Source organism: Caballeronia sp. ATUFL_M2_KS44 (genome assembly GCF_023630965.1).
In the GTDB taxonomy this organism is placed as follows: domain Bacteria; phylum Pseudomonadota; class Gammaproteobacteria; order Burkholderiales; family Burkholderiaceae; genus Caballeronia; species Caballeronia concitans.
The window spans coordinates 399,056-456,726 of sequence record NZ_JALQEA010000051.1 but is presented as its reverse complement, the minus strand read 5'-3'; the positions used below and the strand labels follow the sequence as shown (position 1 = coordinate 456,726).

The 57,671-nt window shown below is 63.1% G+C and carries 50 protein-coding genes (2 of these 50 running past the window's edge); 11 read left to right on the top strand and 39 right to left on the bottom strand.

Annotated elements, in window-relative coordinates; translation table 11 throughout:
- Positions 1–1,006, top strand: partial view of a short-chain fatty acid transporter gene (locus NCR39_RS22790; RefSeq protein ID WP_250454333.1) — the 3' portion only. It extends 359 nt beyond the left edge of the window; only the last 1,006 of its 1,365 coding nucleotides appear in the window; its start codon lies off the left edge, out of view; it ends in the stop codon at positions 1,004–1,006.
- A gap of 6 nt (positions 1,007–1,012) precedes the next feature.
- Positions 1,013–2,365 carry a 2-hydroxycarboxylate transporter family protein gene (locus tag NCR39_RS22785; protein WP_284507304.1) on the top strand — a complete coding sequence of 451 codons (1,353 nt, stop codon included), beginning with the start codon at positions 1,013–1,015 and terminating at the stop codon, positions 2,363–2,365.
- Here NCR39_RS22785 and NCR39_RS22780 read toward each other — a convergent pair.
- From NCR39_RS22780 to NCR39_RS22725, 12 genes are all read right to left on the bottom strand, one after another.
- The gene (locus NCR39_RS22780) at positions 2,362–3,849 is read right to left on the bottom strand and encodes an MmgE/PrpD family protein (protein ID WP_250454332.1); all 1,488 of its coding nucleotides are present in this window, start codon (positions 3,847–3,849) and stop codon (positions 2,362–2,364) included. The two genes, NCR39_RS22785 and NCR39_RS22780, sit on opposite strands and share 4 nt — an antisense overlap.
- A 138-nt stretch (positions 3,850–3,987) precedes the next feature.
- The gene (locus tag NCR39_RS22775; protein ID WP_250454331.1) at positions 3,988–5,451 is read right to left on the bottom strand and encodes a diguanylate cyclase; all 1,464 of its coding nucleotides are present in this window, start codon (positions 5,449–5,451) and stop codon (positions 3,988–3,990) included.
- A 619-nt stretch (positions 5,452–6,070) separates the two neighbouring features.
- Positions 6,071–7,213 carry a porin gene (locus tag NCR39_RS22770; protein WP_250454330.1) on the bottom strand — a complete coding sequence of 381 codons (1,143 nt, stop codon included), beginning with the start codon at positions 7,211–7,213 and terminating at the stop codon, positions 6,071–6,073.
- Positions 7,214–7,489: 276 nt separating this feature from the next.
- A complete protein-coding gene (locus NCR39_RS22765) occupies positions 7,490–8,377 on the bottom strand; it encodes an isocitrate lyase/PEP mutase family protein (protein ID WP_250454329.1) in 888 nt (295 codons plus the stop codon).
- A gap of 16 nt (positions 8,378–8,393) precedes the next feature.
- Positions 8,394–9,011, bottom strand: coding sequence for a 3-isopropylmalate dehydratase small subunit (gene leuD / locus NCR39_RS22760; RefSeq protein WP_250454328.1), 618 nt, complete (start codon positions 9,009–9,011; stop codon positions 8,394–8,396).
- Positions 9,008–10,414, bottom strand: a complete 1,407-nt coding sequence (leuC, locus tag NCR39_RS22755; RefSeq protein ID WP_250454327.1) for a 3-isopropylmalate dehydratase large subunit — start codon at positions 10,412–10,414, stop codon at positions 9,008–9,010. Before leuC (NCR39_RS22755) ends, leuD (NCR39_RS22760) begins: the two co-directional genes overlap by 4 nt.
- Before the next feature lie 2 nt (positions 10,415–10,416).
- On the bottom strand, positions 10,417–11,193 hold the full coding sequence (locus NCR39_RS22750) for an ABC transporter permease (protein WP_250454326.1): 777 nt from the start codon (positions 11,191–11,193) through the stop codon (positions 10,417–10,419).
- Positions 11,190–11,948, bottom strand: coding sequence for an ABC transporter permease (locus NCR39_RS22745; protein ID WP_250454325.1), 759 nt, complete (start codon positions 11,946–11,948; stop codon positions 11,190–11,192). Before NCR39_RS22745 ends, NCR39_RS22750 begins: the two co-directional genes overlap by 4 nt.
- On the bottom strand, positions 11,945–12,805 hold the full coding sequence (locus NCR39_RS22740) for an ABC transporter ATP-binding protein (RefSeq protein WP_250454324.1): 861 nt from the start codon (positions 12,803–12,805) through the stop codon (positions 11,945–11,947). Before NCR39_RS22740 ends, NCR39_RS22745 begins: the two co-directional genes overlap by 4 nt.
- Positions 12,806–12,812: 7 nt before the next feature.
- Complete coding sequence (locus tag NCR39_RS22735) at positions 12,813–13,766, bottom strand: ABC transporter substrate-binding protein (protein ID WP_250454323.1); 954 nt, start codon at positions 13,764–13,766, stop codon at positions 12,813–12,815.
- Between the two features lie 277 nt (positions 13,767–14,043).
- Positions 14,044–14,796 carry a GntR family transcriptional regulator gene (locus tag NCR39_RS22730; protein WP_250454322.1) on the bottom strand — a complete coding sequence of 251 codons (753 nt, stop codon included), beginning with the start codon at positions 14,794–14,796 and terminating at the stop codon, positions 14,044–14,046.
- A 49-nt stretch (positions 14,797–14,845) separates the two neighbouring features.
- Positions 14,846–15,721: a LysR family transcriptional regulator gene (locus NCR39_RS22725; protein ID WP_250454321.1), complete on the bottom strand. Its 876-nt coding sequence runs from the start codon at positions 15,719–15,721 to the stop codon at positions 14,846–14,848.
- A 151-nt stretch (positions 15,722–15,872) separates the two neighbouring features.
- On the opposite strand from NCR39_RS22725, the gene NCR39_RS22720 reads away from it, so the two are divergent.
- On the top strand, positions 15,873–16,655 hold the full coding sequence (locus tag NCR39_RS22720; protein WP_250454320.1) for a glutaredoxin domain-containing protein: 783 nt from the start codon (positions 15,873–15,875) through the stop codon (positions 16,653–16,655).
- 124 nt (positions 16,656–16,779) lie between these two features.
- Positions 16,780–17,475 (top strand): GntR family transcriptional regulator, encoded by a 696-nt coding sequence (locus NCR39_RS22715; RefSeq protein WP_250454319.1) that lies wholly within the window; start codon positions 16,780–16,782, stop codon positions 17,473–17,475.
- Positions 17,476–17,503: 28 nt separating this feature from the next.
- On the opposite strand, the gene NCR39_RS22710 is transcribed toward NCR39_RS22715, so the two are convergent.
- The 5 genes from NCR39_RS22710 to betC form a co-directional block, all read right to left on the bottom strand.
- The gene (locus tag NCR39_RS22710; RefSeq protein ID WP_250454318.1) at positions 17,504–18,382 is read right to left on the bottom strand and encodes an isocitrate lyase/PEP mutase family protein; all 879 of its coding nucleotides are present in this window, start codon (positions 18,380–18,382) and stop codon (positions 17,504–17,506) included.
- Positions 18,383–18,401: 19 nt separating this feature from the next.
- Positions 18,402–19,814: an MFS transporter gene (locus tag NCR39_RS22705; protein WP_250454317.1), complete on the bottom strand. Its 1,413-nt coding sequence runs from the start codon at positions 19,812–19,814 to the stop codon at positions 18,402–18,404.
- Positions 19,815–19,869: 55 nt separating this feature from the next.
- Entirely contained in the window at positions 19,870–20,574 is a 705-nt protein-coding gene (locus NCR39_RS22700; protein ID WP_250454316.1) for a GntR family transcriptional regulator, read from the bottom strand.
- 105 nt (positions 20,575–20,679) lie between these two features.
- A complete protein-coding gene (locus NCR39_RS22695) occupies positions 20,680–21,630 on the bottom strand; it encodes a choline ABC transporter substrate-binding protein (RefSeq protein ID WP_250454315.1) in 951 nt (316 codons plus the stop codon).
- A gap of 32 nt (positions 21,631–21,662) precedes the next feature.
- On the bottom strand, positions 21,663–23,207 hold the full coding sequence (gene betC, locus NCR39_RS22690; RefSeq protein ID WP_250454314.1) for a choline-sulfatase: 1,545 nt from the start codon (positions 23,205–23,207) through the stop codon (positions 21,663–21,665).
- A gap of 129 nt (positions 23,208–23,336) precedes the next feature.
- Here betC and NCR39_RS22685 point away from each other — a divergent pair, with 129 nt between their 5' ends.
- Positions 23,337–24,236, top strand: coding sequence for a choline sulfate utilization transcriptional regulator (locus tag NCR39_RS22685; RefSeq protein WP_250454313.1), 900 nt, complete (start codon positions 23,337–23,339; stop codon positions 24,234–24,236).
- Positions 24,237–24,347: 111 nt separating this feature from the next.
- On the top strand, positions 24,348–24,908 hold the full coding sequence (locus NCR39_RS22680; RefSeq protein ID WP_250454312.1) for a DUF4337 domain-containing protein: 561 nt from the start codon (positions 24,348–24,350) through the stop codon (positions 24,906–24,908).
- A gap of 6 nt (positions 24,909–24,914) precedes the next feature.
- Here the strand turns inward: NCR39_RS22680 and NCR39_RS22675 are convergent, their stop codons facing one another.
- The 6 genes from NCR39_RS22675 to NCR39_RS22650 form a co-directional block, all read right to left on the bottom strand.
- Positions 24,915–25,544, bottom strand: a complete 630-nt coding sequence (locus tag NCR39_RS22675) for a histidine phosphatase family protein (protein ID WP_250454311.1) — start codon at positions 25,542–25,544, stop codon at positions 24,915–24,917.
- 63 nt (positions 25,545–25,607) lie between these two features.
- Positions 25,608–26,303, bottom strand: coding sequence for a phosphatase PAP2 family protein (locus NCR39_RS22670; RefSeq protein ID WP_250454310.1), 696 nt, complete (start codon positions 26,301–26,303; stop codon positions 25,608–25,610).
- 145 nt (positions 26,304–26,448) lie between these two features.
- Positions 26,449–28,608, bottom strand: coding sequence for a response regulator (locus NCR39_RS22665; protein WP_250454309.1), 2,160 nt, complete (start codon positions 28,606–28,608; stop codon positions 26,449–26,451).
- Positions 28,609–28,615: 7 nt separating this feature from the next.
- Complete coding sequence (locus tag NCR39_RS22660) at positions 28,616–34,645, bottom strand: HAMP domain-containing protein (protein WP_250454308.1); 6,030 nt, start codon at positions 34,643–34,645, stop codon at positions 28,616–28,618.
- Between the two features lie 698 nt (positions 34,646–35,343).
- Positions 35,344–35,952 (bottom strand): NUDIX hydrolase, encoded by a 609-nt coding sequence (locus NCR39_RS22655; RefSeq protein WP_250454307.1) that lies wholly within the window; start codon positions 35,950–35,952, stop codon positions 35,344–35,346.
- The gene (locus tag NCR39_RS22650; RefSeq protein WP_250454306.1) at positions 35,873–36,319 is read right to left on the bottom strand and encodes a hypothetical protein; all 447 of its coding nucleotides are present in this window, start codon (positions 36,317–36,319) and stop codon (positions 35,873–35,875) included. The genes NCR39_RS22655 and NCR39_RS22650 overlap by 80 nt, the downstream gene beginning before the upstream one ends.
- 576 nt (positions 36,320–36,895) lie before the next feature.
- On the opposite strand from NCR39_RS22650, the gene NCR39_RS22645 reads away from it, so the two are divergent.
- Together NCR39_RS22645 and NCR39_RS22640 are read left to right on the top strand one after the other, a co-directional pair.
- On the top strand, positions 36,896–38,017 hold the full coding sequence (locus NCR39_RS22645) for an extracellular catalytic domain type 2 short-chain-length polyhydroxyalkanoate depolymerase (RefSeq protein WP_250454305.1): 1,122 nt from the start codon (positions 36,896–36,898) through the stop codon (positions 38,015–38,017).
- 75 nt (positions 38,018–38,092) lie between these two features.
- The gene (locus NCR39_RS22640; protein ID WP_250454304.1) at positions 38,093–38,542 is read left to right on the top strand and encodes a DUF4188 domain-containing protein; all 450 of its coding nucleotides are present in this window, start codon (positions 38,093–38,095) and stop codon (positions 38,540–38,542) included.
- On the opposite strand, the gene NCR39_RS22635 is transcribed toward NCR39_RS22640, so the two are convergent.
- The 4 genes from NCR39_RS22635 to NCR39_RS22620 form a co-directional block, all read right to left on the bottom strand.
- The gene (locus NCR39_RS22635; RefSeq protein ID WP_250454303.1) at positions 38,508–39,959 is read right to left on the bottom strand and encodes an efflux transporter outer membrane subunit; all 1,452 of its coding nucleotides are present in this window, start codon (positions 39,957–39,959) and stop codon (positions 38,508–38,510) included. The two genes, NCR39_RS22640 and NCR39_RS22635, sit on opposite strands and share 35 nt — an antisense overlap.
- A 34-nt stretch (positions 39,960–39,993) precedes the next feature.
- Entirely contained in the window at positions 39,994–41,574 is a 1,581-nt protein-coding gene (locus NCR39_RS22630) for a DHA2 family efflux MFS transporter permease subunit (RefSeq protein WP_250454302.1), read from the bottom strand.
- A 21-nt stretch (positions 41,575–41,595) separates the two neighbouring features.
- Positions 41,596–42,684, bottom strand: a complete 1,089-nt coding sequence (locus tag NCR39_RS22625; protein WP_250454301.1) for an HlyD family secretion protein — start codon at positions 42,682–42,684, stop codon at positions 41,596–41,598.
- Positions 42,685–42,770: 86 nt separating this feature from the next.
- Positions 42,771–43,193, bottom strand: a complete 423-nt coding sequence (locus NCR39_RS22620) for a MarR family winged helix-turn-helix transcriptional regulator (protein WP_250454300.1) — start codon at positions 43,191–43,193, stop codon at positions 42,771–42,773.
- A gap of 199 nt (positions 43,194–43,392) precedes the next feature.
- Here NCR39_RS22620 and NCR39_RS22615 point away from each other — a divergent pair, with 199 nt between their 5' ends.
- The 3 genes from NCR39_RS22615 (at position 43,393) to NCR39_RS22605 (ending at position 47,067) form a co-directional block, all read left to right on the top strand.
- On the top strand, positions 43,393–44,520 hold the full coding sequence (locus NCR39_RS22615) for an aminotransferase class V-fold PLP-dependent enzyme (RefSeq protein ID WP_250454299.1): 1,128 nt from the start codon (positions 43,393–43,395) through the stop codon (positions 44,518–44,520).
- A gap of 274 nt (positions 44,521–44,794) precedes the next feature.
- Complete coding sequence (locus NCR39_RS22610) at positions 44,795–45,814, top strand: alcohol dehydrogenase (RefSeq protein WP_250454298.1); 1,020 nt, start codon at positions 44,795–44,797, stop codon at positions 45,812–45,814.
- Positions 45,815–46,158: 344 nt separating this feature from the next.
- Positions 46,159–47,067 (top strand): LysR family transcriptional regulator, encoded by a 909-nt coding sequence (locus tag NCR39_RS22605; protein ID WP_250454297.1) that lies wholly within the window; start codon positions 46,159–46,161, stop codon positions 47,065–47,067.
- On the opposite strand, the gene NCR39_RS22600 is transcribed toward NCR39_RS22605, so the two are convergent.
- The 12 genes from NCR39_RS22600 to NCR39_RS22545 form a co-directional block, all read right to left on the bottom strand.
- Positions 47,058–47,981, bottom strand: a complete 924-nt coding sequence (locus NCR39_RS22600) for an SMP-30/gluconolactonase/LRE family protein (RefSeq protein ID WP_250454296.1) — start codon at positions 47,979–47,981, stop codon at positions 47,058–47,060. The genes NCR39_RS22605 and NCR39_RS22600 overlap by 10 nt on opposite strands.
- A 17-nt stretch (positions 47,982–47,998) precedes the next feature.
- Positions 47,999–49,024, bottom strand: a complete 1,026-nt coding sequence (locus tag NCR39_RS22595) for an ABC transporter substrate-binding protein (protein ID WP_250454295.1) — start codon at positions 49,022–49,024, stop codon at positions 47,999–48,001.
- A 32-nt stretch (positions 49,025–49,056) separates the two neighbouring features.
- A complete protein-coding gene (locus tag NCR39_RS22590; protein WP_250454294.1) occupies positions 49,057–49,899 on the bottom strand; it encodes a fumarylacetoacetate hydrolase family protein in 843 nt (280 codons plus the stop codon).
- 15 nt (positions 49,900–49,914) lie between these two features.
- Positions 49,915–50,670: an SDR family NAD(P)-dependent oxidoreductase gene (locus NCR39_RS22585; RefSeq protein WP_250454293.1), complete on the bottom strand. Its 756-nt coding sequence runs from the start codon at positions 50,668–50,670 to the stop codon at positions 49,915–49,917.
- A 29-nt stretch (positions 50,671–50,699) separates the two neighbouring features.
- The gene (locus tag NCR39_RS22580) at positions 50,700–51,506 is read right to left on the bottom strand and encodes an ABC transporter permease (RefSeq protein WP_250454292.1); all 807 of its coding nucleotides are present in this window, start codon (positions 51,504–51,506) and stop codon (positions 50,700–50,702) included.
- Entirely contained in the window at positions 51,487–52,341 is an 855-nt protein-coding gene (locus NCR39_RS22575; protein WP_250454291.1) for an ABC transporter ATP-binding protein, read from the bottom strand. Before NCR39_RS22575 ends, NCR39_RS22580 begins: the two co-directional genes overlap by 20 nt.
- Positions 52,338–53,363 (bottom strand): ABC transporter substrate-binding protein, encoded by a 1,026-nt coding sequence (locus tag NCR39_RS22570; protein WP_250454290.1) that lies wholly within the window; start codon positions 53,361–53,363, stop codon positions 52,338–52,340. The genes NCR39_RS22575 and NCR39_RS22570 overlap by 4 nt, the downstream gene beginning before the upstream one ends.
- 110 nt (positions 53,364–53,473) lie before the next feature.
- Complete coding sequence (gene leuB / locus NCR39_RS22565) at positions 53,474–54,544, bottom strand: 3-isopropylmalate dehydrogenase (protein WP_250454289.1); 1,071 nt, start codon at positions 54,542–54,544, stop codon at positions 53,474–53,476.
- Between the two features lie 35 nt (positions 54,545–54,579).
- Positions 54,580–55,176 carry a 3-isopropylmalate dehydratase small subunit gene (leuD, locus tag NCR39_RS22560; RefSeq protein ID WP_250454288.1) on the bottom strand — a complete coding sequence of 199 codons (597 nt, stop codon included), beginning with the start codon at positions 55,174–55,176 and terminating at the stop codon, positions 54,580–54,582.
- 2 nt (positions 55,177–55,178) lie between these two features.
- On the bottom strand, positions 55,179–56,609 hold the full coding sequence (gene leuC, locus NCR39_RS22555) for a 3-isopropylmalate dehydratase large subunit (RefSeq protein ID WP_250454287.1): 1,431 nt from the start codon (positions 56,607–56,609) through the stop codon (positions 55,179–55,181).
- 184 nt (positions 56,610–56,793) lie between these two features.
- Positions 56,794–57,423, bottom strand: coding sequence for a DAK2 domain-containing protein (locus NCR39_RS22550; RefSeq protein ID WP_250454286.1), 630 nt, complete (start codon positions 57,421–57,423; stop codon positions 56,794–56,796).
- 13 nt (positions 57,424–57,436) lie between these two features.
- Positions 57,437–57,671, bottom strand: partial view of a dihydroxyacetone kinase subunit DhaK gene (locus NCR39_RS22545; RefSeq protein ID WP_250454285.1) — the 3' end only. It continues 776 nt past the right edge of the window; only the last 235 of its 1,011 coding nucleotides appear in the window; the start codon falls outside the window, past its right edge — the gene reads right to left on this strand; its stop codon occupies positions 57,437–57,439.

Below are 57,671 nucleotides of genomic sequence, written 5' to 3'. Positions count from 1 at the left end.
GTTCTTCAACTGGGGCATGGGTCTCGTCGTCGCGGCGCTGCTCGCGCGTGAAGTCGCGAAGCGATTGCGCGTCGATTTCGCGTGGATCGTCGCGGCGGGGTTTTCGGGCTGGGTCGTGTGGGCGAGCGGCATTTCCAGTTCCATCGCGCTGGCGCAATCGACGCCCGGCAGTTCCATGAACGTCGTGCAGAAGCTGACGGGCGCGGTGCTGCCGTTCGGCGAAACCGTGTTCACGCGCTTCAACCTCGTGCCGACGCTCGTCATGCTGTTCGCAATGCCCTTCGTGCTGATCTGGCTCAAGCCGCGCGACGAAGACGTCGTCGCGCTCGACACGGAGAAATTCCCCGACGCGCCCACGCGCGAGAAGCCCGAAGGCAAGCAGAGCTTCGCGCGCCGGATCGAGCATTCGTGGATCGGCAGCGCGTTCATCGGCGTGGTGGGCGTGGGGCTGATCGTATTGACGCAATTCCAGAAGATCCCGTTTTCCGGCGTGAACGCGGTGATCTTCGTGATGTTCATCGCGGGCGTGATTCTGCATGGCTATCCGCTCGCGTATGCGGACGCCATCAAGAACGCCGCGAAGCAGACCGGCTCGATGATGCTCCAGTACCCGCTCTATGGCGGCATCATGGGGATGATGGACGCGACCGGCCTGCCCGACACCATCTCGCACTTCTTCATCGCCATTTCGAATGCGCACACGCTGCCGTTCTGGAGCTACGTGTGCTCGCTGATCGTCACCTTCTTCATTCCGAGCGGCGGCGGCCACTGGGCCGTTCAGGGACCGTTCGTCGTGCCCGCCGCGGTCGCGCTGCACGCGTCCGTTCCCGCCACCACGATGGCCGTCGCGATGGGCGAGCAGGTCTCGAACATGTTGCAGCCGTTCTGGGCGGCGCCCGTGGTCGCCATGGCGGGCGTCGGCGTGCAACGCGTGCTCGGCTTCACGGTGATGACGTTCGCGCTCGGTTTGATCGTGTATGGCGCGGCTCTCCTGATCTTCGTCTGAGGCGCCATGAACACGGACGAATCGATGAACTCGCCTGCACGACGGGCTCGCTCGCAAGACGGCACGAGTCTCAAGGAACGCTGGTGGCGCGTGTTCGACGTGCGCGTCGGCGCGCTGCCGCTGCCGGTCTATCTGATGCTGATCGCCGTGCTCGCCGCGATGACCGCGCACGGCAAGCTCGCCTCCGACCTGCCGACGGGCATCGCGCTCGTCACGGTCGGCGGCTTCACCTGCGCCGAGCTTGCGAAGCGCATCCCGTGGATACGGCATATCGGCGCGACGTCGATTTTCGCGGCCTTCCTCCCGTCGATGATGATCTACTACGGGCTGATGCCCGCGCCGGTCACGAAGGCCGTGACGGCGTTCACGAAGCAGTCCAATTTCCTGTATCTGTTCATCGCGGCCATCATCGTCGGCAGCGTGCTCAGCATGGACCGCGAGACGCTCGTCAAAGGCTTCGTGCGCATCTTCATTCCGGTGGCGAGCGGGTCGATCGCGGCGGCGGTCGTCGGCACCACGGTCGGCACCGTGCTCGGGCTCGATCTCAAGCATGCGCTCTTCATGGTCGTCGTGCCGATCATGGCGGGCGGCGTCGGCGAAGGCGCACTGCCGCTTTCGGCGGGCTATGCGCAGATACTCGGCGTCGAACAGGGGCCGCTCTTCGCACAGGTGTTGTCCGCCGTGATGCTCGGCAATATCGCGGCGATCTGCTGCGCGGGCTTGCTGAACTATCTCGGCGGGCGCAATCCGCATCTGACGGGCAACGGACGTCTGACCGTGGCTCACGGTCACGACGAAGTGACCGACGCGAAGTCGCCATCGTTCGAATTCGACGTCAGTTCGGTGGCCGCCGCGGGCGCGACGGCCATTGCGCTGTATCTGCTCGGCGTGTTGAGCAACCAGTTCTTCGGCTGGCCCGCGCCCGTGGTGATGCTCGTGCTCGTCGTCGCCGCGCAGTTCTTCCATGTGATATCGCCGCGCGTGCGAGGCGGCGCGCGTTTCATGTACGGCTTCTTCTCGACGGCCGTCACGTATCCGCTGATGTTCGCGATCAGCGTCGCGATGACGCCGTGGGGCGAGATCGTCGCGGCCTTCCACTGGGTCAATATCGTGACGGCCGTATCGACGGTGCTCACGCTGACGTTGACAGGCTTCTTCGTCGCGCGCCGGGTGGGCATGTATCCGGTCGAAGCGGCGATCGTCAACGCAACGCACAGCGGACTCGGCGGCACGGGCGACGTGGCCATTCTGACCGCCGCCAACCGCATGGAGCTGATGCCGTTCGCGCAAATCGCGACGCGCATCGGCGGCGCGATCACGGTCATGATCGCGCTCGCCGCCTTCGCGTGGATGCGTTAGCCGCGCAGCACGAGCGGCGCGAACACGTCCGAGACGTGGTCGCGCTGTTCGAGGCTCCATAGCACGCCGAGCGCTTCGTCAGCGGCCGATGCGCCCAGCACCGGCGCTGCGTTCTTCGTGAACTTGGCGGCGAAGTCGGTGCGCTGCATCGGACGCGTGGCGGAGCCGGGAATATCGTCGATGCGCTTCGTGAACACCTTGCCGTCGTCGCGTGTCGCCGAGACGACGGTCGCATAGTATTTCGGGTACAGCTTCGACATCTCGGGATCGTCGATCACCTTGATCTTCTTCATGAACGCGCGCAGCTTCGGGTCGTGCAACGCGTCCTTGCTGTAGCTGGCGAGCGTGACGTCGCCGTCGAACATGGCGCGCGCGGTCACGTAAGGCAGGCTGTGGTCCGCCGTGCCGCTCGTTTCCGGCGCCCACTTCTCCGCATCCTTGCCCGCGGAAAACCATCCTTCGTGCGACGTGCGTATCTCGACCGCAGTGATCCTGTCGACGCCACCGGCTTGCCGCGCCACGTCGATGCCCGCATCGATCGCGGTCTGCGTGAGCGCCTGCGCCGGGTAGTACTTCACCGAGCAATCGCGGATGCGAAACGGACGGCCGCGACCGCCGAACTTCGCGACGTCGAGCGTGAAAGGCCCCGAGACCAGCTTGAAGAATCCCGCATCGCCTTCGAAGATCGGCGACGGGCCGGTGATGCCTTCCCGCGCGAGCGCCGCCGCGAACACGCCGTTGCGCGCGGCGTCGGCATCGGCGAGTCCTTTCCAGTCGGAGATGGTTTGCACGCGGGTCTGATTCAGCGCGACGTGACCGTTGATGGCCAGATTCACCGCCTGCGCGAGTCTCGCTTCGTCGAGCTTCATGAGCTTGCCCGCTGCCAGCGCCGCTGCGGGCAGGCTGAAGTTCGGATGATCCCAGCCGTGCTGGCTGATCGACGCGGCATCCATCAACCGGCAATCGATCTCGTAGGCAAGCGCAATCGCGACGATGAGATCGCGGCCGCTCGCGCCTTCCGCTTCGGCTTGCGCGAGGCACGCGGCGATGTTGTCGCTCGGGTGGCCGATCTCCTTGCCCGCGTAGACGTCGTTGAGATCGTAGAAGCGTATTGCCGCGCCGTTCGCGAAAGCCGCCATGTCGGGCGACGTGCGCGAGCGCGTGCCGAGCAGCGTCGATGCGCCGCGTCCGCCGCCCTCGGCCAGCGCGACCTTGCGTGCGCTCTCGACCGGCCGCTCGCGAAGCGCGGCGACGCCGCAGCCGAGCGCATCGGCGAGGTGCGTCTTCACCAGTTCGACGGTCTCGTCGTCCAGATCCTCGTAACGCAGCGACGCCGCATACGATGCCATCTGCTGCGCGAGATTCTGCGCGCGCGTGCTCATGTCATCGGGATTGGATTTCGAGGATTGCCCGAATGCCGGCGTCAAGCCGGTTGTACTTGCGAGGCATGCGCCAAGCGATGCGAGAAAGTGACGTCGCTGCATAAGTCCGTTTGTCTCCTGCGCTCTTTTGAGAAATGATTTCCGAGCAGTCTAGACTTGAGGACAGGCAGCGCCAAGCGCCTCGCACTGTGTTTATACGAAAGCAAAACTATGTTTATCGACGGGCGTGCGCTTGCCGTTTCAACGCTCGACTTCCTTGAGAAGATCGGCGAACGTCGCGGACGTCACGCGATTTCGACCCTGGGTTTTCGACTTGTACAGCGCTTCGTCTGCAAGGCGTTTCATGTCTTCGAGGTCGACGCCGTCCGCAGGCCGGCAGACGATGAAACCGATGCTCACGGTTACTTGAGGCAGTTCTCTGCGTCGAATTTCATCGACGGGACCCGCGACTTCCTGACGAACTGCCTCAGCGACTTGCGCGGCATAGCACTCGTCGGAGTCGGCAAGCGCAACGAAGAACTCCTCACCGCCGTATCGAGCGACAAGGTCGACGCCTCGTCGGGCGTGCTTCGAAAGGCAGTCGGCGACGTGCTGTAGCGCGCGGTCTCCGACGTCATGACCGTATGTGTCGTTATAGCGCTTGAAGTGGTCGGCATCGACGAAGAGCAATGCGACCTTGGTGCCCGAGCGCCTCGCCGATGCCCACAGATCGTCCAGTCCCGAGTCCAGTCGTCGCCGGTTGGAGACTCCGGTCAGGGCATCGGTGTTGGCGATCGTGACGAGCCTCGCTTGCGCCGCATCGCGTTGTCGAACAGCGAACACGAGCAACCACACGACCACGGTGAATGCCGTCGACACGACGATCACCAACGTTCCGATGATGAGCGAGCGATGCTTCCATTCCGCGGTGACATCGTCCAATGCCGGACCCACGACGACAATCAGGTTGCTTCCTTGCACGCGCGCGTAGGTGAAGGTGCGCATGACTCCGTCGATCGGCGATTGGGCGTCGAACGAGCCGCTGCTGGCCGTGAGTCTTTTCATGAACTCCGGCGCGCTGACAACCGTCGCTTTGTTGTCGCCCGTGGACAGGCGCGGATTGCGCGCAACGATGAAACCATCGGTTTGCACGATTGCGGCTATTCCATCGTGGCCGGGCTTGATGTCATCGACAAGTTGCTGGAAATAACCGAGATTGATCGCGATGAGCGCGATGCCGCCGAAACTGCCGTCGTCTTTCGAAATGCGGCGACTGAGCGCAATCGAAGCCGTACCGTTTCTCAAGCGCGACGCATAAGGCCTGGAAATGAAAAGCCCGACATTGGCGCTATCTCGGTGGACAGTGAAGTAGTCGCGGTCGGAGAAGTTCGCGTTGGGAAGCAGTCGCGCACGTGCCTGAACGACGCGGCCTTTTTCATCGACTGCATAGATGCCGCTGATGTAGGCCGCCGTGGTCGAACGGTCGAACAGGATCTCATGCCTGAGCTGCGCGGGCAGACCGGGTACTTCGGGGTTGGACATGCCATCGACTACCGCTTGCAGCGAGAGATCGTACACTTCGAGATTTCTGCCCAAATCCCGGGCCAGCGCCCCAACGACGTTCGCAGACGTGTTCCTTGCCCGCGTGATGGCTTCCTGGCGTCCCGAGGAAAGGACCATGACCGTCGATACGAGAACCACGACACTTGCGAGGGTCGCGAACATTGCAACGATGCGCGCATGCCGGTCAACCCACGATCGACGTAGGCCGCTTTGCTTTCCGCTGCTGATCGTCCGCCTCAAGTCGTTCTCCTCGCGACATCGCCGTCAATGTGCGGCTGAATATCGGCGCGCCCGCCAGGGATGCTGCCATCCTGCGTGCGGCCAACACCAAACCGCGCTGGCGACAAACTCCCGGTTGCGTCGTCCAGCCAACTCGTACGATTTTACGGCGAACGCGGTCGCACCTGCAGCCGAACTCGTTCAAGCGTTGCGAGAAGACCGCGCGAACCGCGCAGGCGTGAGGGAAGAAACGCATGTCATCGTTAGAGCTTCATGCAGGGGACGTTTGCGCGCACTGTCGCCGCATTGGAGCAAGTTTCGTTCTCCTCGCGCCGCGCGACCGAGGCACATGACGGCTTGCGAATGTGAAAGAGACGTTGTGTTTGAAGGGCCGCTTCGCTGCCCTGAGTGATGACGAACTGGCGGAACGCGCTGCATCTGACGCCGGGACGCGTGCTCCATGCGGCGATCGATGGCTCAACCGCCGTGCCGTTCGCGCCGCGATGAAACCATTCATCTTCGACGCGCCGCCGCCGTGACTGCGTGCTGCCTCCGGACCGGCTTAAAAGCGTGTGAGCATGCCCACGGCGCCCATGATCTGGTTACCCGTCGACGATGCGCCGCCAGCGTTGTACATGACCGCCACGTTCTTGTTGCCCGTCGCGTGCTGATACATCGCTTCGGCATAAAGCTCCGTGCGTTTGGACAGCGAGTAACGTGCAATCGCGTTCACCTGATTCCACTTCGGATCGGCGCCATACAGCGTCGCGCCGCTCAGATGCGCGTCCGTGTATGTGTAGGACAGGCCAGCCTTGAGCGCAGGAGTGAAGTTGTACATGCCATTGACTTCGTAGTTATCGAAGCGCACCGAGCCGTTGTTCAGGCCGAACGCGCTCGTGTCGCGATATTGGCTATGCGAATAAACGAAGCCCAGAACCGCAGGTCCGAACGCGTAGTTGAAGCCGGCGGCGACTGTGCGTTGCACGTCCGACGTAAGGTTGCCCTTGACCTCGGCCTGATCGACCGCGCCGCCGGTGTTCGCGAACGTGGTGGCCGAAGCCGTCTTCGCGCCCGACCCATCGGTCTGGAGATAACCCGCAGCGGCTGTCAGCGAGCCGTAGTGATAGCTTGCCGCCGCGCTATAGGCGCGATTCAGCGCGAAGTCCGTGCTGTTGCTGAAGGCGTACATGCCGCCGAACTTGAAGCCTCCGTAATTCTCGCTCGTGTACTTGACGGCGTTGTTGAAGCGGACGCTGTGCTGGAGATTGTCGTTGTCGTATGGATGCGCGAAGCCCGAGTCGCCGAACGTGCCGGTCGCGGCGGAAAGCGGCGCGACGAAGTCGACGACGTCGTCGTACTGGCGACCCATCGTCACGGTTCCGAAGGCGTTGCTGCTCAAGCCGACATACGCCTGGCGGCCGAACATCCGACCGTTCTGGCCCAGTTGCCCGTTATTGGCGCTAAAGCCGTTCTCCAGCACGAAGATCGCCTTCATGCCGCCGCCGAGGTCTTCGCTGCCGCGCAAGCCGAACCGACTGCCGCTGATGTTGCCGCTCGCGAGAGCAACGCGACCGCTGCCGCCCACGTTATTCGTATAGGCGATGCCGGTATCGATAAGGCCATACAACGTAACCGAGTGTTGAGCGTATGCGGAAGTGGCTGCGAATGCGGTGACGCATGCCGCCGCGATGAAGATTTTTTTCACTGGAGACTCTTGTTCTATGAACGCCGGTTGGGACGCCCGCGAGTATAGAAAAGGTCTTCCGTTGAAATCAGGTCCGAATTCGGCACGGTCTCTTCCTGAATGTGGAAGGATCGGTCACCGAACCGAGACAAGTGGGACGACAGGCGCGGTGATGCGCCGTGACGTCGAAGTGGAAAGGATCCAGAAGGACGCTCGAACAGGACGTGTAGGCAACGACGAGGCAGCCGAATGAACGCTAGCGCGGTGCAGTGTCATCAGGAAACAGCTTGACCCCGGCTACCCCTGCTTCGCCTGAACGCCGGCAAATCGCTTCTCGACATCGACCGCCTCATCCAGCCCGACGAATCGGTTGTATTCCTCGAAAGGCGTCAGCCTGTCGGCGATGGCATCGGTCGAACCTTCGCGCATGAACACCGTCATCATGTCCTTCACGGCCTTGTGCATCGCAAGCATCGGCTCGATGGGACTCAACGTGTACGCAAAGCCCATGTCATACGCGTCTTTCATCGACACATACGGGCTTTTTCCGGTGCGCGCCTGATTGAAGAGAATCGGCTTGCCGAGCGGCTTCAGACGCCGCGTCAGTTCGCGCATGTGCTCGATGCTTTCGGGCGCATCGGCATAGAGCCCGTCCGCGCCCGCCTCCGCATACGCTTCGAGCCGCGCGATGGCATCGTCGATGCCCGTCACCGCAATCGCATCGGTGCGCGCGACGATGAAGAAATCCGGATCGCGGCGCGCATCGATCATCGCACGCAGCTTCGACACCATCTCTTCCTTCGAGACGAGCTGCTTGCCCGCATAGTGGCCGCATTTCTTCGGCAACGCCTGATCTTCGAGATGCAACACAGATGCGCCCGCCTCTTCCCAAAGACGCATCGTGCGTTGCACGTCGAGAACGCCGCCGTAGCCCGTATCGGCATCGGCGAAAACCGGCACCGACGTCACGCGGCAGATGCGGCGGATATGCTCGAACATCTCCGTCTGCGAGAGCACGCCGACATCCGGCTGTCCCGCGACGACGCCCGACGCGACGAAGCCCGACACATAGATGGCCTTCGCGCCGGCCTGCTCGGCGAGCATCGCGGTGATGGCGTCATGCGCGCCCATGCAGACGAACGGCCCTTCGTTGAACAACTCGCGAAAGCGTGCGGAACGGGTCAAGATGAGTCTCCGGATATCAGTCAAGGTAAGCCCAGCCGCGCGCCTTTCGATCGCTCGCGCGAAACTGCGTAATCCGCTCGCTGAGCCTGCGCGTCTGGTCGATCTCGTCGAGTCCTTCGAGCAGCGCCTCGCGCGGCGCTTGGTCGAAATCGAAGGGAATCGCATCGAGTCCCGGCACGCGGATTTCGAGCGCGCGCAGATCGACTTCGATGCTCGCGCCATCGCGCGATATGTCCGCGATTCGCTGAATATCCGATGCATCCAGCCGCACGGGCAGCAAGCCGTTCTGCAGGCAGTTGTTGTAGAAGATATCGCCGAACGAAGGCGCGATCACGCAGCGTATGCCCGCTTCCTCCAGCGCCCATACGGCCATTTCACGCGAACTGCCGCAGCCGAAGTTCTTGCCGCCGAGAACGATGCACGCATGACGGAACGCGGGCTGATTCAACACGAAGTCATCGCGCTCGCCGCTCGACGGACCATCGCCGCGATAACGCAGCGTCTCCAGCAAATACGGCCCGAGTTGCCCGCGCACGCGTTGCGAAATGCGTTCGATGCGGATGATGAGATCGGTATCGACGTTATCGCGCAGCAGCGGCGCGGCCGGACCCGTTATCGTCGTGACGGCTTTCATTGCGATGCTCCCGCTCGCGGCGCGGCGATATGCCCGGCGAGCGCGCTTGCCGCCGCGACCGCGGGACTCGCGAGATGCGTGCGCGCGCCCGGTCCCTGCCTGCCGATGAAATTGCGATTCGACGTCGATACGCAACGCTCGCCGCGCCCGACGATATCGCCGTTCGCGCCGACGCACATCGAGCAGCCCGGCTCGCGCCATTCGAACCCTGCCGCGCGAAAGATCGCGTCGAGCCCTTCTTCATGCGCCTGCCGCGCGACCGTGAGCGAACCGGGCACGACCCACGCCTTCACGTTGCGCGCGACATGCCGGCCATCGACGATGCGCGCCGCCACGCGCAAGTCCTCGATGCGGCTATTCGTGCACGAGCCGATGAACACGCGATCCACCGCAAGCTCATCGAGATGTTGTCCCGCGCGCACGCCCATGTAGTCGATCGCGTTTTGCGCCGCCTCGCGACGCGATTCGTCCGCGAGCGCGGCGGGATCGGGAATCGCCTCGTCGAGCGCGATGACATGCTCCGGGCTCGTGCCCCAGGTGACCTGCACGCGGATCGCGGAAGCATCGATCACGACTTCGCGATCGAAGTGCGCGCCATCATCCGTGGCGAGCGCTTTCCAGCCGTCGAGCGCGGCATCGAATGCGGCGCCTTGCGGTGCGTATTGCTTGCCGCGCAGATAAGCGAATGTGGTCTCGTCCGGCGCAACGAGCCCGAACTTCGCGCCGAGTTCGATGCTCAAGTTGCACAGCGTCAGGCGCGCTTCCATCGACAAGGCTTCGACCGCTTCGCCCGCATATTCCACCGCGTACCCCGTGCCGCCCGCCGCGCCGATCTGGCCGATCACATAGAGAATCATGTCCTTCGCGGTGACGCCTTCGCGCACGCGGCCATCGAACAGCACGCGCATCGTCTTCGGCCGCTTCTGTCGGATGGTCTGCGTCGCGAGCACGTGCACCACTTCCGTCGAGCCGATGCCGAACGCCAGTGCGCCCATCGCGCCGTGCGTGCAGGTATGGCTATCCGCGCAGACGATCGACGTGCCCGGCAGCGAGAGCCCGAGTTCCGGCCCGATCACATGCACGATGCCCTGCCGTCCTTCATCGCCGATATCGAAGATCGGAATCGCGTGATGCGCCATTTGCGCGCGCATCGCGTCGACCATATCGGTGCTCCAGCCGGCATCGCCCGCGCGACGGCCCGGCATCGTCGAGATGACATGATCGAGCGTGGCGAACGTGAGCGACGGACTGTCCACGTTCAAACCGCGCCGCTCCAGCACGCGCATCGCTTCCACGCCGGTGAGTTCGTGCATCAGATGGCGGTCCACCTGCAACAGGTCGATGCCGCCCGCGAGATGCGCGATCGTGTGACTGTCCCACAGCTTGTCGAAGAGCGTTTTCATGTTCAGTCGGTATGCGTGAGATGACGCTGCCATGCGAGGAACAGCAGATTCACGAGCGTCGCGAAGACGAACAGCATCAGCGCGAGCGCCATGATGGTGCTGGTTTCGTTGCGGTTCATCGCCATCATCAGCAATCGTCCGATGCCGCTCTGCGATGCGAACATCTCGCCGATCAGCGTGCCGAGCAGCGTCAGCGAAAAGCCGATTCGCAAGCCCGCGACCACTTCCGGCACGCACGCGGGTAACAGTACGTGGCGCGCGAATTCCGTCGGATTCATGCGATATGTCCGCGCCGCGCGTGCGTAGATGGGCGGCATGTTGCGCACCGCGTTCATCGTGAAGAGCGTGATCGGCACGATGCCGTGCATCACGCCGAACACGATCTTCGCCCACAGACCCAGCCCGCAGGCGAGCAGCACGACGGGATAGAGCGTGACCTTCGGGATCGAATAGAAGCCCATCATCAACGGCTCCATGACGTCGCCCGCCATGCGCCGCGCGCCGAGCAGAAGGCCGAGGCATACGCCCGCCACCGCCGATATCGCGAATGCCGATGCGAACGCGAGCGAGGTCACGTAGAGGCTCGCGGGAAAGTCCACATCGCTCACGATATGCATCGCGCGCTGCACGGTACGCGCGGGCGTGGTCAGCACATCGGGGCCGAGCAGTTCGCTCGCGCCCTGCCAGAGCGCAATGAGCACGACGACGAGAACGAGCGAGTCCATCCATCGCCGCGCATGCCGCGGCCTCGTCGCATGCGTGACGACGACGGTGCTCATGCCGCCTCCCTTCTGATGCGCCGGTACAGGCGTCGCTCTGCCTGCCGCAGCACGCCGTTGATCGTGGTGACGAAGACGAGCATCAGGACCATGAGGCCGTACATCGTCGGATTGTCGAATGCGTTGTAGGCGAACGCGATTTGATAGCCGAAGCCCGAGCCCGACAACACGAACTCGCCCGCGACGACCGCGATGAACGCATACACCACCGTGAGCTTGATGCCCGTGAAGGCGAACGGCAGGCTCGCGGGCAGCGTGATGAGCCGTATTTCATCGAACGTGCTGAGACGGCACACGCGCGCGGTGCGCAACAGCACGCGCGGCACGCGTTCGAGTCCGTTGAGCGTGTTGACCGCCATCGCGACGACCGCGAACAGAAAGCCGATGCCGACGAGCGGCCAGCGATTCAGCCCGAAGATCACGATGAGAATCGGATACAGCACGAACACCGGCACCGCGTAATACGACAGCAGCAGCGGATCGAGCACGCGGCGCAAGCGCGGCAGCCTGAAAAGCAGCACGCCGCCGATGAAGCCGGCCACCACGGCCAGCGCTACAGCAAGCAACGCGCTGCCGAGCGTCTGCACGATATCGACCGTGTATTGCCCCGACGTGAGAATGTCCCACGCGCTCACCGCCATGCGCGAGGGCGGTATGAACGACACAGGGTTGATCCACGCGAGCCGCGCCGCTATTTCCAGCAGCGCGACCGCCGCGACGACGAGCCCGATGCGCCACCATGCGGCGCGGTTCACGGCCGGCTCCCGAGCGCTTTCATCGCTTCCTCGCGCAACAGGCCCCACACTTGCGCGGTCAGTTCGCCGAAGCGCGGATCGAGCGCGATCTTGCTGTCGCGCAGTCGCGACCAGCCGGTGTCGATCGTCGCGATGAAGCGGCCCGGACACGCCGACATCACACCGATGCGATCCGACAGCAGCACCGCTTCGTCGATCGAATGCGTGATGAGCAGCACGGTCGCGCCCGTATCGCGCCAGAGCTTGAGCGTCTCGTCGCCCATTAGCAGGCGCGTTTGCTGATCGAGTGCGCCGAACGGTTCGTCGAGCAGCATGAGACGCGGACGCACGACCATCGCGCGTGCAATGCACACGCGCTGACGCATGCCGCCGGAAAGCTGCGCGGGATACGCACGCGAGAAGGACTTCAAACCCATGAACGACAACGCATGATCCACGCGCTCGCGCACTTCGTTTTCAGGCACGCCCGCGCGCCGTGCCGCGAACGCGGCGTTATCGAACACGTTGAGCCACGGAAAGCTCGCGTCTTCCTGAAACACGACCGCCACGCCGTCCGGCACTTCGCGTCCCACGGGCTTCCCTTCGAACTCGACCGTGCCGCCGCTCGCGGGATTGAGGCCCGCGAGCACGTCGAGCAAGGTGGACTTTCCGCATCCGGACGGGCCGACGACCGAGAAGAACTCTCCCGCGCGAAGTTCGAGACTCACGGGTCCGAGCGCGTGAAACGGAGGCTTGCCCGATGTGCCCGGATAGATGCGCGTGACATCGGTCAGGCGCGCCTGGACGCGTTCGGCGTCGTCCGCCGTGGCATCGCGCGACACGACCGATATCTTGGTGCGACGTGGCAGCACGCTCATTGCACCCTCACTTCTTCGTTTGCAGATCGGCGGGCAGAAGCGATTCGTCGACGATCTTCGACCAGTCGAACGGGCCATCGGGAATCGCTTTCACGAGGATCAGTCCCTTCAGCACTTCGTCCATGCTCTTGCGGTCGAAGCTGCCTTCGCTCCAGTACTTCGGATCGGAATCGAGCACGTTGTTCAGCGCCGATGTCGCCACGCCCGGATCCATCTTGTACTGCTTCGCGAGAATCTGCGCGGACTCGTCGCGATGCGCGGCCATGTACTGCACGGCCTTGCGGCGCGCCTTGATGATGCCCTTGATGACATCGGGATGAGCCTTCAGATAATCGGTTCGCACGATGCCGACCGTTTGCGTTTCATTCGGCACGATATCCATCGAGCGGAACGCGATGCGCAACTGCTCCTTCTTCGCGCTGTACGAAGGCTCGGTCATGTAGGCCACATCGACCGCGCCCTGCTGCAACGAAGTCAACATGCCGCTCGAACTGCCGACCGGTTTGCGCTGCACCTGTCCCGTCAATCCCGCGCGGTCGAGGCCGATCGTCGAGATGGTGTCGGTCGTCGACTTCGGGCTGCTATAGCCCATCGTCTTGCCTTTCATCTGCTGGATGCTGGTGATCGTGCCTTTCTTCAGTTCTACCCAATAGACATCGGCCAGGCTCTGCACGCCGCCATGCACGATAGTCAAGTCGACGCCCTGCTTCACTGCTGAGATCGCCGCGGGCAATGCCACTTCGCCATAAGGAATCTCGGAAGCCATCGCGTTTCGCACGGTCGTGCCGCCGCCTTCCGACGTGATGAAGCCCGTCACGTCGACCCCCTCTTCCTTGAAGAAGCCCTTCTCCATCGCGACGGCGAACGGCACGCCATACATGCCGTCGCCCCAGTGCGTGACGGTCAGCGGCGCGGCGCGCGCGGCGGTGCTGCACAGGCATGCAGCGGTGAAGGACAACAAACAGACACTGCGAGCGGCACGAACGATCTTTCCAGGCGCAAACATGTAGGCGTCTCCATCCATGATCGGCGGTCTCACACGCTGTCCGCGATGCGGCCGCACTGTGGTTTTCAAACCTGCTCTGGACGTTGCTCTTCTGCGTGAGCGCTGCGCATGACGGCATCGCTCGCACGGCTGTATCGATTAACCGTGCGAGTTAATGTATGCATTAAATCGGCGAAAGTCCATCTTCATGGAGGGCGTACTTACCCTTCCCAAACCTGGCCCGACTCTTGTTTCATGCGCGCTCTATGCCGTATTGCTGCAGCACCGCAGTCTGGTCTCGCCATCCACGTTCGCGATGCGCGCGATACAGATCGGCCGCTTTTGCTGCATCGCCGTCACGCAGTGCGTCGATGATCGCGTAGTGCTCCTGTATCGACTTCAACGGCTGCGGATGCGCCTTGACCATCTGAGTGAAGCGGCGCACGCGATGCACCTGATCGCGGCAATTCATGACGATGCCGCGCAGCCGCGCATTGCCGCTCAATGCGACGAGCGTCTCGTGAAAGACTTCGTCGGCGGCGGCCCAGGCGAGCATGTCGCCGCGTTCGAACGCATCGGACATGGTCTCGCATGCATGAACGAGCGGCGAAAGATCCACGTCGGCGTTGGCCGCGACGAGCCCCGCCGCCGTCGATTCGAGGCTGATCAGCACTTGATAGATGTGCCGGATGTCCGAGATGGAAGTCGGCACGATGCGAATGCCATGACGCGGCACGATCTGCACGAGGCCCTCGCCTTGCAGACGCAGCGCGGCTTCGCGAATGGGCGTGCGGCTGAAGCCGAGCATCAACCCTAGCTCTTGTTCGAGCAGATACGAGCCTGGCGTCAGTTCGCTTTCGATGATCCGGCGGCGCAGCTCGCGATACGCAAGCTCGGTCGTGTTGCGTCGCGCGGGCCGCGCGCTATCGACGGGATGATCGTTCGATATCACCTCGACGCGGCGTGTCGATGCCTCCGGCGTGACGTTATTGCGTGACGCGGCCATGCTCGCACTCCCGATCGAATCATCACTGTGCGCCGATGGTAGCACCGCATCATGCGCTCGTGAGATGCTCGACGAGCCGTCTGCATGCTTCGGGCAACGCAGCGAGCGAGCGCACGCCGATGAGCAATTCGCGCGCGGCCCACGCGTCCGTCAACGCGACGACGGCCAGCGCATGCTGTTTCGCGACCGCTTCGGGCATGACGCCGAGACCGAGTCCCGCTTCGATCATCAGGCATTGCGCGTCGTAGCTCGACACCTGAATGCGCACGCGCACCGACCGGCCGAACGCATTCGCCGCACGCGTGAGCGACTGGCTGATCGCGGTATCGGACGGCAAGGCGACGAACTCTTCGTCGAGCGCATCGGCGAAAGCGATCGATTGCGCCTGCGCGAGCGCATGACCCGGCGGCGTCGCGAGCACGAGATCGTCGGTGCGATAGGGCATCGTGTGGATCGCATAGCCGTGAGGCACGGCGGTGAACACGCCGATATCGGCCGCGTTGTCCGCGACCGCGCGCACCACTTGCGCGCTCGGCTTTTCATCGAGCTGAATGCGCACGTTGGGATGGCGCGCGGCGAACGACTGGATATCGCGCGGCAAAAACTGCACGATCGACGATACGTTCGCCGCAATGCGCACGATGCCGCTCGTGCCGCTCGCGAAGTCGCGCATCTGCACCGCGATATCGTCGAATTGATGCAACGCACGATGCGCCAATGCAGCAAGCCGTTCGCCGGCTTCGGTCGGCTCGACGCCTTTGTTCGTGCGACGCAACAGCGCGACACCGAACATCGCTTCGATCTCGCTGATGCGCCGGCTGACCGCCGCAGCCGCGATATGTTCGCGCTGCGCGGCGGCGGCGATCGTGCCGGCATCGACGACAGCGAGAAACAGTCTGAGCGAGAGCGGATCGATCGGCGGCATGGTCACTGATTCAATCGGAAGATACGCCGCAGTGTACTGAAAGAACGCGCGTCATCGCATACGGCGATGACGGCATGACGAAGCGTTTCTTTCCCGCAGCCATCGGTTCGATGAAAATGCCCTGAATCAAGGCCTTTTCGAAGGAATCGACATGAACGAAGCCGCGACCCAAGCGCCGACTGGCACGCGCATCCGCGTGTTCTGGCAACCCGGATGCTCGTCCTGCCTGCGCACGAAAGAGTTCCTCACGCGCCAGGGCATCGAGTTCGAATCGATCGACGTTCACAATGATCCCGAAGGCCGCGCCGCGCTTGAGGCGCTCGGTGCGCGCAGCGTGCCCGTGGTGGCGCTCGGATCGAAGTACACGTTCTGCCAGTCGATCAACGACGTGATCCGCTTCCTCGATCTCAAGACGAAGCCCACGCCGCCGCTGCCGCCCGACGCGCTCGTTCGCCGCCTCGCGCTCGTGCTCGAAGCCAATGCGCGTTACACGCGGCAGTTCTCCGCCGGCTTTTTCCGCGAGCCGTTTCGCAATCGCAATCGCACGCCCGCGGGCCTGAGCTTCCATGTATTCCGCGTCGCGGAAATGGGCGTGCAGGCGGCGCATCGGATCGAATTGCGCTTCGAAGGTTTCGACGAAGTGCCGCCGCCCGAATGGCAAGCCGAGGATATCGCGCGCTGGGGCGAAAGCGTCCGCGCGAAACTGCTGGACTGGTGGGAACATGAAAGCGATCGCTCGCTTTCATACGACGTGCCGACTTACTATGGCCGCCGCTCCATGCACGAAGTGCTCGAACGCACCGCGTGGCACAGCGCGCAGCACACGCGGCAAGTCATGCTGATGGTCGAAAGCGACGGCGCGACAGTGGATGGTCCATTGACAGCCGGCGATCTCGAAGGTCTGCCGCTGCCCGACGAAGTCTGGGATAGGTGAAGACCCGTACGCTAACGCATACATTGAACGATACGCGGCTTTTGTTTTCCTATAATGAAGGCATTCCGTCTGCGATCAGACATATCGTCCGTGCATCGACGGCACTGTTTGGGGAATGCCCGACATGGCTCCAGCCCGACCCGCCGAAGCCTTGGCAAAGCCGCGCGAGAAATCGACCGATACGGTCTATCAGACGTTGCGCGAGCGGATACTCAGCAATGAACTGCGGCCCGGCACGCAAATCCTGGAACAGGAACTCGTGCAGTTGTTCGGCGTGAGCCGCACGCCGGTGCGCGAAGCGCTCATCCGTCTGCAGAACGAACACCTCGTGCAGATCATCCCGCGTCACGGCATGCGCGTGCGCAATGTGTCGATGGCGGATATCGAGGAAGTCTTTCATGTGCAGACGAGTCTCGAAGCCACCGCCGCCGCGGCCGCTGCCGCGCGCAAGCCGGGCGCAAGAGACTTGAAAGCGCTTGAAAAGGCGTGCGCGGACATGGACCGCGCCTTCGCGAAACAGGACCGCGAGACATGGTACGCCTCGCATGAGGCGTTCTATGCGCGCCTCGTCGAGTTGAGCGATAACCCGCGTCTCGTGCAGATCGTCGGTGAATGCTCCGATCAGGTTCGACGCGTGCGCGAACTGACCCTGCGACTGACCGATCTCGATCCCGCGCAGACGCAAGCCTTGCGTGCGATCGCCGATGCACTGCGCAAAGGCGATGCGTCCGCCGCGCAAGCGCTCTGCCGCGAGGATCGCGCGCGCACGCTGCATGCGCAAATCGCGGCGCTTCAGCGTTTCCGCATTCTCGACGTGTGACTTCGCGCGCATCCGGCGATGGCACGGCTCAATCCGCATGCGCGCGGTCGAACGCCCAGACGTCCGGAAAACCCATCAGCTCGCACATTTCCGAGAACGGATACATCGCGTTCGAAGCGCCTTCCGTGCCCTTCTGCGCGAGTATCTCGCCGTACACATCCTTGAGCGCCTTCGCCACCGCGAGGAACCCGGAAGCCGGATAGATCGCCAGCGCAAACCCGAGCCGCTGCAATTCCGCCGGCGGCAACTGCGGCGTTCTTCCGCCTTCGACGACATTCACGAGCAGCGGCATATCGAACGCGCGCCCGATCTTCTCCAGTTCCTCGACGCTCTCCGGCGATTCGATGAACAGCACATCCGCGCCCGCCTTCGCATAGGCTTCGCCGCGACGCAGCGCTTCATCGAGTCCGAGCGATGTCCGCGCGTCCGTTCTCGCGATGATCTGGAAATTCGCGTCGCTTCGGCTCTCCGCCGCGACCCTGATCTTGCGCACCATGTCTTCGGCCGGAATCACGCGACGCCCCGGCGTATGGCCGCATTTCTTCGGGAACTCCTGATCCTCGAGCTGGATGCCTGCCGCGCCCGCCTGCTCGTAGCCGCGCACCGTATGCGCGACGTTCAGCAGGCCGCCGTAGCCGGTATCGCCGTCGCAGATCATCGGCGTGTTCGTGCCGCCGCAAAACGCCGCGACGCGATTCACCATGTCGCTATACGTGGCGATGCCCGCGTCGGGCAGGCCGAGATGCGACGCGACCGTGCCGAAGCCCGTCATGTAGAGGCAATCGAAGCCCATCGAGTCGGCCATCTTCGCGGAAATCATGTCGAAGATGCCGGGCGCCGTGACGATCTCCTTGCGCGCGAACCGTGCTTTCAACGCCTGACGCTTGTCCTGATGCGAAACGCTCATGTCCATGTCCCCTAAAGTTTCAACGATGCGATTCCCGCGCCATAGCCGATACCGCGCGCGCGTCGTCGCCGTCGAGCGAAGGCGCGATCTCTTCCAGCGAGCGCTTGTTCGTCTCGATACCGAACACGGCCAGCACGACGGCCATCACCACGAGCGTGCCGATGATCATCGAGAGCACGTCCTTCACGCCGCCCGCCGCGTACATCACCACGACGAGTTGCGGCGCGAAGATGCCGGTGATGCGCCCCGCGCAGCCCGCGATGCCGTTGCCGCGCATCCGGTTCTCGGTGGCGAACAGCTCGGGCACGTACGTGGCGACGCCGAGCGCGACCATCAGATACGTGAGCGTGAAGAGCAGGAAGCCGAGCAGCGTGGCCATCGCGACGCCGGTGGAATGTCCGTACAGCCAGCCGATCACCGCCGCGAGAATCGAGACCGCGATCAATCCGTTCTTGCGCCCGGCCTTGTCCGCGATCAGCACGCCGACGAGCGCGCCCGCCGGACCACCGAGCGACATCAGCGTCGTATAGCCGAGCGAGGACGCCATGCCGATGCCCTGCTTCATCAGGAACGTCGGCACCCACACGATGAAGCCGTAGATCACCATGTTGATCGCGACCTGCACGACGATCGCCACGAACGTGCGGCGAATCTGCGAAGGCGAGAAGAGTTCGAGCAGCGTGGTCTTTTTCGTGACGGTGCGCGGCGCGTCGTCGACGGGCGGCAGCGGCGCGGTCTTCGCCGATTCCGCTTCGGCATCGCGCAGGATCGCATCGGCTTCGGCGTAGCGGCCTTTCGATTCGAGCCAGCGCGGCGACTCCGGCATCTTCTTGCGGATGAACCACACGACCATCGCGCCGATGCCGACCATCGCGAACATCGCGCGCCAGCCGATCGACGGAATGATCAGATAGCCGATGAACGTCGAGAAAAACAGCGCGGAATTGGTGATGAGCGACAGATACGCCGACCATTTGCCGCGCACGGCGGGCGGCATGAACTCGCCGACCGAGCCGTAACCGACGACGATTTCCGCGCCCAGTCCGAGCCCCATGAAGAAGCGGCAGACGATGAGCCACGTCATGTCCGGCGCGAACGCGCCCGCAATCGACGCGAGGCCGAACACGGCGAGATTGAACTGATACGTGAACTTGCGGCCCTTCGCGTCGCCGAGCACGCCCGCCGTGAACGCGCCGATCAACATGCCGATGAACGTGGACGACAGAAACGCCGCGTTCAGTTGCATCGTCGACCAGCCGGTCTTGGCGAGCGCGCCGAGCACGCCGCCCGCGAGATAGATATCGAAGGAATCGAGAAACATGCCCGCGCCGATCAGCCACAGCACGCGCTTGTGAAAGCCCGAGATGGGTAACCGGTCGAGCCTGGGCCCTGCGCTTACGGTGCTAATCGTCGTGCTATCGGTGCTCAGCATGTCGTGTCTCCTGTCGACATTTCGTAATGCTGGTGCAACTCGAACCGCGGACTGCCTACGACGCGCAATGCTCTCTGTCGTAGCGGTCGAGCACCGCCTTTTCGGCGGCGAGAATATGGCAGCGCGTGACGGCTTCCGCCCACGCGGCGTTGCGCTGTTCGAGCGCGAGCACCATTTCGAAATGCTGGCGCGCGCTGCGTTCGCGATCTTCGTCGCTGTACGTGTCGAAGGTCCACTTGATGAGCGGCGTTTCCTTCATCGACCGAAGCGAGCGGTCGAGGCGCGCATTGTTCGCGGCGGCGGTGATGATCGCGTGGAATTCACCGTTCGCGGCAAACCACGCTTCGCAGGCTTCGGGCGTCGATGGATGGCGGGTGATCGCGAGCATCGCATCGGCAAGCGCTTTCAGGCGCGCGATATCCTCGGCGCCGATGGACAGCGCCGCGCGCCCCGCGAGATACGGCTCGACGAGCAGCCGCGCTTCGAAGATCTCGCGCGCGTCCTGCAAGGTCCACGCCTTCACGCGCACGCCGTAGTTCGGGCGCGTTTCGACCCAGCCTTCGGCGTCGAGCCGCCGCAGCGCTTCGCGCACGGGCGTGCGGCTTACGCCGAGACTCTTCGCAAGCTGTTCCTCGCGGAGATATTGACCCGCACCGTACTGGCCGCTCGCGAGCGCGTCCTTGATGGAGAGATAGACGTCGTCGGCCGAACGCGCGGATTCGGCGGGGATTGTATGCAAAGCTGGTTGCGATCGCGCCATTGCGGCCCCATTTGTGACGACTGACGGGAACATTGTATGCAAAGCGCGAGCGAAGAAACGTGGGGATTTCCCCAGTGAGCGCTTACTTTCGCGCCCGTCCCCTTTCTACTTCGCGCCGAGCGCGCTTTCGACGGCTTCGAGTCCGTTGCCGCCGCTCGCGGTGGTCACGCCGTCGAGCCATGTCTTCAATAGCTCGGGGTGACGCTTGAGCGCATCGGTGGCGGCCGTGTCGATCTTCTGCTTCTTGTCGAGCACGTCGGAAATGACGCCGTTTTCCAGATCGACGTTGAAGGCCATCTGCTTGAAGAGTCGCCCGACGTTCGGACATTGCTGTTCGTAGCCGCTGCGCGACACGGTGTTGACCGTCGCGCCGCCATAGTCGGGACCGAAGTATTTGTCACCGCCGTCGAGGTAGACGAGCTTGAATTTCGTGTTCATCAAATGCGGCTCCCACGCGAGAAACACGATGAACTTCTTGTCGCGTATCGCGCGTTCGACTTGCGTCAACATCGCCGTTTCGCTCGATTCGACGAGCTTCCAGTCGCCGAGACCGAACGCCTTGTCCTCCACCATCTTCTTGATGTTCTGATTGGCGGGCGCGCCGGGTTCGATGCCGTAGATGCGGTTGTCGAACTTGCCGGCGTTCTTCTGCAGATCGGCGAACGAATGCACGCCCGCTGCGGCCACATAGTCCGGCACGGCGAGCGTGAACTTCGCCTGAGAGAGGTTCGGCCGCACCACGTCGATCGATTTCTCTTCGACGAACGGTTTCACGAGCGGCGCCTGCGCGGGCATCCAGTTGCCGAGAAAGACGTCGATCTGCCCTTTCTTCAAACCCTGATACGTGATCGGCACCGAGAGGTTGGCGACCTCCTGCCTGTAGCCGAGCGCCTTCAGCACGACGCCGCTCATCGCATTCGTCGCGTCGATGTCGGTCCACCCCGGACCGGCCATGTGGACTTGAGTACACGACTGCGGATCGGCGGCGGCGAGCGCGTGCGATGCCGTGCAAGCAAGCGCAACGCGGAAAAGCGCACGCAATAGGGCTTTTTTCATGTGGTTTCCTCTCGATGTGTGCGGGTTCATGTTCAGCGGCTTCCTTGCGCGATGGCGGGAAAGCGGGCCATCGCTTCGAGATCGTCGAGATCGATGTGATTGCGCATGTAACGCTGGCTCGCATCGACGTGAGGCTGCCAGTCCCATGACTGGATGGTGCCGAGCGTGGTCGAAGCGAAGTGGAAATGGCGGCGGCGCTGGCTTTTCAACACATCGCGATGCAGCGCGTCCAGATCCCAGCGGCGCGCGACGTCCTCGCGAAACTGCGCGACCAGCGCGCGATGCCGATCATCGTCCGCGAGATTTTTGCGCTCGAACGGATCGGCGTCGAGGTCGTAGAGCTGGTCGGGATCGACCTTCGTGTGAATGAACTTGTAGGCGCCGCGCCGGATCATGACGATGGGCGCAATCGCGCCCTCCGCGAGATACTCGCCGATGGCTTCGTCATGGCCGCCCGTTTCCGCGAGGTGCGGCATGAGACTTTGCCCGTCGATGGCATCGGGCCAATCCTGCGGCAAGTTTCCGCGCGCGATCTCGACGAGCGTCGGCAAGACATCGAGATGAGAGACCGACTCTTTCACGCGATGCGCCGCGAACCGCCCCGGCCGATGCACGATCAGCGGCACGCGGCAGCCGCCTTCGAAGAACGTCATCTTGTACCAGAGGTTGCGCTCGCCGAGCATCTCGCCGTGATCGGACGTGACGATGATCGTCGTATCGTCTGCAAGCCCGGCCTGTTCCAGCGCTTCGAGCATCATGCCGAACTGGTCGTCCACATAGGACACCGCGCCGTAGTACGCCCGGCGTGCGTTGCGAACCTGCTGGTCCGTGGGCGGCGTGCGATCGGCTTCGTACACGTGGCGCAGACGCTTCGAATGCGGATCGCTGGCTTCGAACGAGTCGCGATGAGCAGGCATGTCCACGTCTTCGTCGCGATACATGTCCCAGTATTTTCGTGGTATCGCGTAAGGGTCGTGCGGATGCGTCAGCGACGCGACCATCATGAAAGGCCGCGCATCCTTGCCCGCCTGACGCTCGCGCGCAATGTCGAAGAGCTTCTGGCGGACGGTGAACGTCACTTCGTCGTCGAAATCGAGTTGATTGGTGCGCACGCACGGACCTGCGTCGATGACGGAACTCATGTTGTGATACCACGACGGGCGCGCTTCGAAGTTCCGCCAGTCCGGAGTCCAGCCGAAATCCGCCGGATAGATGTCCGTGGTGAGACGTTCCTCGAAGCCGTGCAACTGATCCGCGCCGCAGAAATGCATCTTTCCTGACAAGATGGTGCGATAACCCTCCGCGCGCAAATAATGCGCGAAGGTCAGCGTCTCGGATGGAAACTCGGCGGCGTTGTCATACGCGCCGATGTTCGACGGCAGCTTGCCCGCGAGAAGGGAAAAACGCGACGGCGCGCACAGCGGACTCGCGCAATAAGCCGATTCGAAGACCACGCCCTCACGCGCGAGCGCATCGATGTGCGGCGTCTTCGTTACGCGATTGCCGTATGCGGCGAGCGCGAACGGCGTCAATTGATCGGCCATCAAAACAAGGATATTTTGTTTCATGTCAGGCATTGAGCAAGCCTCGAATAGAATCGAAAGCGGCGCACCGCGCGCGCCGTGAAGGTCGGTTCAACGCCACTATTGCCGTTCCAATATCGCCTGGGAAGACGGCATTTCGTTATGCGCCCATAAGGAGCCGTTATGCCGCGACAAGACCGCCTGCCGCCCATGCAGGCGCTGCTGATGTTCGAATCCGCCGCGCGGCTCGCGAGCTTCACGGCGGCCGCGCGCGAACTCGGCTCGACGCAGCCCGCGGTCAGTCAGCGCGTCGTGCAACTGGAGGAATCGCTCGGGACGGCGCTCTTCAAACGCGGGCATCGCGGGGTATCGTTGACGGAAGACGGCGCGCTTCTTTTCGATGCGGTGCGCCAAAGCCTCGATCTGGTCCGTCAGGCCACGAGCGATATCCGCTCGCGCCATACGCAACGCACGCTCACGTTGTCGACGGACTTCGGCTTCGCCACCTACTGGCTCATGCCGCGCCTGCCGCAATTCAAGGCGTTGATGCCGGATGTCGATGTTCGGATCGTCACGTCGCAGCAGATGCCGAGCGCATCGGGCGAGCTTGCGGATGTCGTCGTCGTGTTCGGCGACATGGACGGCGACTGGGGATCGCGCCGCGCCGTGAAGCTGTTTCCCGAGCGTGTCACGCCCGTGTGCAGCCCTGGCTTCGCGGCCACGCACGACACGTCGGATCTCTCGAAGCTGCCGCTCCTGCATGTCGAGCGCACGCAGCCCGAGCGATGGCTGTCATGGAACGCCTGGTTCGATGCGCACGGACAGGTCGCCCCGCCCACGCACGGCGCATTCACGTTCAACAGCTACGCGCTCGTCGCGCATGCCGCCGTGATGGGTCAGGGCGTCGCGCTCGGCTGGTCGCCGCTCATCGACGAACTCGTTGCGACCGGCCAACTCGTCGCGCTCTGCGATACGCCGCTCGTCACCGATCGCGGATACGTGTTGCTCACGCGCCGCGAGCAATCGGCTGCCGTGCGCGCGTTCCAGGATTGGTTGCTCGACGAGTGTGATGCAATCGTCTGACGGGTGGCTTCGCGTCGACTTGGTGGGAACGCGTCGCGCGACCCATTGCGATAAGATCGCAAACACTTCCATCAAGGGCGTCGCTGTTCGCCGCTACGTCGAAAATCATCCATGTCCCACGAACACGCACCGCACGACCATCTCGTCGAACATGCCGCTCATGCCGGCGATCCGCTGTCGCGCTGGGTCGCGGTCTTCACGGCGATTCTCGCTGCGTTATCGGGGCTGCTTCACTATGAGGAAGGCGTGTTGCAGACGCAGGCGCTGATCTTCAAGAACGATGCCGTGCTCTCGCAGAGCAAGGCGAGCGACCAGTGGGGCTACTATCAGGCGCAATCGAGCAAAGGTCACTTGATGGAGCTGGCCGCCGAGCTTGCGCCTGTGCAGCGGCAACCGTTCTATCGGGATCAGATCGCGAAATACGAGGACCGGAAGAAGGAAATCTCGGCCAAGGCGCGGGAGCTGGAAAAAGACGTGGAAGAAGCCAACCGACGCTCCGAGGCGAAAGAGCATCCGCAGCATTTGTTCGGTCAGGCGCTGGCCTGGCTGAGCGTCGCGATCTCGCTGGCGGCTATCACGTCGCTTACGGGAAGCCGCAAGCTATTCTGGCTTGCGGGACTCATGGGCGCGGCAGGACTCGGTGTTTCGGTCTTCGCCTTCCTGCAGCTTTGAGTTGGATCACCGCACGGGACAGGCGGTGGATTGACCATTCAACCCTTCCCGTTCGACGGCGAATGACGCGACGGACGTTCCCGCGCGATGAGTGACGCGCACGACATAGATGCTGTCGAAGTCCGCGCTTTTCCACTTCGGCACGCTCGAAGCGTCTCCGCCCAAACGTTTGACGATGCGCCGCGCCGTCTCCTCGACGAGCGCATGTTCCCATGCAACGACCACCACACTGCTGCGGTAGTTCGGCGAGAGCAAGGAATCCGCGAGCTTGTCGATATCCTTGAAGCCGAGGGATGCGTTGACCGGCAGACCGAAGTAGATCGCCGTCGGCTCGATGGTCGCGAGGGGACGCACGTAGTCGTACTTCGTTCCGCGGTCATTTTTTTGCTTCGCGGGATCGGGAGCGAAGATGGCGTCCGGGCGGCCGAATTTCGTTTCGATGACTCGCGGCAAGGCCAGCGCCCGGTTCAATCCCTGGCACGAGAGCTGTCCGAGCCCCTGGTCGGGCTTTTCGCCATGCCGGACCATGACGATGGTCTGCGCGGTATCGCCGTCGGCGAATGCGCACAACGGAGCGCACGCCGCACCGACGAGGCCCATTCGCGCAAGTGCGGATGCAACGTGTCGAGCGTTCATTTGGAGAGCCGATAAAGGGAGCTGGCCGATTCTAACAAGCCCTGCTCAAGCCCCCGGAAGAGGCTACAACATTTTGAACAGCGACAAGGCGAGTAGTCGAGGCTCGTCGAACATCGTGGCGAATTCGAAGAGAAGCAAGAACGCCATCATGTAGCCCACGGCCGGGCTACGTTCGATGAACCGTACGATGTACGGCGCGAACGGCGCTCTCAGACGAGCTCGCGTCAGGATCGCAACGACCGTGGCGCCGATCGACGCGCCCGCAAGAACGTCCGTCGGATAATGCAGCCCGAGGTACACGCGGGGCAAGCAAATGAGCAGCAGGCACTGTAAGACCGCCAGCACGCCGATCCACCGCCACACGAGGAAGATTCCCACCGCCACCGCCATCCACAGTGCGGCATGGTCGCTCGGCAACGAACTCCATAAACGGAGGTGGTCGCTGGCGTGGCTTGCGCCGGGAAAGTGCAAGCCGAGGCTCGTGTCGTAAATGGGCCTTAGACGAAACGGCAGGAAGAGCGCGAGAAGCCGCCCGACCACGAAAGCGACCAGCGCGGAAAACAAGATCGCGACGACCATTTCCCGGCGATATTCGAGCGAACTGCCCGGCTTGAACCACATCGCACACAGAATCGCGAGCGGAAGCACCCCTTTGAACAGATAGAAGTCAGCGAGGACGCTAACCACTTGAGCAAAGAACCCCGAGGACGGAGCGATATGAATTAGAAAGGTTTGAATGGTTGTATCGAATGCGTTCACGCGGCGATTGTCCTTTTTTTGATGTCGATGCCTCTGGGGGCCGGCCACTCATACTCCGGCGGCCGAGCTTATTGAATGCTTAAGATGGCCCGGATTGAAGCATCGACCGATCTCGGCGCAGAGCAACGCTTTGCGGCCGAAGCGGTCAATCGCGCGCACTCACCCTGTCGAGCCCCCGCTCCGTTGCGTTCTTCGCGATGAGTTCCGTCAAGGCATCGAGGTCTGCCGGCTTGATCAAGTGATGGTCCATGCCGGCAGCCTTCGAATTCTGCCGGTCCACATCCTGTCCGTAGCCGCTCAACGCGATGAGCAGGCAGCTTCGCATGTCCGCTTCCTCGCGCATTCTCTTCGCGACTTCGTACCCCGTCATTCCGGGCAAGCCGATGTCCAGAATGGCGACGTGCGGCCTGAAGCTGCGCGCCAAGGTCAGGGCGGTCGGTCCGTCGTTCGCGCAGGATACTTCGCACCCCTGTATTTCGAGGAACAAGGCCACGCTTTCGGCGGAGGCCGTCGAATCGTCGACGACGAGCACGCGCAGTCCGCGCACGCCGCCAAGAGCAGCAACGTCCTGTGCGCGCGGGAACGGTTTGGGCTCGGTCTTGGCGGGAAGTCGCACGGTGAATTCTGCGCCCTTGCCTCGCCCTTCGCTGCTGCAAGTGATGGAACCGCCATGCGATTCGACGAGGTGGCGGGCGAGCGTCAATCCGATGCCGAGTCCGCCCTGAGCGCGATCCAGCGAGCTATCGCCTTGCGCGAACAGCTCGAATACGCGGCCCAGCCACTTCGGGTCGATGCCCTCGCCGTCATCGGTGATGGTGATCACCGCGTGGTCATCGCAGAAGTCCGTGGACAGCGCGATGTTGCCGCCCACCGGCGTGAACTTCGACGCGTTGTTCAGCAGGTTGGATACGACTTGCGTCAGCCGGACGACATCGCCGTCGACGATCACGTGATCCGCATGTGCGTTCAACACGAACGCTTGCGTACGCCGTCCGAAATGCGGCAGGCTGGTCTCTATCGCGCGCTCGACGACGAGGCTCAACGGCACGGGTTCACGCCGCAGGGACACCGTGCCCCGCGCGATGCGCGACACGTCCAACAAGTCGTCGACGATATGCACCATGTGGTCGATCTGCGTGCCGATGACATCGTAGGACCACTTCAGGAGCTGACCGTCGCCCGGATCGGCGGCCTTCATGACGCTGACCGCGTTGGAGATCGGCGCAAGCGGATTGCGCAGTTCATGCGCGAGCATGGCCAGGAATTCGTCCTTGCGCCGGTCTTCCTCGCGCAGCGCGGAGAACAGCAATGCATTCTCCAGCCCGATCGATGCCCGGCTCACGAATTCGGTCGTCACCGCAGTCAACTCACTGCGGCTCTCCTCGCCCTCGTACCCGAGCGCCAGCACCGCCTTGTGCTGCACGGTGTTGAGCAACGGATAGAAGGCCACGCTCCCTTCACGGCTAACCGAGGCCGTGCGCTGCGGCTCAGCCGATGCACGGCCGAACATTTCTGCCGTGCTGCCGACAACCGCGATGGCCTCGCCCCGGTCGAGCGACTGCTGCGCATAACCGAAAAACTCCTTGACCGGCACCGGCGGCGCATGCGGAGGCTCGCGCCCTGCATCCACTCTGTGCCAGGCACCAGGGCGCGTGGAAAACAACGTGCGCGGCACCGACTCGTTCTCGAGCATGAGCAGGACACACGCCACGTCCGCGAGTGTCGGAACGGCGCTGTCGACGATACGCGCCGAGGTCGTGTCGACATCCAGCGAACGGGTCAGCAGATGGCTGACCTGAGAGAGAAAGTCCGCACGCTGCCGAGCCTGATCTGCCGATGCACGCAAGGCCTCGGCACGCGCAAGCTCCTCGCGCTCCGCGGCGCGCGAGATCATTTCGAGGTTCATCCTGTAAAGCTGGACGAACACGCGTACCTTCGCGCGAAGTATCTCCGGGACAACCGGCGACGATATGTAGTCGACAGCGCCGAGAGCGTAACCGCGCGCCATTTCCGCATCGTCGACATGAGCCGTCACGAAGATGATGGGCGTCGTCGCGGTTCGTCGATAAGACCGCAGCAGGCTGGCCGTTTCGAAGCCGTCCATGTCCGGCATATTGACGTCCAGCAAAATGACGGCGAAGTCCTGCGCCAGCACTTCCTTCAATGCTTCGCGCCCGGACGACACGCAGACGACGTCCTGCCCCGGCTCCTCCAGCACCGTGCGCAGAACGACGTGCTGGCTGACCAGATCGTCCACGACGAGAATGCGCACACTCGGGTGCGCGGCAACGTCCGCATCTAGCATGGCTATCCTATCGATGCAGCCAGGCGTGCAACACGGCGAGCAAGTCGTCGAGGTTCACGGGTTTGGACAGGTAATCCCAGGCGCCCGCCTCGATGCACTTTTCGCGATCGCCCTTCATTGCCTTGGCTGTCACGGCGATGATGGGCAGCGCTCGGCCCACCGGCCGCTTGCGAATCTCGCGGATGGTGGTGAGGCCGTCCATCTCGGGCATCATCACGTCCATCAGAACGATGTCGATTTCCGGATCCGCCTCCACCTGGTTGACGGCGTCGCGTCCGTTATCGGCCCAGGAATGGCGCATGCCCAAGTCTTCCATCACCGTGGCGAGGGCGAATATGTTGCGCATGTCGTCGTCGACGATCAGTGCCTTCTTGCCGTGGAGCTTGCCTTGCGGAATCCGCAGTGCGCTCACGACGGCATTGGCTTCCGCAGGAAGCGCGTTCGCGTCGACGTGAAGCGCCGCGATGCAAAGGTCGAACAGCATTTCAGGGCTTGCTGCGGGATGCGCGACGAACGTTTCGCATTGCTGCTGCCATCGCGGGGTTTCGGCGATGTCGTCCGCGCGAAGAATGACCGGTAACGGCGCGAGGACACGCGATCCCGACAACGCCTGCTCGACGTCTTCCGGCGCGACTGCGACGGTGTCATCGGCCAGCACCAGGACGTCGAAACAACTCGACGATAAATGCCGGAGCAGCGTCTCGCGCGAATCGGCGATCGTAAACGTTGCCTGCGATCCGTCGAGGCCATGCACGAGCAAGTCACGCTCCGCCCCTTCCGGCAAAGCCGCAAGCACCGTGCGCTGCCTCGGACCGACATATTGCGCGAGCGCCGAAAGCGCGAGATCGAGCGTCTCCTTCGATTCGACCGGCTTGGGCATGAACGCGAAGGCGCCCGTTCGCAGCGCGCGCTCGCGAAACTCGTCCGAGGAAACGACGCACACGGGAATGTGCCGCGTCGCCATGTCTTGCTTGAGCCGGCTCAGGATTCGCCATCCCTCCATGTCGGCCAGGAACACGTCGAGCGTCATGAAATCGGGTTTGTATCGGGCAGCGAGCGTCAACGCGTCGGCCCCGTAACCCGTGACAATGACCTTCATCCCGCCTTCTCGCGCGGCATCTGCCACCACGCGCGCGAACGCGGCATCGTTCTCGACGATGAGCACGACCCGGTCGCCTTGCGCAATATCGTCGCGATCATCGGGGACCGGCGCGACAAGCGTCGCATCCGTGATCTCGTCCCGCCGATACGGCCGCGCCCGGGATTCTTGCGCCTCGGCGACGCGCGCCGCAGCGTTCGCGGCTGCGGACGACGCGCCGTCGAAGAACGGGAGTGACCTGCGCCCCGAACGGGCGTTGTCGTTCTTGCCCGGCAGATACAGCGTGAACGTGCTTCCTTTATTGGGCGTGCTCGTCAGACGAATTTCACCGCCGAGCAGCTTGGACAGTTCGCGGCTGATCGCAAGTCCGAGCCCAGTGCCGCCGTATTTGCGGCTCGTGCTGCCGTCCGCCTGCTGGAACGCTTCGAACACGATCTGCTGCTTGTCGGGCGAGATGCCGATGCCGGTGTCCTGCACGGAAAACGCAAGCACCGGGCCGCCGTGACCGAGCGTCTCGCTGTCATCGCCCCATCCGGCGAACGCTTGATCGATGGTCAGCGTCACATGGCCCCTGTGCGTGAATTTGAAGGCATTGGACAGCAGGTTCTTGAGAATCTGCTGGAGGCGCTTCAAATCAGTGACGATCGACGACGGCACGTCCGCGCCGAGCTGGATGAAGAAGTCGACGCTACGCGCCTCAGCGACGTGACGGAAGGTGCGCTCGACATAGAGCGTCAGGTCGGCGAGACGATGCTCCGCCAGGTCCACGACCACTGTTCCGGACTCGATCTTCGCGAGATCGAGAATGTCGTTGATCAGCATGAGCAGATCGTTGCCGGAAGAGTGAATGGTCTTCGAGAACTCGACTTGCCTTGGCGAAAGGTTGCCTTCCGGGTTCTTGCATAGCTGATCCGAAAGAATCAACAAACTGTTGAGCGGCGTGCGCAGTTCGTGCGACATGTTCGCCAGAAACTCCGACTTGTACTTGGACGTCAGCGCCAGTTGCTTCGCCTTGTCTTCGAGTGCCTGTCGAGCCTGCTCGACTTCGGAACTCTTTCGCTCGACTTCCTGATTCTGGTGAGCGAGCAGACGGGCCTTCTCCTGCAATTCCTCATTGGTCTGCTGCAACTCTTCTTGCCGGCTCTGCAGTTCGTGAGCAAGCGATTGCGATTGCTTGAGAAGATCCTCCGTTCGCATGTTCGCTTCGATCGTGTTGATCACGATGCCGATACTTTCGGTCAGTTGATCGAGGAACGCCTGATGAGTCGGGTTGAAGCGCTCGACCGACGCCAGTTCGATCACGCCCTTGACGTGGCCCTCGAAGATGACCGGCAGCACGAGGACATTCTGCGGCAGCACGGTGAGCAGCCCCGAGACGATGCGGTAGTCGCTCGACGACGACGGTGCAAGCAGAATCTTGCGCTTCTCGACAGCACATTGCCCGACGAGGCCCTCACCCAGCGCCACACGTTTTCCGTGCGAGCGATAGCCGTCCGATGCGTAGCTGCCGACGAGCTTGAGCGAGGTGCCCTGCGGACTTGCATCGAGCACGAAGAACTCGGCTTGTTGCACACCGACGACCGGCGCCAATTCAGAAAGAATGAGATGGCCGACAGCCACGAGATCCTTCTGCCCCTGCAGCATGCGGCTGAACTTCGCCAGGTTCGTCTTGAGCCAGTCCTGCTCCGTGTTGAGGGCCGTGGTGTCCTTCAGGTTACGGATCATCTCGTTGATGGTGTCCTTCAACGCCGCGACCTCGCCCAGCGCCTCCACCGTGATCGAACGCGTCAGGTCGCCCTGCGTCACGGCAGTCGCCACCTCGGCAATCGCCCGCACCTGCGTCGTCAAGTTGGCCGCCAATTGATTGACGTTCTCGGTGAGACCCTTCCAGGTGCCCGCCGCGCCCGGCACCTTGGCCTGCCCGCCGAGCTTGCCCTCGACACCGACTTCCCGCGCAACGGTGGTGACCTGATCCGCGAACGTGGCGAGCGTGTCCGTCATGCTGTTGATGGTATCGGCGAGGGCGGCGATTTCGCCCTTCGCTTCCACCGTCAGCTTGCGCGCCAGGTCGCCGTTCGCCACCGCCGTCACCACGCGCGCGATACCGCGAACCTGGCTCGTCAGATTCCCCGCCATGAAGTTGACGTTGTCGGTCAGGTCCTTCCACGTTCCCGCCACGCCCTGCACGTCGGCCTGACCGCCCAGCTTGCCTTCGGTGCCTACTTCCCGTGCGACGCGCGTGACTTCCGATGCGAACGAGCGCAGTTGATCGACCATCGTGTTGATCGTGTTCTTCAACTCGAGAATCTCGCCCTTCACGTCGACGGTGATTTTCTTCGAGAGATCACCCGCCGCCACCGCTTTCGTCACGTCCGCGATGTTGCGCACCTGGCTCGTCAGATTGCCCGCCATGAAGTTCACGGAATCCGTCAGGTCCTTCCATGTGCCCGCCACGCCCTGCACATCCGCCTGTCCGCCGAGCTTGCCGAGCGTGCCGACTTCGCGTGCTACCCGAGTGACTTCGGACGCGAACGAGCTTAACTGATCGACCATCGTGTTGATCGTGTTCTTGAGTTCGAGAATCTCTCCTTTCACGTCCACGGTGATCTTCTTCGAAAGATCGCCGGCCGCGACTGCCTTGGTCACGTCCGCGATGTTGCGCACCTGGCTGGTCAGGTTGCCGGCCATGAAGTTGACGTTGTCGGTGAGATCCTTCCACGTTCCCGCAACACCCTGCACGTCCGCCTGACCGCCGAGCTTGCCTTCGGTGCCGACTTCCCGTGCCACGCGCGTGACTTCCGATGCGAACGAGCGCAACTGATCGACCATCGTGTTGATCGTGTTCTTCAACTCGAGGATTTCGCCCTTCACGTCCACCGTGATCTTCTTGGACAGGTCGCCCGCGGCCACCGCCGTCGTCACTTCGGCGATGTTACGCACCTGCGCCGTCAGGTTGCTGCCCATCGAGTTCACCGAGTCGGTCAAGTCCTTCCACGTGCCGGCGACGCCCTGCACATCGGCCTGACCGCCGAGCTTGCCTTCCGTGCCGACCTCACGCGCCACACGCGTGACTTCCGATGCGAACGACCGCAACTGATCGACCATCGTGTTGATCGTGTTCTTGAGTTCGAGGATCTCGCCCTTCACGTCCACCGTGATCTTCTTCGACAGATCGCCCGCGGCGACGGCGGTCGTCACATCGGCGATGTTGCGAACCTGCGCCGTCAGGTTGCTGCCCATGGAATTGACGGAGTCGGTCAGATCTTTCCACGTGCCCGCCACGCCCTGAACGTCCGCCTGTCCGCCGAGCTTGCCTTCGGTCCCGACCTCGCGCGCCACGCGCGTGACCTCGGATGCGAATGAACTGAGCTGATCGACCATCGTGTTGATGGTGTTCTTCAGTTCAAGAATTTCGCCCTTCACGTCCACCGTGATCTTCTTGGACAGATCGCCCGCAGCCACTGCAGTGGTCACGTCCGCGATGTTGCGAACCTGCGCCGTCAGGTTGCTCCCCATGGAATTCACCGAATCGGTCAGATCCTTCCATGTTCCCGCGACGCCTTTCACGTCCGCCTGGCCGCCGAGCTTCCCTTCCGTGCCCACTTCCCGCGCGACGCGGGTCACCTCGGATGCGAACGAACGCAACTGATCGACCATGGTGTTGATCGTATTCTTCAGCTCCAGAATCTCGCCCTTCACGTCCACCGTGATCTTCTTGGACAGATCGCCCGCGGCGACCGCGGTCGTGACCTCCGCGATGTTACGCACCTGGCTGGTCAGGTTGCCCGCCATGAAGTTCACGTTGTCGGTCAAGTCCTTCCAGGTGCCGGCCACGCCCTTGACCTCCGCCTGCCCGCCCAGCTTGCCCTCGGTGCCGACCTCGCGCGCCACGCGCGTGACCTCCGCCGCGAATGAACGCAACTGGTCGACCATGGTGTTGATCGTGTTCTTCAACTCCAGAATCTCGCCCTTCACGTCGACGGTGATCTTCTTAGAGAGATCACCGGCCGCGACGGCCTTCGTCACTTCCGCGATATTGCGCACCTGGCTCGTCAGATTGCCGGCCATGAAGTTCACGGAATCGGTCAAGTCCTTCCAGGTGCCCGCCACACCTTGCACATCCGCCTGACCGCCCAACTTGCCTTCCGTGCCGACCTCCCGCGCCACGCGAGTGACTTCGGCCGAGAACGTGCCCAACTGCTCCACCATCCTGTTGATGATTTTCGCGGTGCGCAAGAATTCGCCTTGCAACGCGCGTCCGTCGGCTTCGAGCGCCATGCTCTTGCTCAGATCGCCCTGCGCCACTGCGCCGATCACCCGCGCGACTTCGCTCGTCGGATGCACGAGATCGGCGATCAAGGAGTTCACGGAGTCCATGGAACTGCGCCAGAAGCCGCGCGCATCGGGAATCGCCGCTCGCTCGTTGATTCGGCCTTCCTTGCCGACGGCCTGACTCAACCGTGCGAGTTCATCCGACATGCGAAGGTTCTGGTCGACGACCGCGTTGAACGCGTCAGCGATCTTTCCCGCGAGACCGGTCCAGTCGGACGGAAGGCAGGCGCCTTGTCCCTTCAGAACGGCGGTCAGGGCTGCGTGGACCGCTCTATTGCGATCGTGACTATGGTCGATCGCCTCCAGAAGCGCATTCGACTCGCGGACCTGACGCAGCCAGAAGCCGCTTAGCCCCGCCTCGCTGAGACGCTTTTCGCTGCCCGGGCGTTCGCCGTATGCGGCCCCGATTTCTTCGTAGGACCGGCTTTGACGCTCGCATTGCTCCGCCAACGCGGTCAGTTCGGCGGCGAGCCTGCCCTTCATGCCGTCCCACTCGGATGGAAGTTCGCCGATGGGCTCGCCCCGGCGCACGGCGGCCACCGCTCCGATCAGTAAGCGCAGCTCGCTCTCGTTCAGCGCGTCTTTGCCAGTTACCACGGCGTCCATTGAAAGTCCCTCGAAGGCGTTGGTCGGTTTTGAGCCGCAATAAGCGGATTTTGACTCGATCGGGTCATGTCCGGCAGTGCTCGCGCGCCTGCGCTTTTTTTCTGTCGCCGCCGGATCGCGCGCGATTCTAGACTGCCGAACCTTACGCCATGCTTAGGTACGCGGTTCCGCCGGATCGCTTACGCCGTTTCTTTGTCGTTGCAATGCGGTCTTTCTATTGTTTTGTGGCGGCGTGACAGGCTTCTTGCCGTAGGCTTCGCCACTGATCAAAAGCAATGCGCAGGACCGTGATCGACGAAAGCCACGCTGACACGAAGAAGCGTCAGGCACCGGTGGCCGACCACCGCGAGCGCCTACTGAGAGGACGGTGATTGCGCACGCGACATCGAAAACGAAAGATGCTTTCAGGGCGAATACTGAGGACGGGTCCAAAAACGCGCAGGCGCCCGCGCGAAGCCTACCTTACACGCGTTGTACTTATGCTTCAACCGTGGCCGAGCCGTGATGGAAAGCGCTGGACCGATGGCAATCAGTCGCGCCGCTTACAGCAATGGCCGACTTTAAACGGTAGCAATTACTTGGAATAAATCGCCAGAGGTGGAAATTCTTTAGCGTCACCGCCATTCCCGGACGTAATAGTGGGAGTGACGTCATCGAACGAATGGAGTAAGTCTGCGTATGTGGACAACAGTAAGCAGTCAGTCGAAATCCGCTTGCCGGTGCTCTCTGAGGTGGCGCAGCCGCGCGAGTTGCTGAGGCAAGACTCGTCCCAACGAGAGCGCCGGTAGATGATCGACGTCGAAGAACTCTGCCGCGCTCGTCTCTTGACCCAGCACGCTTTCTTTTCCGGTGACTTGACCGAGAAAGACGAGCTTCCAGATATGAAACATCGAGGGCGGATGAGCGTGCTTCGCCATGTCCCAGACCGCCAATAAACGCACGATGTCCACGCAGTAGCCGCTCTCTTCCCGGACCTCTTTCGCTGCGTTTTCGGCGGGCGAAAGGCCAACATCGGCCCAACCTCCAGGCAGCGACCAACGGCCGTCCGCCGTCTCCTTCACAAGCAGGATGCCGCCGGCGTCATTGAATACAGCACATCGGACGTCCAGTTTGGGATTCGCGTATCCGGACTCCTGCGCGAAAAGCTCCGTGACCCGGCCAATGTCCATCGAAGCCAGTTCCGCGAGTTGCGCATGTGCAATGACTTCGATCTCTTCGTAACGCTCTTTATCGAACGGACTCGTCGCGTAGTGAAGTCCTGTCTGCGCGAGGGCGAGAAGGCGCTTCGCGCGCCGGAGAGATTCCATGGTGATATCCCTGTGAGTAAGGAGACCGGAAGCTCATTGCTCGCACGCCATTCCGGGCTCCATCGTCAGGCCAGTTTCTCACGAACGAACTGCAGCGAGCGACGAGCGCGCTCGTCCATTTCTTCGTCTGTCGCACCGTTCGACATATCCCGCCATACTTCAGTCCGATACAGCACATCACCGTGAGTTCCAGATCGTCGGCGACCGCTTTCAACTCACGCTTCTTTGCGTCCGGAAGATTGTGAAACTCACTCAGCGAAATCTCCATGATGTCAAAGCCGAGCCCCGAAATGCGCTTCGCCGTCGCCGGAAAGTCGACCATCCATTCAGTCGACCAGTAGTTATAGAACATGCCGACTTTGTTCACGGTGTCACTCCTTTACAGGGTCGTCACATGGGTACGCAAGCGGAATGATGTGGTGAGTTTTGCCTGGCTCCTGGATTGGTTTTGATTCTATTCCTGCTTGATGGGCGAGCGCCAAACTTCCGGTTCATGCTTCAGGGCAAGTCACTCGAAATCACGAGAATCGCGAGGATGAGAACGCAACTTACGAGCAAACAGGCTCCGAGCGCACAAGTCCCCGTATTTGTTACCGGTAACAACGTTAACACGCTGTGGCTTGACGCTGCAAGCTTGAGAAGCGCAACGGTTTCGTGCCGACGGCAGGCTAGTCAGAAAGCGCGCATCCGATCCTACAACGCCAACGATCAGAAGCATCGAAGTGCAACCGCCTCGTGTGTCCGACGTCGAAGCCCTCAGACACGCCTCGCATCAGGCGCGATTCTTGCGAAGCGGCGGTATCGACTGGATACCGCCGACGCTGAAAATAAAAACGCACACGCTTGCAAGAGCAAAACAGCGCGCGGCTCGACTTTGAGCGATTGAAACTCGTTTCGATTCGACAAGGGGACGACAATGACGACGAAGCCATCGGGCCTGCGCTTGGCGGCGGCGATGATGTTAGCGATCGGCCTTACGGGCTGCGGCGGCGGTGGCGAGTCGCCCAATGCCGGCGCAGTCGCATCCAAACAAGATGTGACGGCAGCCTCCACCGCGAGCGCAGCATCCACTCCCTCGAAAGTCGGAAAACTTCAGCGCTACCAGATTGACCCGGCAAAAGTCTTCGTCGCGGGTATTTCGTCTGGCGGTTTCGCGGCCGTGCAAATGCACGTTGCCCACTCCTCGACCTTCAAAGGCGCCGCCGTGTACGCCGGCGGCGTGTACTGGTGCGCGGGCGTCGGCGGTGCGGCGAGCGCTTTGGTGAACTGCGGGGGCTTGACGCTTCCGACGAACCAGGCGTCGTACAACAGCACGCTGATTGCATCCGAGGCATATCTGGATACGCAATCGTCCCTCGGCACGATCGACCCGGCGGCCAATCTGCGCGGACAGCCCGTCTATCTTTGGTCCGGCACGCAAGACGAGGTCGTCAATCCGCTCGAAATGGCCGATCTCAACTCGGAGTATCAGCATTACGGCGCGCGCGTTCACTTCGACAATGCGTTTCCCGCCGAACACGGCTGGGAATCGCCCGATGGCGAACTTGCATGCGGCACGCTCGGAAGTCCCTACATGGTGCGCTGCTCGGCAAACGGCGCGGTCTACGATTCGGTCAAGACGTGGCTCACGATGTTCCTCGGACCGCTGAAGCCGCGCAACAACGGAAAGCTGTCCGGTGCGTTGGCTTCGTTCGATCAGACGGAGTTCGGGGCGTCCGCCAATCTCTCCATGAGTTCGACGGGCAGTGTGTTCGTTCCCAAATCCTGCGCGCAAGGCGACAAGTGCGGACTGGTCCTGGCTCTGCACGGCTGTTTGCAGGAGGCGTCGCTTATCGGAAATCGCTGGGTGACCGAGGCCGGCATCAACGAATGGGCGGACACGAACAAACTCGTAGTCGTCTATCCGGACACGACCGCGTCGTCCGCGCCGGGGCCGACCAATCCCAACGCGTGCTTCGACTGGTGGGGCTACTCGAATCAATACGATCCGAACTACGCGATCAAGAGCGGCTCGCAGATGTCGGTGCTATACGCGATGGTGCAGCGCGTAACCGGCCGACCGTAGACCTGCGGGCTTGCTTCCTTGCACTACGCTCATCGGCGACTATGCTTACAGCGTGTATGTCGAGGAGTGGCCAACATGCAAGCCGTCACCCGAAGGTCGGTCGACCTTAGCGCCTACCCGAATCTCGTGGTCGTCATACTGGGCTTTCGCGTGCGCCGCCTGCGGGGCATCGGCGCCCTTCTTCGCATCGGCAAAGGCTTGCGGCAAGTCGATTCAACGCCGCCCGACGGACTGCTGTCGAGCGAACAGTTTCTTTTCGCGCTCAACCATATCGGCATCCGTCAGTATTGGCGCGACCTCGAAAGCCTCGAAGCCTTCACTCGGAGCGAGCCGCATTCGCGATGGTGGCGCGACTTCCTGCGCGACAGCGGCGGCGCGGGCTTCTGGCATGAAACCTACAGCCGGCACGGAATGGAAGCGATCTACATCGACATGCCCGAACCCGTCGGCTTCGATCGATTCGCGCCCGAACGAAAGCCGGTCGGTCCCTTCATGAGCGCGAGGCAACGGATGACGGCGGATTAGGCGCGTCGTCTTGCCCGAGCGCATCCCAGCCGCCACCGAGCGACCGATAGAGCGCCACGGCTGCTTGCGCATGCTGGCGCTTCGCTTCGTTCAATGCATCGGCGTCGCGAAGATAGGCTTCCTGTGCCGCGAGCACGTCGAGAAAGCTCGACGCGCCGCCCTTATAAAGCTCGTTGGAAAGGCGCAGCGCATGGTCCGACGCCGCCAGCGCGCCGCCCAGACTGCTCACTCGCGCATCGCCGTTGACGAGATCGCTTCGCGTGTCCTCGATGTCCTTCAGCGCGGCAAGGATCGTCTGCTGCAGGCCGAGTTGCGATTCACGCATGCGGCTTTCGTTCTGGTCGATGTTCGCCGTAATGCGCCCTGCGTTGAAGATCGGACTCGTCGCGTTCAATGCGGCGCTGAAGAGGTTGTCCGTCAATGTCGGCAAGCCGAGATACGACGATGCGAGAATGCCGTCGCTCAGGCTCAACCGGAACTTCGGATAGCGCTCGGCTTTCGCGACGCCCACTTCCGCCGCGCGTTGCTCGACCGTCGCGTAGGCGGTGCGCACGTCCGGGCGACGCAACAACGCCTGCGACGGCAGCGTGTTCGGCACGCTTTGAGCGGGCACGGGAATCGGGCGCGAGTCGGCGAGCATCAGGTCATCCACGCTCTCAGGCGTGCGCCCGGAATACACCGCGATCAGACTCATGTCGTGCTGAATGGCGGCGCGAATCTTCGGTAACTGCGCCTGCAAATCCTGCAACTGATTCTGCGCACGCGCCACGTCGAGTTGAGTCGATAGCCCGTAACGCAAACGCCGCTGAGTGAGTTCCAGTGCGCGGGTGCGAATCTGCTCGTTATCGCTGATGATCTGAAGCTGCGCCTGCGCCCAGCGCAAGTCGATGTAGGCGCTCGCCGCGTTCGCCGCCAACGCGAGCCGCAGTTCGTTCAACGCCGACTGACGGTTGCTCGCCTGCGCCTGCGCGGCCAGCACGGCAAGCCGTTCGCCGCCGAACACGTCCGGTTGCCATGACGCCGTCAAGCCGATGCCCGCCTGCTTGACATAGCCCAACGGCGGCGGCGTGTTCTGACGCTGATACGCAGCGCCTGCGTTCGCATCGAGTTGAGGCGCGAGCGCGGCATCCTGCTGCTTCACGATGTCCTCGCCTTGCCGCACGCGCTCCACGGCCGCCTTCACATCGAGATTGCCGTCGAGCACGGTCGCGATGAGCCGATGCATCGCCGGATCCCCGAACTGCGACCACCACGCGTTCGCATCGATCGTGTCGGCGGGCGCATCGACGCTCCATGCATCCGGTGCGACGACGCTCACCGTGTCCGGCAAGCCCGCGTGCGTGGCGGGCTGCACCGCGCACGCGGTGAGCGTCATCGCAGCCGCGACGGCAAGCACGTTTGCAAACATGGCTTTCATGGTGTGTCCCGTTTCAATGGATGAGCGCCGCGAATCAATGCGCGTCGGGCGGCGGCGCGGTGTTGCCGAACGGCCGCGAGAAGAACACGCTGAGCAAGCCGACCGCGAAACAGAGCGACACCGCGAGGAACGTGTCGGAGAACGTCAGCACGAGCGCTTCGCGCATCAGGAGCGCATGCAGCGCGCCGAGGCCGGCAGCCGCGCCGTTCAGCATGTCGCCGCCGACAGCCGCGAAACGCGCGGCCTGATCGTGCAACAACGCTTCGATGAGCGGCCTTCCTGCCGTGACGTGTTCGTCGAGCCGCTCGTAATGCAGGTTCAGCCGGTCGTTGAGCATCGTGCTCGCGACCGCGATGCCGATCGCGCCGCCCAGATTTCGCATCAGGTTGAACAATCCGCTCGCCGACTTGAGCCGCGAAGGCGGCAACGACCCGAGCGCCATCGTGACGATGGGCGGCACGCAGAACTGCTGCCCGATACCGCGCAACGCCTGCGGGATCAAGAGTTCATGCCAGCCCCATTGATTCGTCAGCGGCACATAGAGATAGCAGCCGACGCCGAAGCACACGAGACCGAACACCATCAAAAGCCGCATATCGACGAAGCGCGCAAGAAACGAATACGCGCCGAGCGCGAGCAACTGGAAGCATCCGACCGACAGCAACGCGATGCCGATCTGCAGCGAATCGAAGCCACGCACGCGCGACAGGAACACGGGCGTCAGAAACACCGTGCAGAAGAGACCGATGCCGGTAATGAACGACAAGAGACTGCCGATGCCGAAGTTGCGGATAGCAAGCGCTTTCAGATCGACGATCGGTTCCCTCGCCGTGAACGCGTGCACGAGAAACAGGAAGCCGCAGATCGCGGAGATCCAAGTGCAGAACAGGATCACGTCGTCACCGAACCAGTTCTTGCGCGGCCCTTCTTCCAGCACGTATTCGAGGCAGCCGAGAAAGCCCGACATCAACGCAATGCCCACGTAATCGCCGCGTTTGAGGAGCGAATGATCGGCTGTATCGACATCGACGAAGCGCGGCACCAGCACCGTCACCAGCGCGCCCGGCACGAGGTTCAGATAGAACAGCCAGTGCCACGACCATTGCGACGTGATCCATCCGCCGATCACGGGTCCGATGGTCGGCGCAAGCGACGCAAGCGCACCGATCGTCGTCGAAGCGATCAGCCGTTGCTTGCCGGGAAAGAGCACGAATGCCGTGGTGAAGACGGTCGGGATCATCGCGGCGCCGAGCGCGCCTTGCAACCCGCGAAAGACGATCATCGAATCGATGTCCCACGCGAGGCCGCATAGCATGCTCGTGAGCGTGAAGCCGAACGCGGAGAACGCGAACACCCAGCGCGTGGAAAAGACGCGCGTGAGCCAGCCCGACATCGGTATGACGAGGATCTCCGCGATCAGATACGAAGTCTGCACCCACGACAGTTCGTCCTGACTCGCCGACAACCCGCCGCCGATATCTTTCAGCGACGACGCGACGATCTGGATGTCGAGCGTCGCCATGAAGAAGCCGAGGCAAAGCAGCCCGAACGCGAAGACCTTGCGGCGCGTCGGCATGTCGGCCGGATTCATCGGCGTGTGTGTCGTGGCTTGCATGATGATCCCGCGCGGCGTCGTTCAGGAAGCGTTGTCGTGACGAAGATGGACCTTGACCGTCGCCGACAGTCCGGGGCGCAGCACGCCCTGCATGTCCTTCGGCACGGCAAGCCGCACGCGCACCGGCACGCGCTGCACGATCTTCGTGAAGTTGCCCGTCGCGTTCTCGGCGGGCAGGATGCTGAACGTCGCGCCGGTCGCGGGCGCAAGACTCTCGACCACGCCTTCGATACGGCGGTTCGATGCATCCAGTTCGACATCCACCCTGTCGCCCGCTTTCATCTTCTTCAACTGGTCTTCCTTGAAGTTGGCGTCGATCCAAAGGCCGCTCGCGGGAACCACCGTCAACAGCGATACGCCGACATTCGCGAGCAGACCGACACGCGCGGTCCGGTTGCCGACGTAGCCGTCGATCGGCGAGCGGATCGTCGTGTACTCCACGTTCAACGCGGCCACGCGGCGCGCCGCTTCCGCCGTTGCAATGCGCGCGCGTGCATCGTTGATCTGCGCATCCAGCACGCCGAGCTGACGCTGTGCGGCCGTGAGCGCGGCGCTGCTTCGATCGACGCCCGCGCGTGCTTTCAAGAGGTCAGCATCCGCGCGTTCGACGACCTGGTTCGACACCGCGTCGTCCTTCACGAGTTGGCGATAGCGCGCTGAATCCGACACGCTGCGCGTCAGTTCGGCGCTGGACGCCCGCACTTCCGCCGATTGCGCGTTGATCGTCGCGAGCTGCAGCAGCTTTCTGGCTTCGAGTTCGGCCACGGCCGCCTGCGCGCTCTGCACTTCGGCGCTGGCCTGCGCGAGCCGCGCGTCGTAGTCGCGGGCATCGAGCCGAATCAGCACCTGTCCCGCGGTGACGAACTGGTTGTCCTGCACGCGGACATCCGTCACGAAGCCGTTCACCTTCGGCGCGAGCACCGTCACGTCGCCGCCGACATAGGCATCGTCGGTCGATTCGACAAAGCGCCCGACCAGAAGCCAATATGAAGCAGCCGCCGCGATCACGATGGCCACTGAGATCAGCGCGAGCAACATCCAGGGAATGCGGCGCGTCTGCTTGACGATTCCAGCGTTGCTCGGCGGCGCAATGGAAGGCGAACTCGACATGGTTATATGTGCATATGCACTAGTGGCGTTTAAAAAAACGCGCCAACGGCGCGTCGTGATCTTGCTGCGCGGACTCGCACGCTTTACTACGATGTCAGCTCGAACAACTCGGCGCGCAACGCCTTCGCACGCGTGCGGCCGAACTGGCTTTCGAATTCGTCCTGTGCGGATTGCCATGCGTCGGCGGCGCGCGCGAAGACATCGCGACCTGCCGGCGACAGGCTGAACACATTCGTCCGACCATTTTCCTTCGACGATTCACTCACGACGAGACCATCGCGCTGCAACGGCTTCAGCGCGCGCACGAGCGTCGTGCGGTCCATGACCATGGTATCGGCGAGTTCCGTCATCGGCAGGCCCGGCTTGCGCGCCAGTTTCGCAAGAATGGTGAACTGCGCGGCCGTCACCCCGATCTGCCCGAGGTGGCGCTCGTAGATCTGCGTGACGTAACGCGCCGCCTGCCGCAGCGCGAAACAGTTGCAATCGTCGCGGAACGTGGATTTCTTCATGCAGCGCAGTCTATATGTGCATATGCACGGTGTCAAGCGCGGCGTATTCGTTTCATCGTTCGATGACGCGTTGCATCGCGGCATGCAGGAACATCGATTGCGCGCGCAGCGCCTACCGAATACACGCCGCATCTCACTCCTGAGCGGCTTTCGCTAGAATCCAGTATCGATCCTTTCATCCTCTGGTAAGGAGGCACGCGTGCCAGGACTACTTCCCGATGTCGACCGCGAGGGGCTCCTCGAATACTCGGTCGTTTTCACAGACCGATCGCTCAATCACATGTCGCAGCGCTTTCAGGGCGTCATGCGCGACATATCCCGCACACTGAAAAAGGTCTATCACGCGCAGTCGGTCGTGGTCGTGCCGGGCAGCGGGACCTTCGGCATGGAAGCCGTCGCGCGGCAGTTCGCGACGAACAAGAAGTGCCTCGTCATCCGCAACGGCTGGTTCAGCTATCGCTGGTCGCAGATATTCGACATGGGCGGCATTCCGTCTGAATCGATCGTGCTGAAGGCGCGCCCGGTCGAGCAAGGCAGGCAGGCGGCTTATGCACCGCCGCCTATCGAAGAAGTCGTTGCTGCGATCGAGAAGAACAAGCCGGATCTGGTCTTCGCGCCGCATGTGGAAACCGCAGCCGGAATCATGCTGCCCGACGGTTATCTGCGCGCGGTGTCCGACGCGGTTCATGCCGTCGGCGGCATGTTCGTGCTGGATTGCATCGCATCGGGAACGGTGTGGGTCGATATGGAAGCGAGCGGCGTCGACGTGCTGATTAGCGCCCCGCAGAAGGGCTGGAGCGCGTCGCCCTGTTGCGCGCTCGTCATGCTCAACGCGCGGGCTCGCGAAAGGATCGACGCAACGACCAGCACCAGTTTCTCGTGCGACCTTCGCAAGTGGCTTCAGATCATGGAAGCCTACGAGAACGGCAGCTTCGCGTATCACGCGACGATGCCGACGGACGGCCTCGCCACGCTCTGCGACGTCATGAGGGAAACGGAAGCATACGGCTTCGACAAAGTGAAAGCGGAGCAGCTCGAACTCGGCAAGCGCGTGCGCTCGATGCTGGCCGAGAAAGGCTTCAGGAGCGTGGCGGCGCTAGGATTCGAAGCGCCGGGCGTCGTGGTCAGCTACACGGACGATGACGCCGTACGGTCGGGCAAAAAGTTCTCGGATGCCGGCGTGCAGGTGGCAGCAGGCGTTCCGCTTCAATGCGACGAACCCGCAGACTTCAAGACGTTCCGCATCGGACTCTTCGGCCTCGACAAACTGCATGACGTGGAAGGCGCGGTGAGCAGGCTGGCGAAGGCGCTGAACAGTTTCGCCTGATGTAACAAAAAAGTCGAGTGCGCGCGGTCACGCACGCATTCGACTTATTCATCGAAGTGTTTTACTTCGTACACCTACCATTACTGCTCTCGGTGCGGTTCACAAACCACGGCATCGATGAGCGCCGATTCAGCGCGTTTCATGAAGTGCTGTCAGAATCGTCGTTCCAACTTCTCTCGACGATACGATCAGCACTTGATCGCGCTGGCCGTGTCGTTCGTGTGCAGCGTGCGAACGCCACACTGCACGAACTTCTCATGAACAGGAGCGAGATATGGCAACGATGCAGGCAGTGCAGGTTGCGAAAGCGAATGGTCCGCTGGAAGTCGTCGAACGCGATGTGCCCGAGCCTCCCGATGGACACGTGTTGATCAAGGTGCATGCGTGCGGGATCTGCCACAGCGATTCGCTCACTGTCGAAGGACAATGGCCCGGTCTTGAATTTCCACGCGTGCCGGGTCACGAGATCGCAGGCGTGATCGAGAAGCTGGGCGCGGGCGTCGAAGGATGGGAAAAGGGACAGCGCATCGGCGTGGGCTGGCACGGCGGGCATTGCGGCCATTGCGATCATTGCCGTCATGGCGACTTCGTGCTGTGCCAGCGCGCGCAGGTGCCGGGCATCAGCTATGACGGAGGATACGCGGAGTACATGGTCGCGCCGCAGGAAGCGCTGGCGCGCATGCCCGACGATCTCTCCGATATCGACGCCGCGCCGCTGCTCTGCGCCGGCATCACCACGTTCAATGCTTTGCGCAACAGCGGCGCGCGTGCGGGCGATGTCGTCGCGATTCTCGGCATCGGCGGGCTCGGTCATCTCGGCGTGCAGTTCGCGCGGAAGATGGGCTTCGTGACGGCGGCCATCGCGCGCGGCCAGGACAAGGCGCCGCTCGCGAAGCAACTCGGCGCGCATCACTACATCGACAGCGAAGCGCAAAACGTAGCCGAAGCATTGCAGGCGCTCGGCGGCGCGCGCGTCATTCTCGCCACCGCGACGAGCGGCAAGGCGATGAGCGCGGCCATCGGCGGGCTGGGGCTGAACGGCAAGCTCATCATGGTCGGCATATCGCAGGAGCCGGTCGAGGTGCCGATCGCGCAATTCATCATGGGCCGCAACTCGGTTCAGGGCTGGCCGTCGGGCACGGCGGCGGATTCGCAGGAAACGCTGGCGTTCAGCGCGCTCGCGGGCGTCAAGCCGATGATCGAGGAATATCCGCTCTCGCGCGCGCCGGAAGCGTACGAGCGGATGATGAGCGGCAAGGCGCGCTTTCGCGTGGTGCTCACGCCAGGGAAGTGATGAGCGTCGAGCATGAGCAAGCGTTGGGCGGTGACCGAATCGCCCAATGCTTGGTCCTGTGCATGGCGTGTCCGCCTCTCTACCGCCCCTTCACCGCGCCGTACTGGAAGCACTACGACGATAGCGACCCGTCGCGAGATTAACGCATACATCTGTAGTCCGAACCATTAGACGGTATGCAAACCGCTCTGCGCACAAAAACGAGCGAAGCTCGCGCTGGCATTCATCTCGATGCAACCGCGCATTCCTGGGCGCACGCCAATTGACTCGCCACCGATCTCGAATCTATCCTCGCAACATATGAAACCGTCGCGGCAAGCAGCATCGCGTCCCCGGAGACTACGTTGCGTTTCGATCTACATTCGCTGAAACTGTTCGTCGCGGTCTGCGAGCACGGCAGCATCGCACGGGCAGCGGAATTCGAGAATATCGCGCCCTCGGCCATCAGCAAGCGCATGTCCCAACTGGAGGACATCCTCAAGACCGCCTTGTTCGTGCGCAGCAACAAGGGGCTCGAACTGACCGTCGCGGCGGCCGCGTTGCTGCAACACGCGCGCACGCTTCTGCTCGACATTCAGCAGATGGAAAGCGAACTGCTCGACCATGCCGAAGGCGTGCGCGGTCAGATCCGGCTGCATGCCAGCCTCTCGACCATCGTCCAGTACATTGCGAACGATATCCGCGTGTTCCTCGACCGGCATCCCGCGCTGCGCATCGACCTGCAAGAGAGCCTGAGCCCCGCCGTCGTGCGCGCCGTGGCCGAAAACACCGCCGATATCGGCGTGTTCGGCGGCACCACGGTCGCGGCCGGATTACAGGTTTATCCCTATCGCAGCGACCGGCTCGTCGTCATCATGCCGCCGGATCATCCTCTCAGCCGCGCCGGCCGCGTGAAGTTTCGCGAAGTCGCCGAATATCCGCTCGTCGGACCGCAGGAAGGAAGCTATCTGAATTCGCTCGTGCTGCGCGCGGCGGCGGATCTCGATCATCCGCTCAAGCTCTCGATCCGCGTCAACGGCTTCGAGCCGGTGCGCAGCATGGTCGAAGCGCGGCTCGGCGTCGGTCTCGTGCCCGAGCATCATGCGGAACGTTACGTCAGCTCTGCGCCGCTCGTCGCCGTCCTGCTCGATGAACCCTGGGCCGAGCGGCACTGGAAAATCTGCGTGCGCGAGCCCGAGTCGCTTCCCGCGCCCGTCCATCTCTTTCTCAAGCATCTGCTCGCGAGCGCGCAACAGCCCGGCAATCACGAATAGGCGAGCTTCAGCCCCGCTCGCGGCCACGTCAGCACGCCGAGGCGTCCGGTGCCCGACATCGTGACGTAGGCGGTCTTCATGTCGGCGCCGCCGAAGCAGATGTTCGTCACCATGCCGTCCGGCACCATGACTTGCCGCAGCACCTCGCCCGACGGCGCGACCACGGTGATGCATCCGGTCACGAGCGTCGCGACGCAGATGTTGCCTTCAGCGTCGACGGCGAGGCTGTCGAATCGCTGATAGCCCGGAAGCCCGCACACGAGCCGCCCGCCGTGCGGAGAAGGATACGGATGCTTGCGCGCCCTGCCCGGCGCTTCGAGATCGAACGCCCACAAGCGCGCCGTTTCCGTTTCGGCGACATAGACGACGCGGTCGTCCGGCGACAGCCCCACGCCGTTCGCCGTCGTGAGCGGATACGCGACTTCGACGATCATCGATCCATCGGCTTTGCCGTAGTAGAGGCCCGCGTGATCGCGATCGCGCAGCCGGTTCTTGCCGAAATCGGTGAAATAGAAACCGCCTTCGTGGTCGAACACGATGTCGTTCGGGCCGCACAGCGGATGGTCGCCGCAACGGTCGTAGAGCGTCGTCAGCAGGCCCGTGCGCGAGTCGAAGCGTTCGATTCGCCCGCTCGTATAGTCCGGATGAATGCCCGGCCGCGTGCGATTGAGGCCCGCCACCGTGCGAAAAAGGAAGCCGCCGTTGTTGCAGATATAGAACGCGCCGTCAGGCCCCAGCGCCAGGCCGTTCGGCCCGCCGCCGACATTCGCCAGCACCTTCACGGTTCCGTCGGCGGATACGCGGCTGATGGTCTCGCGCTCGATCTCGACGAGCACCACCGAGCCATCGGGCATGGCCACCGGCCCTTCGGGAAACTTCAAGCCTTCCGCCAGAATGCGGACGTCGCCTTGCATGTCGCGTCTCCTCCGTTCTAGCGCTTGTCCGCGTTCTCGACGAAGCGATTGTCGTATGTCGCCTCCAGATCGATCGACGCCTGGCCGACGCCGGGATCGAACGCGGTCAGGACATCGTGCACGGTGCGCGCGGCGGCGTCCGTCATCAGGCCGTCGCGTGAAATGCAGCTTTGCATGTTGGCATAGGCGCGCGCGAACACGTCCTTCTCGGCGAGCGCATATTGCTGCGGCACCGCCGCCGCGACCTGTTCGGGCGTGGCATGCGCCATCCAGCGCTCGGCTTCGAGAATGGCATTCGTCACCGCCTGCACGGTGTTCGGATTTTTGACGAGGAAGTCCCGCGTCGTATAGATGGCGGCCTCGGGATAGTCGCCGCCCAATGTCGCGCGCGTGCCGGCCGGGTCGCGCATCACGGCCAGCGGGAACAGATCGCCGCTGCTCTGGAGCACGGTCGCGACGGGATCGTTGCTCATCAACGCGTCGATCTGGCCGCTGCGCGCCGCCGCGATCGCGCCCGCCGACGAGCCCACGCCGATGATCGACACATCGCCCGGCTTCACACCGGCCTTGCTCAGCAGATAGTTCACGCCCATGTGAAAGCTCGACCCTGGCGAACTCACGCCAATGCGCATGCCCTTGAGGTCCGCGTAGCGCTTGACCTTGGCGTGGCTCGCCCGCGTCACGCCGAACACCCAGCCGGGGCACGATGCCAGCGTCACGAACGAGACGAGCTTCTGTCCCTTGGCGGCCATCGTGATGGTGTTCGAGTAGGCGCCCGCGACGATATCGGCGCTGCCGCCCATCATCGCCTGAAGCGCCTTCGCGCCGCCGCTGAACACGCCGATTTCGACATCCAGCCCCGCCTGCTTGAAGTAACCCCGGCTGTCCGCGATCACGAAGGGCAGATAAGGAAAGCCGACGCCCGCCGCAGCCAGATGGAGCTTCGGCTTCTCCGGCACCGGCGGGGAGCCGGCCGCCGACGCAGTGCAGACGGCCGCGCACGCGGCCAATGCAATCAGGATTCGACGCGCAAGCGCTGTCACGATGATGTCTCCCTGGCAGTGAGCAGAAGCGTTCAGCCCTGCACGACGTTCTGGCGCTGTTGCCCGAGCCCTTCGATGCCGAGCGTGACGACATCGCCCGGTTTCAGGTAGACCGGCGGCTTCTGCCCGAGGCCGACGCCGGGCGGCGTGCCGGTGGAGATGATGTCGCCCGGCTGCAGCGACATGAACTGCGACAGATAAGACACCAGATAGCGCACGCCATACACCATGGTGACCGTGCTGCCGTTCTGGTAACGATGCCCGTTGACCTCCAGCCACATCGGCAGCGACTGCGGATCGGGAATCTCGTCGGTGGTCACGAGCCACGGACCGGTCGGGCCGAAGGTATCGGCCGATTTACCCTTGGTCCACTGGCCCTGACGCTCGGCCTGGAACGCACGCTCGGACACGTCGTTGATGACGCAGTAGCCCGCGACATGATTCATCGCGTCGGCCTCGCTCACATACTTGGCCGTCTTGCCGATGACCACGCCCAGTTCCACTTCCCAGTCGGTCTTGATCGAGTCGCGCGGAATTTCTATCGCATCGTTCGGCCCGACGATCGCGCTCGTCGCCTTCATGAAGATGATCGGCTCGGGCGGCACCGTGGCGCCCGTTTCCGCCGCGTGATCGGAGTAATTCAGGCCGATGCAGATGAACTTGCCCGTGCCCGCCACGCACGCACCGATGCGCGGATTGCCTTCGACGCGCGGCAACGACGCCGCATCGAGCGCCTGCAATCGGGCGAGGCTGTCGGGGAGCAGCACGTCGCCGGCGATGTCGTCGACATGATTCGACAGGTCGCGGATGTTGCCTTCCGAATCGAGAAGGCCCGGCTTCTCCTGGCCGGGTGAACCGTAGCGCAAAAGCTTCATGGATGCGTGCTCGCTTCAATAAGTGGCGCGTCCGCCGGACAGGTCGAAAACCGCGCCGGTGGTGAACGAATTCTCTTCGCTGGCGAGCCAGGCGATCATGGCGGCGGCTTCGTCGAGTTCGAGGAACCGGCCACGCGGAATCTTGCCCAGCATGTACTCGATATGCTCGGGCGCCTGCTCCATCGCGCCCGGCGTGCGCGCGACGGCAGGCGTGACGCAATTGACCGCGATGTCGTGCCGCGCCAGTTCCTTGCCGAGCGATTTCGTCATGGCGATGACCGCCGCCTTCGCCGAGCTATACGCCGCCGCGTTCGGGTTCCCCTCCTTGCCCGCCACCGACGCAAGATTGACGATGCGCCCGTAGTTCTGCCGGATCATTTCGGGCGCCACGGCGCGGCAGCAATGAAACGTGCCGTTGACATCGACATCCATGACCTGCTTCCAGACATCGACGGGATAGTCGATCAAGGGCGCATTGGGCCCGACGATCGCCGCGTTGTTGATGAGAATATCGATGCGCCCCGCCGCCTTCAGCGTGCCGGCGACCGCCGCCTGCACGCTCGCATGGTCCGCGATATCGACGCGCTCGAAGTGAACGTCGTGCTCGCCGAGCTGGCTGCGCGCCTGCTCCATGCCCGCCGCATTGATGTCCCAGATCACGAGCCGCGCGCCCGATTCCAGCAGCCGGCGGCCGACCGTCAGCCCGATGCCTTGCGCGCCGCCGGTCACGACCGCGACGCGGTCCGTCAGATTGATGGTGTTGGTCTGCAATTTGGTTTTCCTCAAGGGTTGCTTGTGCCTCACGCGCTCGCGGCAACGGTTTGTCCGGCCACGGGCCGCCAGCGCAGCAGATAGTCTTCGATCATCGAGACAGCGGTATCGAGCAGGAGCGCGAACACGGTCAGCACCAGAATGCCGGCGATCACCGAGTTGATATCGAACACGCCTTCGGCCAGCAGAATCAGATAGCCCACGCCCTTTTCCGAGCCGAGATACTCGCCGACCACGCTGCCGACGAACGCAATGCCGATCGCGTTATGCAGGCTCGAAAATACCCAGCTCGTCGCCGATGGAAGATAGACATGCCGCATCAACTGACGCGAGTTCGCGCCGAGCATGCGCGTGTTGGACAGCACGGTCGGACTCACTTCGCGCACGCCCTGGAACACGTTGAAGAACACGACGAAGAAAACCAGCGTCACGCCCAGCGCGACCTTCGACCAGATACCGAGTCCGAACCACAGCGCGAAAATCGGCGCGAAGATGAGGCGCGGCATCGAGTTCATCGCCTTGATGAAGGGATCGAACACGACGGCGAGAAACGGGCTGAGCGCGAGCCAGAGTCCGCATGCCAGCCCGAGCACCGTGCCGATCACGAACGCGAGCATGGTTTCGAGCAGCGTCGTGTACAGATGGCGGAACACCGAGCCGGTCACGAACCATTCGACGACGCGGCGCGCCACGCCGACCGGCTCCCCGAAAAAGAACGGCGACAGCCATTTCTCTGACGTGCCGAGCCACCAGAAGAACAGGACGCCGAGCAGAATCACGAGCCGGGTCACCAGCACGGCGAAACGATTGGTTGGGTCAAACTCGATTGCGCGCATAGCTTTTCAGGACCTCGCCTCGAAGCACGTCCCAGATCTGGGTGTGCAGTTGAAGGAAACGCTGCGTCATCCGGATTTCCGACATCTCGCGCGGCCGTTCCAGGTCGATCTCGAACTCCGCGATGGGCCGCGTCCCCGGCCCCGCGGACAGCACGATCACGCGGTCGGACAGCGAGATGGCCTCTTCGAGATCGTGCGTCACGAACATCACGGACTTGCGGTCGTTCGACCACAGCCGCAACAGCTCGTTTTCCATCAGATGGCGCGTCTGGATGTCGAGCGCGCTGAACGGCTCGTCCATCAGGATGATGCGCGGATCGAGCGCCAGCGCCTGCGCGAGACCGGCGCGCTTGCGCATGCCGCCCGACATCTGATGCGGATACTTCTTCCCGTGGCCGTTCAAACCCACGCGATCGAGCCAGCCGTGCGCGACATCGAGCGCTTCGTGACGCGGCATGCCGCGAAAGATCAGGCCGATGGCGATATTGTCTTCGGCCGTTTTCCAGGGCATGAGCGCATCGACCTGAAACAGATACGCGGCCTCCGTGTTCAGCCCTTGCGTCAGCTTCTTGCCGAACACGCTCAGGCTGCCCGACGATGGCCGCGTGAGTCCGGCGGCCACGTTCAGCAGCGTGGACTTGCCGCAACCCGTCGGACCGACGATGGAGACGAATTCGCCGTCGCCTATCGTCAGGTTGCCTCCGGAGACGGCGGTGTAGGTCTGCGCGCCCTTGCCGTTGCCGGCGAAGGTGCACGTCACGTTGTCGAACCGCAAGGCTTCGCTCCGCTCGGCGCGTCCGGTCCGAATCGGGACGCTGTACGTGGCGGTGCTCATGGCTGGATCTCCGCGGCCTTTTTCACGAAACGGTTGTCGTAGGTGGTGGCGAGATCGATCTTCGCCGATGCCACGGCCGGATCGAACGCGGCCAGCACTTCATGCACCGTCTCCGCGCCTTTGGGCGTGATCTCGCCGTTCTGCGAGATGCAACGGCGGCTGTTCGTGAACGCTTCGGCATAGAGCGCCTTGTTGTCGCCCAGATATTGCGGCGGCACGTTGTCCGCGACCTGCTGCGGCGTGGCCTTGGCGATCCACTTCTCCGCCCGCACGATCGCATTCGCGACGGCCTGCACCGTCTTCGGATTCCTGTCGATGAAATCGCGCGTGGCGAAGAGGCTCGACTCGGGATAGTCCGCGCCGAACACCTTCACGTTGCCGTCGGCGGTGCGCATGTTTTCGAGCGGCTTCAGGCTGCCGTCTTTCGTGAGAATGGTGGCGCTCGGATCGTTGACGATGAGCGCGTCGATCTGCCCCGCGCGCACCGCTGCAACGGCGCCCGCTGCCTGTCCCACGCCGATGACCGAAATGTCCGACGGCTGCAGCCCCGCCTTGTGCAGGATGTAGTTCACGGCCATGTGCGTGCTCGAACCCGGCGCGCTCACGCCGATTCGCATGCCCTTCAGGTCCTTGGGCGACTTGACGTCCGCCTCGTGTTTCTGCGACACGCCGAAGATCCATCCGGGGCAGATCACCTGCGCGGCCACCACGACGAGATGCTGTCCCTTCGTGGCCATGGTGATGGTGTTCGAATACGCGCCCGCCACCATGTCGGAGCTGCCGCCGAGCAGGGCTTCAAGCGTCTTCGAGCCGCCCGAGAACGCGGCGATGGTGACGTCGAGTCCTTCGTCCTTGAAGTAGCCGCGCTGCTTCGCGACGAGCAGCGGCAGATAGGTGATGCCCGTGGACGCCGCCGCGATATGCAGCTCGGGCTTCTCCGGCACGTCCTTGGCCACGGCCGTGACCGATGCGCAAGCGAGTTGAACAGCTGCGCAGAGTGCAACAGCAAACTTCAGCTTCATGGTTGTCTCCTCCCTTTCTAGGGATGTCCGTACGACCGACTGCCTGAGACGGACCGGCATCTCGCGCATGACGCATCGGGATGCCCGTCTGCCCCGGAACGCCCTTCGCTTCAAGCGACTTCTTTTCGCAAAGCCTCGACCACTGCATCGCCCATATCGCGCGTGCCGACGCTCTTCGTGCCTTCCTGATGGATGTCACCGGTGCGATAACCATCGGCCAGCACCGCCCGCACCGCGCGTTCGACGCGTCCCGCCGCGTCTTCCATCTCGAAGCTCTCGCGCAGCATCATCGCGAGGGAAAGGATGGCGGCGAGCGGATTGGCCACGTCCTTGCCCGCGATATCCGGCGCGGAGCCGTGCACCGGCTCGTAAAGCCCCTTGCGCTCGTAACCGAGGGAAGCCGAAGGCAGCATGCCGATCGATCCGGTCAGCATGGCAGCCGCGTCCGACAGAATGTCGCCGAAGAGATTACCCGTCACGATGACATCGAACTGCTTGGGCCGGCGCATCAGCATCATCGCGGCGGCATCCACGAAAAGATGGCTCAGTTCGACGTCCGGATAATCGCGCCCGACGCGCGTGACCGTCTCGCGCCACAACTGGCTCGCCTCCAGCACGTTCGCCTTGTCCACCGAACACAGCTTGTGATGACGGCGGCGCGCGGCGCGAAACGCGGCATGCGCCACGCGTTCCACTTCCGATTCCGAATAGCGCATGGTGTTGAAGCCGACGCGCTCGCCCGCCTCGTTGGTCGTGAAGCCGCGCGGCTGACCGAAGTACGCATCGCCGTTCAGCTCGCGCACGATCACGATGTCGAGGCCATCGACGACTTCGGGCCGCAGCGTCGACGCGCCGATCAGTTCCGGGAACATGTAGGCCGGGCGGAAATTCGCGTACAGCGTGAGCGCTTCGCGCAACTGCAACAGCCCCGTTCCCGGACGGCGTTCGCGCGGAATGTCGGCTTCATCGGCCACGCCTACCGCGCCGAAGAGAATGGCGTCGGCCTTGCGCGCGATATCGAGCGTCGGCTCGGGAAGCGGCACGCCATGCGCCTGAATGCCCGCTTCGCCGATGGGCGCCTCCTGAGTCTCGGCATGCGGCGCGACCACTTTCAGCACCTTGAGCGCCTGCGCCACGACTTCGGGACCGATACCATCGCCGGGCATGACTGCAATCTTCATCTGACCTCCTCCAGGTTGTTTAGACATCGCGCGATTCAATATCCGTCGACACGGCCGCGCTCGAACGCATCGATGCGCTCGCGGTGCGAAAGCGTGTAATCGATCTCGTCCATGCCGCGCAGCAGGCACTCCTTGGCGAACGGCTCCATCGCGAAACCATGCGACGTGCCGTCGGGCAAGGTCACGGTCTGCGCGGGCAGATCGATCGAAATCCGGCTGCCTGCATCGACGGAAAGACGTTCGAGCAGCGGAAGCACGACCGTCTCCGGCAGCACGATGGGCAGCAGTCCGTTCTTCAGGCAGTTGATGAAGAAGATGTCGCCGAAACTCGGCGCGATGACCGCGCGGATGCCGTAGTCGTACAGCGCCCATACCGCGTGCTCGCGCGAGGAACCGCAGCCGAAGTTGTGATTCGCCACCACGATGCGCGCCTCGCGAAACGGCGCCTGATTCAGCACGAAGCCGGGGTTCTCCTCGCCATCCGGACGCAGGCGCAGCGCACGGAACAGGAACTGGCCGAAGTCGTCGGAGCGCGGCTTTTGCAGGAAGCGCGCGGGCAGAATCTGGTCGGTATCGCAATTGATGGCGGCGATCGGGACCGCGACTGCGTCGAGATGAGTCAGCTTCTCCATGTTCAGGCTCCCAAGAGGCGGCGCACATCGGTCAATCGGCCGGTCACGGCAGCGGCAGCCGCCATGGCCGGGCTCATCAGATGCGTGCGCACGCCGGGCCCTTGACGTCCCACGAAATTGCGATTGGACGTCGATGCGCAACGCTGCCCGGGCGCGGCGATGTCGCCGTTGGTGGCAAGGCACATCGAGCAGCCGGGAAAGCGCCACTGAAAACCGGCTTCGACGAACACGCGGTCCAGCCCTTCGGCCTCGGCCTGCGCCCGCACCTCGTGCGAGCCGGGCACCACCCACGCCTCGACGCCCGATGCGATACGCCGTCCCCGCGCGACCTCGGCCGCGCTTCGCATGTCCTCGATGCGTCCGTTCGTGCACGAGCCGATGAACACGCGGTCGATCGCCACGCCTTCGAGCGTCACGTTCGGGGCCAGCCCCATGTAGTCGAGCGCCTTCGACATGGCCGCGCGCAAATCGGGATCGGTCTCTTTCGCGGGATCGGGCACGCGCCGGTCGATGGCGCAGGCGTATTCCGGCGTGGTGCCCCACGTCACCATCGGCGCGATGCCGCCGACGTCGATATGAATCTCACGGTTGAAGCGCGCGCCGGGGTCGGTGAAGAGCGTGCGCCAGTGCGCCATCGCGCGGTCCCACTGCTCGCCCTTGGGCGCGTACGGACGCCCGGCGAGATACGCGAACGTGGTTTCGTCCGGCGCGATCATTCCGGCACGCGCGCCGGCTTCGATGGTCATGTTGCAGAGCGTGAGCCGGCCTTCCATCGAGAGACCGGCGATGGCGGAGCCTGCGTACTCGATCACGTGACCCACCGCGCCCGCCACGCCGATGTGCGCGATGACCGCGAGGATCATGTCCTTGGCGGTGACGCCGGGGCCGGGCGTGCCGTCGAGCGTGACGCGCATGTTGCTCGACTTGCGTTGCCACAGGCATTGCGTGGCGAGGACGTGCGCCACTTCCGTCGCGCCGATGCCGAATGCGAGCGCGCCCATCGCGCCGTGCGTCGATGTGTGGCTGTCCGCGCACACGACCGTCATGCCCGGCAGACTCAAGCCCTGCTCGGGACCGACCACGTGAACGATCCCGCGACGCGCATCGTCCATGTCGAACAGCGTGATGCGCGACTCGGCTGCATCACGCTGCAGCGCATGAATCATCGCGCGCCGTTCCGGATCGGTCACGGCCGACATGTCGTTGGCCGCGCTGGAAACGTAGTGGTCCGCCGTGCCGAAGATGCGCTCCGGCGAGCGCGGCTTGAGCCCGCGCTGGCGCAAGAGATCGAAGGACTGCGCGGTGACGTCGTGAATGAAATGGCGGTCGATGAACAGCAGGTCTTGTCCGTCGTCGCGCGACATGACGGTGTGATGCTTCCAGATCTTGTCGTAAAGCGTCTGCGGGCCATCCGCTCCGTGTTCGAGTTGCATTGCTTCGTCTCGCTCCGTCAATGCGCCGCTCGCGAAGGCACGCCTTCGTTCGGCGAGTCAATGTTGTGGGAGCATGATGCGCCAGACGAAGCGCTTTGTACGTGCTATTTGGGAAAGGCACCATCGTCATTCGCGATGATGAAATGCGTGCCGATGCCGCTTGTCGAAGGTGACCGCGTGAGGCTCATGCGCCTTGATTCACCGCCTGGCGCAGCGCTTCGAGAAAGCGGACATAGGCCGTCGCGCCCGGATCGGGATGCCCGACGCTGCGTTCCTGCACCCACGCCGCGCGACCCTTCTGCGACTGCATCTTCGCGGTCTCGGCCACGCGCGCCTTCGCCGTGGCGATCATCGCGTCGAGCGTATCGGCCGCGCTTCCTTGCGATGCCTCCAGCACGTCGAGGCTCGGCACCAGCGCATCGAGCACGGTCTTGTCGCCCACTTGGCTCTTGCCGCGTTCGACGATGCGCGCCGCCACCGCCCGCCCGATGCCGAGCGCGTCGTCGCGTGAAAGCGCGGTCTTGCCCTGCATTGTCTTGGCGGCAGCGAGCAGTCCGCCGCCGACCAGCGCGGCAAACGTCGACGGATTCGCCGTCGAAAACGCCTTGCCTGCCGCGAGCAGCATGTCGCCTACGCTTGCCTCGTCAGGCAACGCACCGATGACCTTCACGACCGCTTCCGATCCCGCGCGCACCGTGATGCCGAGATCGCCGTCGCCGAGGGCGGCATCGAGGTCGCGCAACTCGTCGGCATGCGCGGGGAGCGCGCTCAATGCGCGCGTCAGAATGTCGATCAATTGCTTCGTCGTCGTCATTTCGGCATCCTTATCAAGCGCGCGTGCCTTCGCGGAAGAACGGCGAATGCGCAGGCGCGTCGAGCAACGCTTCGAGTTCGTCGTCGAGCAGCATGACCGTGATGGATGCCCCCGCCATTTCCAGACTCGTCACATACTCGCCGACATACGACCAGGCGACCGTCAGCCCATCGTCGCCGATGATCTTCGCCGCACGCCGATACAGCAGGTACAGCTCTTCGAGCGGCGTCGCGCCGAGGCCGTTCACG

What these genes read in the sequence shown, in the direction of transcription:
- NCR39_RS22785 (WP_284507304.1), top strand. Translation starts at nt 1,013, where the DNA reads ATGAACACGGACGAATCGATGAACTCGCCTGCACGACGGGCTCGCTCG.
- NCR39_RS22780 (WP_250454332.1), bottom strand. Translation starts at nt 3,849, where the DNA reads ATGCAGCGACGTCACTTTCTCGCATCGCTTGGCGCATGCCTCGCAAGT.
- NCR39_RS22775 (WP_250454331.1), bottom strand. Translation starts at nt 5,451, where the DNA reads ATGTTCGCGACCCTCGCAAGTGTCGTGGTTCTCGTATCGACGGTCATG.
- leuD (WP_250454328.1), bottom strand. Translation starts at nt 9,011, where the DNA reads ATGAAAGCCGTCACGACGATAACGGGTCCGGCCGCGCCGCTGCTGCGC.
- leuC (WP_250454327.1), bottom strand. Translation starts at nt 10,414, where the DNA reads ATGAAAACGCTCTTCGACAAGCTGTGGGACAGTCACACGATCGCGCAT.
- NCR39_RS22750 (WP_250454326.1), bottom strand. Translation starts at nt 11,193, where the DNA reads ATGAGCACCGTCGTCGTCACGCATGCGACGAGGCCGCGGCATGCGCGG.
- NCR39_RS22740 (WP_250454324.1), bottom strand. Translation starts at nt 12,805, where the DNA reads ATGAGCGTGCTGCCACGTCGCACCAAGATATCGGTCGTGTCGCGCGAT.
- NCR39_RS22730 (WP_250454322.1), bottom strand. Translation starts at nt 14,796, where the DNA reads ATGGCCGCGTCACGCAATAACGTCACGCCGGAGGCATCGACACGCCGC.
- NCR39_RS22725 (WP_250454321.1), bottom strand. Translation starts at nt 15,721, where the DNA reads ATGCCGCCGATCGATCCGCTCTCGCTCAGACTGTTTCTCGCTGTCGTC.
- NCR39_RS22720 (WP_250454320.1), top strand. Translation starts at nt 15,873, where the DNA reads ATGAACGAAGCCGCGACCCAAGCGCCGACTGGCACGCGCATCCGCGTG.
- NCR39_RS22715 (WP_250454319.1), top strand. Translation starts at nt 16,780, where the DNA reads ATGGCTCCAGCCCGACCCGCCGAAGCCTTGGCAAAGCCGCGCGAGAAA.
- NCR39_RS22710 (WP_250454318.1), bottom strand. Translation starts at nt 18,382, where the DNA reads ATGAGCGTTTCGCATCAGGACAAGCGTCAGGCGTTGAAAGCACGGTTC.
- NCR39_RS22705 (WP_250454317.1), bottom strand. Translation starts at nt 19,814, where the DNA reads ATGCTGAGCACCGATAGCACGACGATTAGCACCGTAAGCGCAGGGCCC.
- NCR39_RS22700 (WP_250454316.1), bottom strand. Translation starts at nt 20,574, where the DNA reads ATGGCGCGATCGCAACCAGCTTTGCATACAATCCCCGCCGAATCCGCG.
- NCR39_RS22695 (WP_250454315.1), bottom strand. Translation starts at nt 21,630, where the DNA reads ATGAAAAAAGCCCTATTGCGTGCGCTTTTCCGCGTTGCGCTTGCTTGC.
- betC (WP_250454314.1), bottom strand. Translation starts at nt 23,207, where the DNA reads ATGCCTGACATGAAACAAAATATCCTTGTTTTGATGGCCGATCAATTG.
- NCR39_RS22685 (WP_250454313.1), top strand. Translation starts at nt 23,337, where the DNA reads ATGCCGCGACAAGACCGCCTGCCGCCCATGCAGGCGCTGCTGATGTTC.
- NCR39_RS22680 (WP_250454312.1), top strand. Translation starts at nt 24,348, where the DNA reads ATGTCCCACGAACACGCACCGCACGACCATCTCGTCGAACATGCCGCT.
- NCR39_RS22675 (WP_250454311.1), bottom strand. Translation starts at nt 25,544, where the DNA reads ATGAACGCTCGACACGTTGCATCCGCACTTGCGCGAATGGGCCTCGTC.
- NCR39_RS22665 (WP_250454309.1), bottom strand. Translation starts at nt 28,608, where the DNA reads ATGCTAGATGCGGACGTTGCCGCGCACCCGAGTGTGCGCATTCTCGTC.
- NCR39_RS22660 (WP_250454308.1), bottom strand. Translation starts at nt 34,645, where the DNA reads ATGGACGCCGTGGTAACTGGCAAAGACGCGCTGAACGAGAGCGAGCTG.
- NCR39_RS22655 (WP_250454307.1), bottom strand. Translation starts at nt 35,952, where the DNA reads ATGGAATCTCTCCGGCGCGCGAAGCGCCTTCTCGCCCTCGCGCAGACA.
- NCR39_RS22640 (WP_250454304.1), top strand. Translation starts at nt 38,093, where the DNA reads ATGCAAGCCGTCACCCGAAGGTCGGTCGACCTTAGCGCCTACCCGAAT.
- NCR39_RS22635 (WP_250454303.1), bottom strand. Translation starts at nt 39,959, where the DNA reads ATGAAAGCCATGTTTGCAAACGTGCTTGCCGTCGCGGCTGCGATGACG.
- NCR39_RS22630 (WP_250454302.1), bottom strand. Translation starts at nt 41,574, where the DNA reads ATGCAAGCCACGACACACACGCCGATGAATCCGGCCGACATGCCGACG.
- NCR39_RS22625 (WP_250454301.1), bottom strand. Translation starts at nt 42,684, where the DNA reads ATGTCGAGTTCGCCTTCCATTGCGCCGCCGAGCAACGCTGGAATCGTC.
- NCR39_RS22620 (WP_250454300.1), bottom strand. Translation starts at nt 43,193, where the DNA reads ATGAAGAAATCCACGTTCCGCGACGATTGCAACTGTTTCGCGCTGCGG.
- NCR39_RS22610 (WP_250454298.1), top strand. Translation starts at nt 44,795, where the DNA reads ATGGCAACGATGCAGGCAGTGCAGGTTGCGAAAGCGAATGGTCCGCTG.
- NCR39_RS22600 (WP_250454296.1), bottom strand. Translation starts at nt 47,981, where the DNA reads ATGCAAGGCGACGTCCGCATTCTGGCGGAAGGCTTGAAGTTTCCCGAA.
- NCR39_RS22590 (WP_250454294.1), bottom strand. Translation starts at nt 49,899, where the DNA reads ATGAAGCTTTTGCGCTACGGTTCACCCGGCCAGGAGAAGCCGGGCCTT.
- NCR39_RS22580 (WP_250454292.1), bottom strand. Translation starts at nt 51,506, where the DNA reads ATGCGCGCAATCGAGTTTGACCCAACCAATCGTTTCGCCGTGCTGGTG.
- NCR39_RS22575 (WP_250454291.1), bottom strand. Translation starts at nt 52,341, where the DNA reads ATGAGCACCGCCACGTACAGCGTCCCGATTCGGACCGGACGCGCCGAG.
- NCR39_RS22570 (WP_250454290.1), bottom strand. Translation starts at nt 53,363, where the DNA reads ATGAAGCTGAAGTTTGCTGTTGCACTCTGCGCAGCTGTTCAACTCGCT.
- leuB (WP_250454289.1), bottom strand. Translation starts at nt 54,544, where the DNA reads ATGAAGATTGCAGTCATGCCCGGCGATGGTATCGGTCCCGAAGTCGTG.
- leuD (WP_250454288.1), bottom strand. Translation starts at nt 55,176, where the DNA reads ATGGAGAAGCTGACTCATCTCGACGCAGTCGCGGTCCCGATCGCCGCC.
- leuC (WP_250454287.1), bottom strand. Translation starts at nt 56,609, where the DNA reads ATGCAACTCGAACACGGAGCGGATGGCCCGCAGACGCTTTACGACAAG.
- NCR39_RS22550 (WP_250454286.1), bottom strand. Translation starts at nt 57,423, where the DNA reads ATGACGACGACGAAGCAATTGATCGACATTCTGACGCGCGCATTGAGC.